General features: G+C 72.2%; 41 protein-coding genes and 1 riboswitch (1 of these 42 running past the window's edge). Of the genes, 17 read left to right on the top strand and 24 right to left on the bottom strand.

What is annotated here, in order from left to right:
- Positions 1–30: 30 nt before the first annotated feature.
- From WME85_RS07390 to WME85_RS07360, 7 genes are all read right to left on the bottom strand, one after another.
- Positions 31–234, bottom strand: coding sequence for a hypothetical protein (locus tag WME85_RS07390; protein WP_061626777.1), 204 nt, complete (start codon positions 232–234; stop codon positions 31–33).
- Between the two features lie 131 nt (positions 235–365).
- Positions 366–2,852: a sodium-translocating pyrophosphatase gene (locus WME85_RS07385; RefSeq protein ID WP_437836485.1), complete on the bottom strand. Its 2,487-nt coding sequence runs from the start codon at positions 2,850–2,852 to the stop codon at positions 366–368.
- Between the two features lie 413 nt (positions 2,853–3,265).
- Positions 3,266–5,014 carry a protein kinase domain-containing protein gene (locus WME85_RS07380; protein ID WP_437836483.1) on the bottom strand — a complete coding sequence of 583 codons (1,749 nt, stop codon included), beginning with the start codon at positions 5,012–5,014 and terminating at the stop codon, positions 3,266–3,268.
- A 206-nt stretch (positions 5,015–5,220) separates the two neighbouring features.
- Complete coding sequence (locus WME85_RS07375; protein WP_437836481.1) at positions 5,221–7,689, bottom strand: ATP-binding protein; 2,469 nt, start codon at positions 7,687–7,689, stop codon at positions 5,221–5,223.
- A 156-nt stretch (positions 7,690–7,845) separates the two neighbouring features.
- Positions 7,846–8,553 carry a DNA-directed RNA polymerase gene (locus WME85_RS07370; RefSeq protein ID WP_437836479.1) on the bottom strand — a complete coding sequence of 236 codons (708 nt, stop codon included), beginning with the start codon at positions 8,551–8,553 and terminating at the stop codon, positions 7,846–7,848.
- A 154-nt stretch (positions 8,554–8,707) separates the two neighbouring features.
- Positions 8,708–9,307 carry a DUF4276 family protein gene (locus WME85_RS07365; RefSeq protein ID WP_437836478.1) on the bottom strand — a complete coding sequence of 200 codons (600 nt, stop codon included), beginning with the start codon at positions 9,305–9,307 and terminating at the stop codon, positions 8,708–8,710.
- 9 nt (positions 9,308–9,316) lie between these two features.
- Positions 9,317–11,470, bottom strand: a complete 2,154-nt coding sequence (locus WME85_RS07360) for an N-6 DNA methylase (protein ID WP_437836476.1) — start codon at positions 11,468–11,470, stop codon at positions 9,317–9,319.
- A gap of 24 nt (positions 11,471–11,494) precedes the next feature.
- On the opposite strand from WME85_RS07360, the gene WME85_RS07355 reads away from it, so the two are divergent.
- Entirely contained in the window at positions 11,495–12,250 is a 756-nt protein-coding gene (locus tag WME85_RS07355; protein ID WP_437836474.1) for a hypothetical protein, read from the top strand.
- Positions 12,251–12,326: 76 nt separating this feature from the next.
- Here WME85_RS07355 and WME85_RS07350 read toward each other — a convergent pair whose 3' ends face one another.
- Positions 12,327–14,642: a TonB-dependent receptor gene (locus tag WME85_RS07350; protein WP_437836472.1), complete on the bottom strand. Its 2,316-nt coding sequence runs from the start codon at positions 14,640–14,642 to the stop codon at positions 12,327–12,329.
- Between the two features lie 236 nt (positions 14,643–14,878).
- A riboswitch (cobalamin riboswitch) is annotated at positions 14,879–15,085 on the bottom strand.
- A gap of 100 nt (positions 15,086–15,185) precedes the next feature.
- On the opposite strand from WME85_RS07350, the gene typA reads away from it, so the two are divergent.
- Both typA and WME85_RS07340 read left to right on the top strand, forming a co-directional pair.
- On the top strand, positions 15,186–17,072 hold the full coding sequence (typA, locus tag WME85_RS07345; protein WP_437836470.1) for a translational GTPase TypA: 1,887 nt from the start codon (positions 15,186–15,188) through the stop codon (positions 17,070–17,072).
- A gap of 80 nt (positions 17,073–17,152) precedes the next feature.
- A complete protein-coding gene (locus tag WME85_RS07340) occupies positions 17,153–17,725 on the top strand; it encodes a hypothetical protein (protein ID WP_437836467.1) in 573 nt (190 codons plus the stop codon).
- Between the two features lie 12 nt (positions 17,726–17,737).
- On the opposite strand, the gene WME85_RS07335 is transcribed toward WME85_RS07340, so the two are convergent.
- Positions 17,738–18,655 (bottom strand): LysR family transcriptional regulator, encoded by a 918-nt coding sequence (locus tag WME85_RS07335; RefSeq protein ID WP_437836465.1) that lies wholly within the window; start codon positions 18,653–18,655, stop codon positions 17,738–17,740.
- A gap of 184 nt (positions 18,656–18,839) precedes the next feature.
- Here WME85_RS07335 and WME85_RS07330 point away from each other — a divergent pair, with 184 nt between their 5' ends.
- Positions 18,840–19,652 carry a haloacid dehalogenase type II gene (locus WME85_RS07330; protein ID WP_437836463.1) on the top strand — a complete coding sequence of 271 codons (813 nt, stop codon included), beginning with the start codon at positions 18,840–18,842 and terminating at the stop codon, positions 19,650–19,652.
- Between the two features lie 626 nt (positions 19,653–20,278).
- On the opposite strand, the gene WME85_RS07325 is transcribed toward WME85_RS07330, so the two are convergent.
- Positions 20,279–20,881, bottom strand: coding sequence for a hypothetical protein (locus WME85_RS07325; RefSeq protein ID WP_437836461.1), 603 nt, complete (start codon positions 20,879–20,881; stop codon positions 20,279–20,281).
- Positions 20,882–21,198: 317 nt separating this feature from the next.
- Between WME85_RS07325 and WME85_RS07320 the strand changes: the two genes are divergently transcribed.
- A complete protein-coding gene (locus WME85_RS07320) occupies positions 21,199–22,548 on the top strand; it encodes a PAS domain S-box protein (RefSeq protein WP_437836459.1) in 1,350 nt (449 codons plus the stop codon).
- On the opposite strand, the gene WME85_RS07315 is transcribed toward WME85_RS07320, so the two are convergent.
- Positions 22,538–23,413: a hypothetical protein gene (locus WME85_RS07315; RefSeq protein ID WP_437836457.1), complete on the bottom strand. Its 876-nt coding sequence runs from the start codon at positions 23,411–23,413 to the stop codon at positions 22,538–22,540. The genes WME85_RS07320 and WME85_RS07315 overlap by 11 nt on opposite strands.
- Positions 23,414–23,532: 119 nt before the next feature.
- Between WME85_RS07315 and WME85_RS07310 the strand changes: the two genes are divergently transcribed.
- Together WME85_RS07310 and WME85_RS07305 are read left to right on the top strand one after the other, a co-directional pair.
- Positions 23,533–24,375, top strand: coding sequence for a helix-turn-helix transcriptional regulator (locus WME85_RS07310; RefSeq protein ID WP_437836456.1), 843 nt, complete (start codon positions 23,533–23,535; stop codon positions 24,373–24,375).
- A 677-nt stretch (positions 24,376–25,052) separates the two neighbouring features.
- Positions 25,053–26,624, top strand: coding sequence for an amidohydrolase (locus WME85_RS07305; protein ID WP_437836454.1), 1,572 nt, complete (start codon positions 25,053–25,055; stop codon positions 26,622–26,624).
- Between the two features lie 144 nt (positions 26,625–26,768).
- On the opposite strand, the gene WME85_RS07300 is transcribed toward WME85_RS07305, so the two are convergent.
- Positions 26,769–27,854 carry a trypsin-like serine protease gene (locus WME85_RS07300; RefSeq protein ID WP_437836452.1) on the bottom strand — a complete coding sequence of 362 codons (1,086 nt, stop codon included), beginning with the start codon at positions 27,852–27,854 and terminating at the stop codon, positions 26,769–26,771.
- Positions 27,855–28,300: 446 nt separating this feature from the next.
- Between WME85_RS07300 and WME85_RS07295 the strand changes: the two genes are divergently transcribed.
- Complete coding sequence (locus WME85_RS07295) at positions 28,301–29,482, top strand: methylated-DNA--[protein]-cysteine S-methyltransferase (protein WP_437836450.1); 1,182 nt, start codon at positions 28,301–28,303, stop codon at positions 29,480–29,482.
- A gap of 452 nt (positions 29,483–29,934) precedes the next feature.
- Positions 29,935–30,657, top strand: coding sequence for a glutathione peroxidase (locus tag WME85_RS07290; protein WP_437836448.1), 723 nt, complete (start codon positions 29,935–29,937; stop codon positions 30,655–30,657).
- Between the two features lie 156 nt (positions 30,658–30,813).
- Here the strand turns inward: WME85_RS07290 and WME85_RS07285 are convergent, their stop codons facing one another.
- The gene (locus WME85_RS07285) at positions 30,814–32,610 is read right to left on the bottom strand and encodes an AMP-dependent synthetase/ligase (RefSeq protein WP_437836446.1); all 1,797 of its coding nucleotides are present in this window, start codon (positions 32,608–32,610) and stop codon (positions 30,814–30,816) included.
- 137 nt (positions 32,611–32,747) lie between these two features.
- On the opposite strand from WME85_RS07285, the gene WME85_RS07280 reads away from it, so the two are divergent.
- On the top strand, positions 32,748–34,502 hold the full coding sequence (locus WME85_RS07280; RefSeq protein ID WP_437836444.1) for a protein kinase domain-containing protein: 1,755 nt from the start codon (positions 32,748–32,750) through the stop codon (positions 34,500–34,502).
- Here WME85_RS07280 and WME85_RS07275 read toward each other — a convergent pair.
- Positions 34,453–38,415: a serine/threonine-protein kinase gene (locus tag WME85_RS07275; protein WP_437836442.1), complete on the bottom strand. Its 3,963-nt coding sequence runs from the start codon at positions 38,413–38,415 to the stop codon at positions 34,453–34,455. The genes WME85_RS07280 and WME85_RS07275 overlap by 50 nt on opposite strands.
- 196 nt (positions 38,416–38,611) lie before the next feature.
- Here WME85_RS07275 and WME85_RS07270 point away from each other — a divergent pair, with 196 nt between their 5' ends.
- The 3 genes from WME85_RS07270 (at position 38,612) to WME85_RS07260 (ending at position 42,701) form a co-directional block, all read left to right on the top strand.
- Positions 38,612–40,444 (top strand): sigma 54-interacting transcriptional regulator, encoded by a 1,833-nt coding sequence (locus WME85_RS07270; RefSeq protein WP_437836440.1) that lies wholly within the window; start codon positions 38,612–38,614, stop codon positions 40,442–40,444.
- 442 nt (positions 40,445–40,886) lie between these two features.
- Positions 40,887–42,194, top strand: coding sequence for an RNA polymerase sigma factor (locus WME85_RS07265; RefSeq protein ID WP_437836438.1), 1,308 nt, complete (start codon positions 40,887–40,889; stop codon positions 42,192–42,194).
- Between the two features lie 42 nt (positions 42,195–42,236).
- Positions 42,237–42,701 (top strand): hypothetical protein, encoded by a 465-nt coding sequence (locus WME85_RS07260; RefSeq protein WP_437836436.1) that lies wholly within the window; start codon positions 42,237–42,239, stop codon positions 42,699–42,701.
- 27 nt (positions 42,702–42,728) lie between these two features.
- Here the strand turns inward: WME85_RS07260 and WME85_RS07255 are convergent, their stop codons facing one another.
- Together WME85_RS07255 and WME85_RS07250 are read right to left on the bottom strand one after the other, a co-directional pair.
- Entirely contained in the window at positions 42,729–43,112 is a 384-nt protein-coding gene (locus WME85_RS07255) for an NFACT RNA binding domain-containing protein (protein ID WP_437757323.1), read from the bottom strand.
- A gap of 15 nt (positions 43,113–43,127) precedes the next feature.
- Positions 43,128–44,111, bottom strand: coding sequence for a lysophospholipase (locus WME85_RS07250; RefSeq protein ID WP_437836434.1), 984 nt, complete (start codon positions 44,109–44,111; stop codon positions 43,128–43,130).
- 120 nt (positions 44,112–44,231) lie between these two features.
- Here WME85_RS07250 and lon point away from each other — a divergent pair, with 120 nt between their 5' ends.
- On the top strand, positions 44,232–46,643 hold the full coding sequence (lon, locus tag WME85_RS07245; protein ID WP_437836433.1) for an endopeptidase La: 2,412 nt from the start codon (positions 44,232–44,234) through the stop codon (positions 46,641–46,643).
- Positions 46,644–46,680: 37 nt separating this feature from the next.
- Here lon and WME85_RS07240 read toward each other — a convergent pair whose 3' ends face one another.
- From WME85_RS07240 to WME85_RS07230, 3 genes are all read right to left on the bottom strand, one after another.
- Positions 46,681–47,601 (bottom strand): N-acetylmuramoyl-L-alanine amidase family protein, encoded by a 921-nt coding sequence (locus WME85_RS07240; protein WP_437836431.1) that lies wholly within the window; start codon positions 47,599–47,601, stop codon positions 46,681–46,683.
- A gap of 152 nt (positions 47,602–47,753) precedes the next feature.
- On the bottom strand, positions 47,754–48,290 hold the full coding sequence (locus WME85_RS07235; protein ID WP_437836429.1) for a hypothetical protein: 537 nt from the start codon (positions 48,288–48,290) through the stop codon (positions 47,754–47,756).
- A 164-nt stretch (positions 48,291–48,454) separates the two neighbouring features.
- Positions 48,455–49,684 carry an MFS transporter gene (locus WME85_RS07230; protein ID WP_437836427.1) on the bottom strand — a complete coding sequence of 410 codons (1,230 nt, stop codon included), beginning with the start codon at positions 49,682–49,684 and terminating at the stop codon, positions 48,455–48,457.
- A 132-nt stretch (positions 49,685–49,816) separates the two neighbouring features.
- Between WME85_RS07230 and WME85_RS07225 the strand changes: the two genes are divergently transcribed.
- Positions 49,817–50,677 carry an MBL fold metallo-hydrolase gene (locus tag WME85_RS07225; RefSeq protein ID WP_437836425.1) on the top strand — a complete coding sequence of 287 codons (861 nt, stop codon included), beginning with the start codon at positions 49,817–49,819 and terminating at the stop codon, positions 50,675–50,677.
- Between the two features lie 509 nt (positions 50,678–51,186).
- Here WME85_RS07225 and WME85_RS07220 read toward each other — a convergent pair.
- Together WME85_RS07220 and WME85_RS07215 are read right to left on the bottom strand one after the other, a co-directional pair.
- Complete coding sequence (locus WME85_RS07220; protein WP_437836423.1) at positions 51,187–51,636, bottom strand: hypothetical protein; 450 nt, start codon at positions 51,634–51,636, stop codon at positions 51,187–51,189.
- 235 nt (positions 51,637–51,871) lie between these two features.
- Positions 51,872–52,123 carry a hypothetical protein gene (locus tag WME85_RS07215; RefSeq protein WP_437836422.1) on the bottom strand — a complete coding sequence of 84 codons (252 nt, stop codon included), beginning with the start codon at positions 52,121–52,123 and terminating at the stop codon, positions 51,872–51,874.
- A 188-nt stretch (positions 52,124–52,311) separates the two neighbouring features.
- On the opposite strand from WME85_RS07215, the gene WME85_RS07210 reads away from it, so the two are divergent.
- Complete coding sequence (locus WME85_RS07210; RefSeq protein WP_437836420.1) at positions 52,312–52,719, top strand: hypothetical protein; 408 nt, start codon at positions 52,312–52,314, stop codon at positions 52,717–52,719.
- 674 nt (positions 52,720–53,393) lie between these two features.
- On the opposite strand, the gene WME85_RS07205 is transcribed toward WME85_RS07210, so the two are convergent.
- Both WME85_RS07205 and WME85_RS07200 read right to left on the bottom strand, forming a co-directional pair.
- Complete coding sequence (locus tag WME85_RS07205) at positions 53,394–54,437, bottom strand: hypothetical protein (RefSeq protein ID WP_437836419.1); 1,044 nt, start codon at positions 54,435–54,437, stop codon at positions 53,394–53,396.
- 219 nt (positions 54,438–54,656) lie between these two features.
- Positions 54,657–55,622, bottom strand: coding sequence for a hypothetical protein (locus WME85_RS07200; protein ID WP_437836417.1), 966 nt, complete (start codon positions 55,620–55,622; stop codon positions 54,657–54,659).
- Between the two features lie 665 nt (positions 55,623–56,287).
- Between WME85_RS07200 and WME85_RS07195 the strand changes: the two genes are divergently transcribed.
- The gene (locus tag WME85_RS07195; RefSeq protein WP_437836415.1) at positions 56,288–57,196 is read left to right on the top strand and encodes an FG-GAP repeat domain-containing protein; all 909 of its coding nucleotides are present in this window, start codon (positions 56,288–56,290) and stop codon (positions 57,194–57,196) included.
- 28 nt (positions 57,197–57,224) lie between these two features.
- Here the strand turns inward: WME85_RS07195 and WME85_RS07190 are convergent, their stop codons facing one another.
- Positions 57,225–57,671, bottom strand: partial view of an ATP-dependent helicase gene (locus WME85_RS07190; RefSeq protein WP_437836413.1) — the final stretch only. 2,043 nt of this gene lie beyond the right edge of the window; 447 of the gene's 2,490 nt are visible here — the last part of the coding sequence; its start codon lies beyond the right edge, outside the window; its stop codon occupies positions 57,225–57,227.

Below are 57,671 nucleotides of genomic sequence, written 5' to 3'. Positions count from 1 at the left end.
GAAGCGGGATCACCGCCGCCGGGCGCCGCGCTACTCGTCGTCGTCGTCGGGCACGACGACGTCTTGATCGAAGCGCGCGCGCGCCTCGAGCAGCTCCTTGTCGGAGATCCAGGTGCGCTCGCAGCCCTGGAGCGGCGCGACCTGGTAGACGTCCTTGCGCTGCTCGCCGTGTCCGTCGTCGAGGACACGGACTACCTCGTGATGGAGCCCGCAGGAGGGGCAGAGCGCTCGCATGAGGGGTCACTATAGTGCGAGCGCGCTGGGTGCAAGGCCCTCCCCGCCGCCGGGCGGCGGCGAGGAAGGTCAGCGCGTGCGGAGGGGGAGAGGCGGGGCGAGAGGGGGGAGAGGCGGGAAGGGCGACCGGCTCAGGCCGTGGCGCGGACGCCGGCGGCGGAGGTCTCCTTCTCGCCCGACTTGATCCGCATCCCGTAGAAGGAGCGGTACACGAACACCATCGAGAGCACGAAGAAGATCGCCGCGAGCACGAGGCTCGTCGTGCGGTCGATCTCGATCGCCAGCTCGACCGCGAGGAGGCCGAACAGGGTCGTGAACTTGATGATGGGGTTCATCGCGACGGACGAGGTGTCCTTGAAGGGGTCGCCCACGGTGTCGCCGACGACCGTCGCCGCGTGGAGCGGCGTGCCCTTCTCCTTCAGCTCCACCTCGACGAGCTTCTTCGCGTTGTCCCAGGCTCCGCCGGCGTTCGCCATGAAGATCGCCTGGTAGAGCCCGAAGAGCGCGATGCTGATGAGGTAGCCGATGAAGAAGAACGGCTCGAGGCAGGCGAAGGCGAGCGTCGAGAAGAAGACGCCGAGGAAGATGTTGAACATCCCCCGCTGCGCGTACTGCGTGCAGATCTCGACGACCTTCTTGCTGTCCGAGATCGAGGCCTTCTCCACGCCATCGAGGCGGATGTTCGCCTTGATGAACTCGACCGCGCGGTAAGCGCCGGTCGAGACCGCCTGGGTCGACGCGCCGGTGAACCAGTAGATCACCGCGCCGCCCGTCACGAGGCCGAGCAGGAACGGCGGGTGGAGCGGCGAGAGCAGCCCCATCACCGCGGTCAGCCGCTGCGCGGGCGAGAGCGCCGCCGCGCCCTCCACGTGCTGGCTGAGCACGACGATGATCGAGAAGATCAGCGTCGTGGCGCCGACGACCGCCGTGCCGATGAGCACCGGCTTCGCCGTCGCCTTGAAGGTGTTGCCCGCGCCGTCGTTCTCCTCGAGGTAGTGCTTGGCCTTCTCGAAGTTCGGGGTGAAGCCGAAGTCCTTCTTCAGCTCGGCCTCGACGTTGGGGACGTTCTCGATGAGCGAGAGCTCGTAGACCGACTGCGCGTTGTCGGTCACCGGGCCGTACGAGTCGACCGCGATGGTCACCGGGCCCATGCCGAGGAAGCCGAACGCCACGAGGCCGAAGGCGAAGACGCTCTCGGCGATCATGAGCTGCCCGAGGCCCTGGCCGGCGAAGAAGTACGAGATGCCCATCAGCACGACGAGCACGATGCCCATCCAGTACGCGCTGAAGTTGCCGGCGGTCAGGCCCGAGAGCACGTTCAGCGAGGCGCCGCCCTCGCGCGACGCGGTCACGACCTCGCGGACGTGGCGCGACTCGGTCGAGGTGAAGATCTTGATCATCTCCGGGATGATGGCGCCCGCCAGGGTGCCGCAGGTGATGATCGAGGAGAGCTTCCACCAGAGCGTCGTGTCGCCCCCGAGGTTCGGGATCATGAACGCCGAGACGGCGTAGGTGAGCGCGACCGACACGATCGAGGTCAGCCAGACGAGGCGCGTCAGGGGGGCCTCGAAGTTCATCTTGTCCGCGTTGGCGTAGGACGCCGACGCGATCGCCTCGTTGATCAGGTACGAGCCGATGCTCGCGAGGACCATCACGATGCGCATCACGAAGATCCAGACGAGCAGCTGGACCTGGACGGCCTGGTCGGGGACGGCGAGGAGGATGAACGAGATGAGCGCGACGCCGGTGACGCCGTAGGTCTCGAAGCCGTCGGCGCTCGGGCCGACCGAGTCGCCGGCGTTGTCGCCGGTGCAGTCGGCGATGACGCCCGGGTTGCGCGCGTCGTCTTCCTTGATGTTGAAGACGATCTTCATGAGGTCGGAGCCGATGTCGGCGATCTTCGTGAAGATGCCGCCCGCGATGCGGAGCGCGGAGGCGCCGAGCGACTCGCCGATGGCGAAGCCGATGAAGCACGGACCGGCGTAGTCGGCGGGGATGAAGAGCAGGATCATCAGCATGAGCATGAGCTCGGTGCTGATGAGGACCGCGCCGATGCTCATCCCGGCCTTGAGCGGGATGGCGTACGTCGGGAACGGCTTGCCCTTGAGGCTCGCGAACGCGGCGCGCGAGTTCGCGAACGTGTTGATGCGCATGCCGAACCACGCCACGCCGCAGCTGCCGGCGATGCCGACGAGGCTGGCCAGCAGGATGACCAGGACCTTCGTGGCCTCCATGTGGCGCAGCACGCCGAAGTAGAGGACCATGACCGCGCCGATCAGGACCTCGAGGACCAGGATGAACTTGAACTGCGTGACGAGGTACGTCTTGCAGGTCTCGTAGATGAGCTCCGAGATCTCCCGCATCGCGCGGTGGACGGGGAGCTTGTTCAGCTGCGAGAAGGTGAGGATCCCGAACACGAAGCCGAGCACGCAGACGCCGATGCCGGCCAGGAGGAGCGTGCGGCCGTCGATGCCGCCGAACGACTGGGAACCCAGGTCGGGGAGGACTAGATCAGATTCACTGGCGCTGGCGAGCCCGCCGCTGAGCAGCAGGGCGAGCGCAGCGAGCCCGGCCAGCAGCGGTGCAAGCCAGGCCTTTTGAGACCGGATGACGTTCATGGACGGTGTGCCTCCATCGCAAGTACCGAGGCGGAGGACGGCGCCGTCGCCGCCCGCTGCTTCGTGGTTCCGAGGGGTTGGCCGCCTGCGTAAAGGGGAAGGGGAACCGGCGCGCTGCCGGATGGGTTCTTGCTCTAACGCCGACGCTTCAGCACAGCCTCGCCCCTCAGCGACCGGCGGTGTCGGGATGCCCGGGATTGCCGGGTAAGCCGCCACCGAGACCGGGACCGCCGAGGCGCGCGCTAGCTACCATGCGTGGCAGACGCCGTCGAGAGGGTGCGAGGCGCGCGCATGACGAGCGTCCTTGTCAGCGCCGCTGCGTCAGGAGATCGCGTAGGGAGATCGCGTAGATGCGCGGGAAGGAAAATTGGAGAAGAGCGCGCATTGCCGCGCTCTTCCATGAATTGTCGTGTTCAGTTGCGCTCGGTCGCGTTCTGTCGCCGGTCGGAGCCGGAGAGGCGCTGATCGGAGCCCGAGTCGGCGTTGGGGCTGGCGTGCGAGGTGAGGAGCTCCGCCACGAGATCCCGACACTCCGGCTTGTTCCGGAGGTGGCTGAGGAGCAGGTTCGACGCCTCGCTGAAGGACTTCTCGTAGGCGAGGCCCTCGCGCGTGCGCGCCGCGACGCGCTCGCGCCCCTGCGCGAGGTCCTCCTCGAGGGCCTCGGCGTAGCGGGCGAGCTGGGCGCGGAGCTCGTCGATCTGGCGGCGCAGGTCGCGCGCGTTCGCCTCGCGCGCGTTCTTCTTGTGCTCGTAGCGCCCGAGCTGCTCGCGCTTCGCCTGCGCTGTCGCGCCGGCCGCGCCCGCGCGCTCGTAGACGAGCGGATCGTGGTTGCCCTGGCGCGCCGCCCCGTCGGCGAGCTGGCGCGCGGAGAGCGCGAGCTTCTCGGCGGCGGCGAGCTCCACGCGGACCTTCTCGACGTCCTCGCCGTCGGCCATCGCCTCGCGCATCACGCGCGACTCCTCGTGCGCGAGCTCCTCGACCTTGCGGCCGATCTCGGCGCGCAGCGCGCGGCCGCGGCGCTCGAGCGCCTCGAGCTTGCGGGTGAGGCTCGCGACCTCGCCCTCGAGCTTGTTGGCGCGCGCGGCGAGATCCCAGGCCTGCGCGAGGCCGTTCTGCACCTCCTGCGGCACCTGCCCGGACGGGTAGGCGCGGGAGACCATGCGCGAGAAGAGCGCGGCGCGGCTGGCCCACTCGATGACGCCCGCGCTCTGCGGCGGCGGCGGCGGCGGCGGCAGCGGCACGCCCTCGCCCCCCTCGACCTCCCAGGCGTGGGCCGGGAGCCCGCGCTGGAGCGCCTTCAGCTCCTCCTGGAGGTGGTGGGCGTCGCGGTAGCGCTTGCGGATGTCCTTCTCGAGCAGGCGCAGCACGATCGACTCGCCCTGCGCGTGCGCGTCGGGGCGGATCGAGCGGGGGCGCGGCGGCGCGTGGGTCCGCTGCATCTCGAGGAGGGTGTCGCGGTCGTTCGCGCGGAAGGGGAGCTGCCCGGTGAGCATCTCGAAGAAGAGCACGCCGAGCGCGTAGAGGTCCGACTGCGCCGTCGCCTCCTCGCCGCGGGCCTGCTCCGGGGACATGTACTCGGGCGTCCCGAAGACCGCGCCCTTCGGGGCGAGGCGCGGGTCGCGCGCGATGGCGGCGAGGCCGAAGTCGAGGATCTTGACGAAGTCCTTCCGACCGCCGCGGTGGGTGAGCAGGATGTTGTCGCTCTTCAGGTCGCGGTGCACGACGCCGAGGTCGTGGGCGCGCGCGAGCGCGGCGCACATCTGCTCGAGGATGTCCACCGATCGCGCGATCGGCATGGGGCCGCGCGCGAGCTCCGCCGAGAGCGGCGTGCCGACGAGGTACTCCATGACGAGATAGAGCTCGCCCTCCTCGGTCTCGCCGATGTCGTGGATATCGATGATGTGGGCGTGGTCAACGCGGTTTGCGGCGCGCGCCTCGCGCAGCATCCACGCGCGGAGATGGGTCTCTCCGCGGAGATCGGGCCGGATGAGCTTCAGGGCGACGACCCGGTCGATCAGCACGTGACGGGCGCGGTAAACGACGCCCATGCCGCCTTCGCCAAGCCGTGCCTCGAGCCGGTACCGGCCGGCCACGACCTTCCCGATCAACGGATCGGTGCTCGAAGCCTTGGGACCTGCCGGTCGCTGAATCGCGCGCTCCATGGTGCCTTCGTTTCTCCTCAGCGCTCCCCGGAAGTGCGTTTCGCTTGTCTCAGGGGCCTTATTGCGCTGTGCGGTGAGTCGGATCGCTCGCTGAAGGTATCCGGTTTGAAACAGCCGGTCTACGGGCCCGCGATCGGATGGAGAGGAATCTGGGGCGCGCTCCACGTTGGCGGTGGGGTGGGAGACCCGCGCCGATTGCGCGCTCGTCAAGCCAGCGCCGACCGCGCTGGCGGGCAAGCCGGCGCGGACGACCGCGCTGGCGGGGGCGCATCGGCTTGCAGGCGGGCGCTCCCCGGGCGAGGATCGAGGGGTAGGCGGCAGACGAAGCGCGCGCCGTGGACCGAGGCAGGCTCGCCGCGGCGCGGGCCGGCGCCGCGGCCGTCCTCTGCCGGCGCGAGGGAGAGCGTGCCGCCGTGCCGACGGACGATGTCCGTCGAGATCGAGAGCCCGAGGCCGGTCCCCTGCCCCCGCGGCTTCGTGGTGAAGAACGGGTCGAAGATGCGCTGCGCGAGGTCGGGCGGCACGCCGGGGCCGCTGTCGGCGATCGCGACGGCCGCCATGTCCTCGTCGACCCAGGTCTCGACGCAGATCGCCGGCGCGCCGGGCGGGCGCGGCGCCGCGCCGGCCTCGCCGGCCGGGGCGGAGGGCGGCGCGGCGGGGGACGGCGACGGCGGCGCGGGCGGCGCGGTGGATGTTTCCTCCAACGCCTGGATGGCGTTCACGAGGAGATTCATGAACACCTGGTTGATCTCGCCGCCCCGGCAGGTGACCGGCGGCAGCTCGCCGTAGCGCCTGATCACCTCGATGCGCGCCTGCCGGAGCCGCGGGCCGAGCAGCAAGAGCGTCTCCTCGAGCCCGGCGTGCAGGTCGACGGGCAGCGGCTCGCCCGAGACGCGCGAGAAGCTCTTCAGGTTGGTGACGATGCGGACGCTGCGCTCGACCGCCCGGTGGACGACGGTCGAGATGCCGACGAGATCGTCGAGCGCGGCGTCGGCCTGGAGCCGCTCGCGGAGCGCCGCGAGGGCGCGGCGGCGGTCCTCCGGCAGCTCGCGCTCGGCGGCCCGGTAGGCGTCGAGGACGGCGCGGAGCTCGGCGGCGCGCTCCTCGATCGGCTGGGCGGCGCCGGCGATGGCGTTCAGGGGGTTGTAGATCTCGTGGGCGACGCCGGCGACGAGCTCGCCGATGGAGGCGAGCCGCTCGCCCTGGATGAGCGCGGCCTGCGTCCGCCGGAGCTCGGAGAGCGCGCGCGTGAGCTCCGCGGTGCGCGCGGCGACGTTCTCCTCGAGGCCGGCGCGCTCGCCCTCGAGCTCGGCGATCGTGCGGGACAGCGCCTGCCGCATGCGCTCGACGCTCTCGCCGAGGCCCACGACCTCCCTCGGCCCGGAGAGCCGCGGCACCACGGCGTCGAGCTCGCCGCGCGCGACCTCGTCGGCGGCGCGGGCGAGCTGCGCCATGGGCCGCGAGAGCTCGCGCGCCGCGCGCGCGACGACGCCGAGGGCGGCGAGCACGAGGAGCGAGAACGAGGCGAAGAGGGCGGTGACGGCGTTGAAGTCCTCGTTGAACGACGAGCCGGTCGCGAGGGCGCGGTAGAGGCCGATGGAGGAGAAGAGCGAGAGGAGCCCGGTGAACAGGAGCGGCAGCCCGAAGTCGCGGAGCATGCGCCGCCGGAGGGGCATCGGGGGCGCGCCGCCGCGCTCGGGCGCGCCCGTCCACGCGCGCAGGAGGTCGACGGCCCGCGCGACAGAGTCCTTGTGCCACGCGCGCTGGTAGAACGAGACGCCGAAGCCGAAGAGGGCGCCGAAGCCGAGCTGCATGAGCGCGTCGGCGTGACCGAAGGCGGCGCCGGGGCGCACGTAGGCGATGCCGATCGCGGTGCACGCGAGCCACAGCGCGAAGTTGAGGTAGGCGAGCACGTCGGGGAGCCGCTCCGCGCGGGCGAGGCCGCGGCCGAGCAGCGCGCGGTCGCCGGACGGGCCGGCCTCGAGGGCGGCGACGATCGCGCCCGTGGCGGGGCGCACGGCGAGGGTGAAGCCGAGGGTGCCGGAGAGCGCGAGGAGCGGGACGACCTCGAACCACGCATGGAACACGAGCTGGCTCTGGGTGCGGAGGAACGCGACGGAGAAGAGCAGCATCACGTGGCCGCCGACGATGCCCGCGGCGGTCGCCGACTCCGCGAGCCTCGGCCGGAGCGCCGCGGCGAGGGCGCGCGCGGAGGCGGCCTCGGAGGCGCCGCCGTCGGGCGCGTCCGCGCGGAGCACGGCGCGGTAGATGGCGCGGCGCATGCCGCCGGCCATGACGCCGAAGGCGACGGCGGTGACCAGGAGGCCGAGCCACGCGGGCGGGGTCGCGTGGCCGATCCCGAGCGGGCTGGGCCACGACGGGGGCGCGGCGGGGGCGCCCCGCCCGGCGAGGGGCAGGACCGCGAGCGGCCACGAGAGGGTCCGGATCGCCGCCGCGATGGCGAAGCCGCGGTCGCCGAGCCGGACGAGCACGCCCGAGAGCGCGGCCGAGAGGGCCATCGAGGCGAGCAGGAGGATGGCCGGCCATGGAGTGGTGAGGGCCGCCGGGACGACCGCCGAGAGGAACAGGAGCGCGGAGAACAGCTCCCAGCCGTTCGCGACGAGCTCCGCGCGGGCGCGCGGCGTGCGGAGCAGGGAGAGCGGGGGCGAGGGCACGGGCGGGCGGGCATGGAAGCCCAGGGGCCGCGCCCTCGCAATGGCGCGCGGCGGCTGCGGGCGAGCTCGCGGCCGGCTGGCTCACGGAGGGCTCACGGATGGCTGAAGGCTGGCTCACGGAGGCGGTCGAGCGCCGCCGCCGCGCGCCGTGGTGCGTCACCGGCCGGAGAGGCGCACGCCCGGGAGGACCTTGCGGCGCTCGACGACCTCCTCGAGCGCGTCGGCGTCGATCAGGAGGTGCGCGCGCAGGCTGCCCTCGATCGCCGAGAACGCCTTGCCCTGGTACCGCACCTCGCCGCCGGGCCCGGCCGCGAGCCAGTAGTTGCCGCCGGGGGCGCCGCCCTCGGGGGGCGCGAGCGGAACGGCGAGGAGGGGCCCCGCGTTGCCGGGGAACGGATCGGGCGGGGTCGCGAAGCCGGGGAACGACGGCGCGGGCGCGGAGGGCTCGGGCGCGGCGGAGAAAGCGAGCGACGCGCCGGGCTCGAAGCTCACCGAGAGGACACCCGCGCGCGCGTCGACGACGACGCCTGGGGTGCGCTCCTCGACGACGACCTCCTCGATGACCTTCCCCGAGACGAGCAGGAGCTGGTGGCTGCTCGTGATCTGCGAGCGCTCGGACGTGAGCTCGCGGCGCAGCGCGACCTCGTGCGAGAGGTAGAACTGGAGGTTCTTCACGTCCCTGTCGGTCAGGTCGTGCTGCACCCGGAGCTCGTGCGTGAACGGGACGAGGCGAGGGCCGCAGCCGGTGAGGAAGAGGCAGACGGTGGCAAGCGCGAGGAGCGGGACGAGCGCCGCGGCGGTCGCCGGGCGACGCCGCGCGGCGTGCCGCGGGGCGGCGTTGATCGAGCGGACACGGAGCAGCATGGGGGCCCTCGTGGAAGCGCCGCGGCACGAGCGCTGCGGGCGCACCTTCTCGCAACGGGTCGGCCGCGCTGACCTTACAGCGTGAGCTCGTGCGGCGGCTCGCGGCCTGCCACTCGTCGTGGCCTGCCGCTCGGGCGAGGACAGCGTGGCGGTGTCAGCGATCCGGAAGGGCCATGCCCGAAATCGTCGCGAGCGCCCGGACGAGCTTGTCAAAGCTGTCGGAGCGACTGCGCACGAGGGCGATGTCGATCTTCCGCGTCTCGCTCAGCTGATGCGTCGTCGGCAGGTAGCCCGGAACGAGCTTCTCCAGCGCCTCCTTGGCGCCGCGCTTTCTCTCCGGCGTGCGTACGCCAGCCCGCCGCACCGCCTCCTCCGCGAAGTTGAGGAGCAACCACGTCTCGTACTCATAAACGGCCATGACTGCATCGCCGGGCATGAGCCCCTTGACCACGCGCGCCGCGTCGGGGCCCCACGTCGCGGGGCAATCGTCGTCCGCATCGCACAGAACGAGCACGGCGTCGGCGTTCCGGGTCTGCCGCGCGAGCAGCACGGCGCGGCGCACGCCATCGGCGTGACAGAGGCGCAGCGGGCTCTTGCGCGTCCCGTCCACAAGCTTGCCACGAGGTTGCCGGATCGGATCCTGATCGACGATCCACGCAATGTCTCCGAGGTGCAGGCGGAGAATCCGCATGCAGAGGTTCGGGATGGCGGCGACCTCGCCCTTGCCCTCGACGATGCAGACGAGCCGCTTCACGAGCGCCGCTCAGAGCTGTACGGTCGCAGGTTCTTCCCCCTCGATCCGCAGCGGCTCAGAACGCATCAGCTCGGCGACGGAGAACAGCCCCTGTCGTACGACCTCGCGCTGCGCCGAGGAGAGCGGACCGATCTGCGTCACGCCGTCACGGTACGAGCACACGAGGATCTCCTCTTCGCGAGCGGCGTCGAGCAGGTCGGCGCTGTGCGTCGTGATCAGCAGGGAGCCCCTGGTCGACGCGTCCTTGAGCACGTCGAAGAGCAGCTGGGCCGCTCCGACGTGGATCGCAACCTCGGGCTCCTCGATGATCAAGAGCTCGTCCCCGGTCATCTGCTGGGCAGCGACAAGGATGCCGAGCGCACGCAGGGCGCCTTCCGACATCTCGCTCGCCGAGAACCGCGCCACGCGCCCTCGAGGCTGGCGCTGCTCGAACTTGAGGAGCAGGAATCGATCGAACGCCTCCACGGCGATGCGCAAGAGGTCCGGGATGATCCGCTGCATGGCGGCGAGGACGCGCACCTGTCCTTCGGCATCGAGGCTCCGGAGCGCCACGGCGATGTTGCTTCCCGACTCGTCCAGGCGCGTGTTCTCGGTCGCGACCTGCGGCTTTCGCATCGCCTCGGCGTCGAGTCGGATCCGCGAGACGTTCCGGAGCTCTGTGGACCTGGCGACGTCGAAGAGCTGGCGCGCGAACACCATGGCGCTCGCGGTCTCGCTGAGCCTGGGGGCGCTCTCGCTCGAAATCACGCGCCTCCCCGGCTCGGTCTCCACTTCCAGCCCCTCGGGCGTCCGCTCGACCGAGAGCACCGGCGCGCCTCGGGCGAAGAGCTCGATCGTCTCGCTGTGGAACGCCCAGGCTCCGTCGCCCTTCGCGCGGATCGTGAACCGGTGACGCAGGTAGTCCGTCTCCAGGGCCGAGCGCGATGGTGCGGCGCGGACGTCCACCTGCACCTCGGCTCGGTCATCCTCCTCCGTCGGCTGCCAGCGCATGATGCCGGCGAGGCCGCCGCGCCTCTCGATCGCGGTCGCGGCGTCCGTCGCGACGTCGCGCGCGAACACGATCGCGTCCGCGAAGTTGGACTTACCGCTGCCGTTCGGGCCGACGAGCACCGTGAAGGGGGCCAGATCGACGCTGGCCTGCGCGATGCTGCGGTAGTTCCTTAACTCGACGCGCCGCCACATCTGCACCGGGGCTTCGTCGCTTGGCGGCGCGCCGCCGTCGACGTACCGGCGCACTGCCAGGCTGAACCCGTTCATCCCGATCTCGTCGACGTCGACGAGGCGCGCATACCCGGGGACATCGCTGGCCGACCGGAAGGTCGTCACGACCTTCGTCACGTCCTCGGGCCGGAGCCGGTTGCTTGTCCTCTCCTTCTGGAACCCTCGCGAGGCATCGATGAAGAGCACCTTTCGCTTTCTCGACGCCGGCCTGTCGCGGCTCATTACGAGGAGCGCGGCGGGAAACCTCGTCGCGGGGAGCAGGTTGGCCGGGAGCCCGACCACCGCGTCGAAGAGGTCGTGCTGCAGCATTCTCTCGCGGATTTCCCTCTCGGCTCCTCCGTCAAACAGCACGCCGCCGGGCGCCAGCATCGCCAGCACCCCCGAAGGGTCGAGGCTGGCGAGCATGTGCTGCAAGTACGCGAAATAAATTCGATTTCCTACAGGTACGCCGTACCGCGAGCTCGCACCACGGTCGCGCTCCGCCACGTCATGCCCCCACCACGTGAGGCCGATCGGCGGAACGCAGAGGACGCGGTCGTGAGTCACGAGATGACCGTCCGCGGTGATGCGTGGATCGCGAAGCGCGTCGCCCCTGTCGATCTGTGCGTCCGGCAGACCGGCCAGGAGCATGTTGATCCTGGCGAGCGTCCAGGCTTCGACGCTCTCTTCCTGACCGCGGAGCGAGAGGCTTCGCCCGTCTCCGCCGCGGCGCTCGACGTATGTCGCGCACGCGATCAGCGAGGTGCCGTAGCCACACGCCGGATCGTAGATGCGCATCCCCTCGGAGGGGGCGAGCAGCTCCGCCATCAGCTCCGCGACCGCGCTCGTGGGGTGGGGCGCACCGACGCGCCTGGCGTCCCGGAGGTCCACCTCCTCGAGGAACATCTGGAAGGCACGCCCCAGCACGTCGGGCGTCGCCAGATCTCCGTCTCGAAACGACATCCCTGAGAGGGGCCGGACGAGCTCATGGAGAAGACGAAGGCGCTCCGCGCGATCCCCGAAGCGTCGCTCGTCCGTGAAGTCAACCCAGGAGAGCACGCCCTGGAGAGCCGGATTGCTCTCCTCGAGCGCCACGCAGGCCCGGTTGAGCGCCAGGTCTACCGCCGGAAGGCTCGCTTCCACCGTCGCCCATCGCGCCTGGGCAGGCACCGCGATGTCGAACGTGGAGGGTTCCGCGTCGTTCAGACGCTTCAGGAGGAGCAGGACGGCGATCGTCAACCGATGCTGCCCGCTTGGACCGAGCGCGTGCCGGAGGAGTTTGTCTGCCTCCAGCAGGCAGCCCACGATCTGTTCCTTCGTAAGCCGACCTTCTCGCGCTCCGCTCCCCAGGCTGAGCTTGGACGCCGTTGCCCGCTGTGTACCCACGTGAACAAGCGCCGCTCTCTCAGGGGAGCGGTCCTCGAGCAGACGCGCGATGAAGAGGGCCTTGTCACGCCCCCGAACGTCAAGACCGAGCGCGCGGCACAGCTCTTTCAGCTCATCGATGCGCAGAGCGCGCAGCAGCTCGTCGAGCTGCAGCCCTGGCGCCGAGAGCATCGCGTCGATGATCGCGTCCTTCTTCCGCCGGTCGGGCAGGTCGACCCCGAAGCGATCGGCCAGGGCAGCGAGCTCGGCCCGGGGCAGCAGCAGCAAGACGTCGCGGGGCGTCGGCATGGCTGCGCGAACGATACACGCGCGTACCGCCGGTCGCGAGCCTGCCTCCTGCCGCCGCCGCTTCCGTAGCGAACGTCATCCCCTCGCCGCCTCGCGCACGCCACGGCCACGCGCTCGGCCACGCGGGCTCGAGCGTGGCATCCCCTCACCGCCAGTACAGCGTCGCCCGCCCCATCGCCGTGAACGGCCACCCCGGCGAGTAGTGGATGCCGGTGACCGCGGCCGGCTCGTACGGCAGCCGCGACTCGCTCGCGAACTGGACCTCGCGCCACGTCGCGTCGAAGAGGTTCTGAACGTCCACGGCCACCTCGACGTCCTTCCACCGGAGCCCCGCGTTCGCGTCGACGACCGTGAACCCCTCGGCCGTCAGCGACGCGTCCTCGGTCGCGGGCCGCGCGCCGATCGACTTGACCCGGAGCGCCGCGAACGGCGTGAACGCGCCGAACGTCGGCCGGACGCCGACCCCCGCGGTCAGCGTCCGGGTCGGCGCGAGGGCCACCGCGCTCCCGTTGCCCGCGTTCGCCCGGAAGCGCGCGCGGGTGAAGGTCGCGTCGGCGTCGGCGAAGAGCCAGCTCCCGAGCCGGTAGCGCCCGCCGATCTCCAGGCCGTAGCGCCGCGTCTGCCCCGACGGCTCGGTCGCGCCCGCGTCGCCGCTCCAGACGAGCTCCGAGTCGAGATCGAGGAGGAACCCCGCCGCGCTCAGCGTCAGGCCGCGGAGCGGCGTGGCCCTCGCGCCGACCTCGTAGCCCGTCGCGGGGGTGATGAGCGTCGCCGCCCCCTCGCGCAGCACCACGCCCTGGGCGTCGTTCGAGTGGAAGCCCCGCCCGTAGTGGGCGAAGAGATCGAGCGCCGCCACGGGCGAGACGATCGCCGTGAGCTTCGGGAAGAGCTGCATCTGCCCCCGGAAGCCGCTCGACCTGTTCCCTGTCGCGCCCAGGTCCTCGCGCCGGTCGTCCACGTTGACGTCGATCCACTGCCCGCGCACCCCGGCCACGAAGCGGAGCCAGCGCCGGATCCGGGCGTCCTCCTCGATGAAGACGCCGATCTGGCCCTCGTCGACGTGGGCCCTGCCGCGCTCCTCGAGCCGCTCGCGCGCCTCGTCGTGGTGGAGGGACTTGTCGATCGCGTCGGCGCGGATCTGCGCGCCGAGCGACGTCGTGAGCTTCACCCCGCGGTGCTCGAGCTGCTTGCGGAGCCGGAGCTCGGCGCCTCCGACGATGCGGTCGTCGTTCTGCTCGATCTGATCGCCGTGGACCGGGTCCTCGCTGAAGAACGTGAAGTTCGAGTACAGCGTGAGGCGGTAGCGGACGAGGTAGGCCAGCGCGCTCAGTTCGGCGTCCCGCCACGCGGTCGAGTACGCGAGGGACGCCATGTGCCGCTGGGTGGCCCCGCCCTCGGTCGGGTCGACCGAGCCGAAGTGATCGATGCACGGCTGTCCGTAGGCGGACGGCGGCGGGTTCAGCTGGCCCTGCTCGCCCTCGCCGCACACGGCGCGCGCGGGGATCTGGCCGGAGCCGTGCCAGGTCGATCCGTAGGACATCCACGTCATCTGGATCTTCCCGGTGGGGCTCAGGTCGTGCGTCGCCCTCAGGTACACGTTGAAGCGCTTGAGCCGCTCCGGGCTGAGGAAGGGCCCGTCGTTCCGGTAGACCTCCGCCGCGGCGACCGCGCGCCAGGCGTCGCCGAGATCCGGCGAGGCGACCACGAGGCCGCGCACGATCCCGTACTGCCCGAGGCTGAGCTGCGCGTGGCTCTCGTCGAGCTTCTCGGCGAAGCGGAAGTTCACGGCGCCCGCGGTGCCGAAGTCGCCGATGCTCGCGTAATAAGGCCCCTTGTAGCCGTCGAGCCCGGTCACGAGCTCCGGGATCACGAAGTAGAGATCGGTGAAGCCGTGCCCGTGGCCGTGGCTGACCATGTTGACGGGCACGCCGTCGACGAAGAAGGCGACGTCGGTCCCGTGGTCCGCGTCGAAGCCGCGGAGGAAGTACTGGTTGGCCTTGCCGCCGCCGGCGTGCTGCACGGCGAAGAGCCCCGGGACCGCCTCGACGATGTCGCCCGGCCGGAGCCTCGGCCTGAGCTCGAGCTCGCGATGCCCGATCGAGACGCGCGAGGCGGCCTCGCTCGCCGGCTTCTCCGCCTGGATCGTGACCTCGATCGCGCCGCCGTCGGCGCTCGCCCCCGCGCCGTCCGCGAGCGCCTTCGCGCCGCCGCCGTCCGCGAGCGCCCCCGCGCTGCCGTCCACGGGCGCCTCCACGCCGCCCGCGACCACCGTGCCGGAGGCGCGCTGCGAGGTGTCCTCCTTGCGCTCGGACGGGGCAGCTCCCGGTGCGGCGGCCGGCACCTCCGGCGCCTCGACCTCGGCGCGCGCGAGCCGCGCGACGGTCAGCGAGATCGATAGTGCGGCGAGCAGGTGGCGTGAGAGGCGGTGTCCGTTGCGCTTCGTGATCGTCTCGCGCGGCATGCGCGTCCTCCTTGTGCTGGCATCGCGCAGAGCGGCTCAAGGCCGCTCGCGCCGAGCGCCGCGCGGAGGGATGGCTGTCCAGCGGCGGCGATGCCCTGGACCGACCTCTCGCCCCCGCGGGCTACCGGGAGGCAGCGAGGGGGCGGGTCGGACTCCGGGACGCGCGCAGACGCTGCGACGGCACGGACCTCACCGCCTCCCTCGAGGCTCCCAGGTCGAACCGGCGCCAGATGTCTCCCCGTCGCCGGGCGCTGGCAGGTCTTCGGGCTTGCGAGCTTCTCGGCCTGGCCGACTTCCTACTGTCCACCGCTTCCCAGCCCTCTCGGGCCAGTGCTCGTCGTGGAGGTCGTTCTCGCTTACCGCTGCGGGGCAGCCCCGGATTCTCACCGGGTTCCCTATTGAGCCTGGGCAAGGGCCCAGGCACCAGCACGGCGCGCACCCTATGGCGGCGCTCGATCGCCTGTCAACCGTCGTCCCGTCGAGCCCGGCGCCAGCGAGCGGCTGCCGCGAGATCGGCGGCCGGACGTTCGACCTCTGGCGAGGATGGGCTCGCTCCTCCGTGGGTCGCGTGCTACACGGCCGCCGCCGTATATGCCGCGTAATGATCTCCGCAACATCGCCATCGTCGCCCACGTCGACCACGGGAAGACGACGCTCGTCGATCACATGCTCCGCCAGTCGGGCGCCTTCCGAGAGAACGAGGTCGTGGCCGAGCGGGTCATGGACTCGAACGACCTCGAGCGCGAGCGCGGCATCACCATCCTCGCGAAGAACACCAGCATCCGGTACCGCGGGGTCAAGATCAACATCGTCGACACGCCCGGCCACTCCGACTTCGGCGGCGAGGTCGAGCGCACGCTGATGATGGCCGACGGGGCGCTGCTCCTCGTCGACGCCGCCGAGGGCCCGCTGCCGCAGACGCGCTTCGTGCTCTCGAAGTGCCTCCAGCGCGGCTTCCCGGTCATCGTCGTCATCAACAAGATCGACCGCAGCGACGCGCGCGCCCACGAGGTGCTCTCCGAGGTGTTCGACCTCTTCTGCGACCTCGAGGCGAGCGACCCGCAGCAGGACTTCGCGACGCTCTACGCCGTCGCGAAGCTCGGCCAGGCGAAGCGCGAGCTCGAGCACGAGGCCACGAACCTGGAGCCGCTCTTCGAGACCATCCTCGAGCGGGTCCCGGCGCCCTCGGGCGACCCGGACGGGCCGCTCCAGGTCATCGTCTGCAACACGACGCACGACGACTACGTGGGCCGGCTCGCCGTCGGCCGCGTGGTCCGCGGCACGGCCCGGTCCGGCGCCGACGTCGCGCTCCTCGGCGAGGACGGGCAGTCGCGCGGCTACGTGAAGATGCTCTACGCCTACGAGGGGCTGAAGCGGGTCGCGGTCGAGAGCGCCGTCGCGGGCGAGGTGGTCGCGATCGCCGGGCTCGAGTCGGTCACGATCGGCGACACGATCGCGGATCCGGCGCATCCCGAGGCGCTGCCGCGGATCGTGGTCGAGGAGCCGACGATCAAGATGAAGATCGGCGTGAACACGTCGACGTTCGCCGGCAAGAGCAAGCAGTCGAAGTACCTGACGAGCCGCCACCTGAAGGAGCGGCTCGAGCGCGAGGCGATGAAGAACCTCGCGATCCGGGTCGAGCCGACCGAGGTGCCGGACACCTTCGTGGTGCTCGGGCGCGGCGAGCTCCAGCTCGCGATCCTGGTCGAGACGATGCGGCGCGAGGGGTACGAGATGCAGCTCTCGAACCCCGAGGTGGTGACGCGCGAGATCAACGGCGAGGTGATGGAGCCGGTCGAGCTCGTGGTCGTGGACGTGCCGGACACCTACGTCGGCATCGTCACCGAGCGGCTCAGCGGCCGGCGCGGCCGGATGGTGAAGATGACGAACCCCGGCTTCGGGCGCGCCCGCCTCGAGTTCCGGGTGCCGTCGCGCGGGCTCATCGGCTTCCGCGGCGAGTTCCTGACGGCGACGCGCGGCACGGGCCTGCTCAACACGATGTTCGACGGCTGGGCGCCCTGGGGCGGCCCGATGATGCGCCGCCCGACCGGGGCCATCGTCGCCGACCGCGCCGGCGTGGCGACCCCGTACGCGCTGCACCACCTGCAGCCGCGCGGGATGTTCTTCATCGTCCCCGGCGTCGAGGTCTACGAGGGGATGATCATCGGCGAGCACAACCGGCCGAACGACACCGACGTCAACGTGATCAAGGAGAAGAAGCTCTCCAACGTGCGCAACCACGGCAAGGACGAGAACGTCCTCCTGGCCAGCCCGCGGCTGCTCACGATCGAGACGGCGATGGAGTGGATCGACGGCGACGAGCTCGTCGAGGTCACGCCCGACGCGGTGCGCGTCCGCAAGAAGGTGCTCGCGTGCAACCGCCGCGAGCGCCGCGAGGACGCGATCGAGCAGTCGCAGGCCGTGGAGTGAGTCGCGGGCGCGCGCGGGCGCGCACGGGCTCGACGGGGGCGCGCGCCCCTGCCCTGCCCGCCCCGGTGTAGTATCGCCGCATGAGAACGACGCTGGTTTCAGCGGGCCTGGCCTCGCTCGTGGCGCTCGCGGGGGCGAGCGCCTGCGGCGGGAACGTCGTCGTCGACGGGTCGCCCGGGAGCACCGAGGGCTCCGGGGGCGCGGGCGTCACGTCGAGCGCGGGCGCGGGCGCGGCGCCAGGCGCGAGCGTGGGCCCGCAGACGTCGAGCGCGAGCGGCGCGCCAGACGTGAGCGCGGGCCCGCAGTCGTCGAGCGCGAGCGGCGCGGACCCGATCGACGCGCAGATGGCCTCGTGCGGCGCCTTCTGCGCGCTCTTCGACCGAGCGTGCCCGGAGAACGGCTGTCGCGAGGCCTGCGCGGAGCTGCTCACGGCGCCGCGCCCCTGCAACGCGCTGACCGCGCCGTACTTCGACTGCATGAGCACCGGCATCCAGATCGCGTCGACGACGTCCTGCCAGCAGATCGCGCGGTGGCTCGACCCGCTCTTCGAGTGCCTGGGCTCCAGCGCGTCCGCGTGCGAGACGCCGTTCAGGGAGGTCTGCACCGAGGCCTTCGAGGAGCACCGGGCGTGTCAGCTCAACGGCGGCCCGTAGCGGGCGCGCGCGTCACCTGATCCCCCGAGTTGGCGCGTCGGGCAGCAGGGCGCGCCGCAGCGACGCGAGGGCGTCGGCGATGAACGCGACGAGCGCCTTCACGCGCGGCACCGCGCGCGCTTCCCGGTGCACCCCGAGCCACAGCGCGCGCTCGGGCGGCGGCGAGGGCGGCGCGAGGAGGCGCAGGCCCGCCGTCGCGTCGCCCAGGTAGCGCGGCAGGCAGACGAGCCCGACCCCGGCGGCGCCCATGGTCGCCTGGGCCTCGCGGCCGTTGGTGCGGGCGGCCACGCGGGCCTGCGCGGCGACGGCGCGCAGCCACGGCAGATCGGCGACGGCGGGCGGCTCGTCGCTGCTCATCGTGACGAGGGCGTGGCCCTCGCACTGCCGGCCGAAGTCCGGCGGGCCGCGCTCGGCGAGGTAGGCCTCCGACGCGTAGAGGCCGAACCCGATGCGGGCGACCTCGCGCTGGAAGACCTCGTGGTGCTCGAACGCCGCGGGGCGAAGGGCGATGTCGGCTTCTCGACGCGGCAGGCTCAGCCAGCGCGCGTCGGCGACGAGATCGACGGAGATGGCGGGGTGACGCGCGAGGAACGGGGCGAGCAGGGGCCCGAGGACGCGGACGGCGAGCCACTCGGACGCGGTGACGCGCAGGTGTCCTTTCAGGCCGGCGTCGCGCCCTGCGACGGCGAGCTCGGCGGCGAGCGCGCCCTGCTCCATGCGCTCGGCGTGCCCGAGCACGCCCTCGCCGGCGGCCGAGAGCGCGAACCCGGACGGCGAGCGCAGGAAGAGCTTCGCCCCGAGGCGCCGCTCGAACGCCTCGATGCGCCGCCCGACCGTCGGCTGCGTGACCTTCAGCGCGCGCGCGGCGGCGGAGAGGTTGCCGTGCCGCGCGACGGCGAGGAAGTAGCGCAGGTCGTCCCAGTCGAGCATGGCTCCGGCGCGCGGGGCGCTGCTGCTGGAGCGCGCTCCGCGCCATGCGAGGGTGCATGGCGAGTATACGGCGATGGCGGATCCCCGGGCAACGGGGGAGCGTGCACGCTCTGCGGCGATGTCGCGCGCTCGTGCGCCTGCGCGCTCGTGCATTCCACGTCGGACCACCTGCTCGAGGAAAAGCATGCTTTCGAATCGCCGTGAGTTTCTCGACCTCGTCGCCGGGACCGCCGCGACAGGCCTCCTCGGCTCGGCCCCGCTGGCCATGACCGCCTCGTGCGCTGCGGAGCGCGGGCCGGCGCCGCCGCGGCCTGCAGCGCGCCGGAGGATCAGGGCAGTCGCCTTCGACGCCTTTGCCGTCCTCGATCCGCGGCCGATCACCGCGCTCGCGGAGGAGCTCTCGCCGGGCAAGGGCGCGCTGCTGAGCGACGCCTGGCGCGCCCGTCAATTCGAGTACACGTGGCTCCGGGTGGCCTCTGGCGAGTACGCCGATTTCTGGCGCGTGACGGGCGACGCGCTGGTGTTCGCCGAGAGGCTGCTGAAGCTCGATCTCGGGGAGGCAAAGCGCTCGCGGCTCCTCGGGGCGTATCTCGATCTCAGGGCGTGGCCGGACGCGGCGCCGGCGCTGAGGTCGTTGAAGGACGCGGGTATCCGGCTCTCGTTCCTGTCCAACTTCACGCCCAGGATGCTCGGCGCCGCGATCGAGAGCGCCGGCCTGGGAGGCCTGCTCGAGCACGCGCTCAGCACCGACCGGGCGAGGACGTACAAGCCGGATCCGCGCGCGTATCGGATGGCGCTCGACGCGTTCCACCTCGAGCGCGACGAGATCGTGTTCGTCCCGTTCGCCGGCTGGGACGCGGCGGGCGCCAGGTGGTTCGGCTATCCGACGTTCTGGGTCAACCGCCTCGGGCTGCCGGCCGAGGAGCTCGGCGTGACCGCGGATGCCGCGGGAGCGAGCCTAACCGATCTGGTCGAGTTCGCGACGGCGGGGGCGTGAGCGGCCGGACGCGCCAGGGCGGGATGACGTCGAGAGCGCGGTGCTCGGACAAGGACGAGAAGGGGTCGAAGCGCCAAGGCGCCAGGAGAGAGAAAGAGAGAAAAGAAGGGATGAACCGCCAAGACGCCAAGGACGTCAAGAGAGAAGAAGAGATGCCCTGGAGAGAAAAGAAGAGATGAACCGTCAGACGCCCTGTGACGATTCATGAGCGATTGCCTGTGGAGGCGGCTACCTGCGGGGCTTCGGGGCGCCGCGGAGAGTGCACCGCCGGGTGCCAGCGACCCACGGGGTCAGCCCCACGGGCGCCAGCGTGAGAAAAAAGAGCCCTCGGGCCGAATGGGACCCTCGGCCCGAGGGGGGTGCGCGTTCATGGCAGACCGCCCGGCGACTTTACCTGCGATAGCCCGCTCACTACTACTCGCTCCCGCCAGACGGCTATACCAACGATGCGGGCGAGATCGCCAGACCGAAATGCACCGCATCTGCTCTTCTTGTGCGCGTCAGGTCATTGTGGCATGACGTCTGGAATTCTCGAAAGCTCGCTCGAGGGCGCCCGTGCGAGACATCCAGGCACGACCCCGGAAGGCTCGGCGCCCGCCCCCCGGCGGACGCGACGGCGACGCGCGCTAACAGCCGGGCACGTTGACGTCGACGTCGAGCAGCACGTCCGCGGCGATGGTCGTCTCCACGTCGGGGCGACCGCTCACGCGGGCCTCGCTCGTGATCCTCATGCTCGGCGCCACGACATAGGGCGTGAGATCCACGCCCTCGACGACATCCATCGACAGCTCGCGCGCGCCGCGCGGCACCTCGTCCATCTTCGCGATGAGCACCCGCGGCTGGCCGTCCGTCTCGGCGAAGAACGACGCGGAGGTCAGGAAATCGAAGCTCCCGTCGGCCGGGCTCTCGATACGGAGCGTGAAGTGGACGATGTGCACCGCGTCGACGTCGTCCTTCGTGACCCCCTGGTTCTCGAACTCCGCCGAGAGATCGATGCGCTGGAAAGCATCGAAGTCCAGCGCGGCGATGAGGTCGTCGATGAGGGTCCCTGGCTGGACAACCGCCTTGCCGCCGACCTCCACGTCGACGTTGTCGAGGGAGTCGCACGTGGCGAGCGCGCACAGACCGAGGACGGACGCCGCGCGCGCGAGCGTCGCGCCCAGAGGACGCCGCCCGCCCGGTCGTGAGGACCGGCGGCTGGAGGGAACAGGGGAAGGCGAGCTGATCATCGGACAACTCTAACGCATCTCCAGCGCGCCACCGCGCCCCCCGGAGGCGCCCGGCGCGCCGCCGCGCTGCCCTTCCCACCGCTCCCCTCCCCCGTCTCCTCCAGCGTCTGGCCCGCCGATGAGCTCGCCAGCACGCGCCGGAGGCGCCGCGGCAGGCTCGACCACGCCGCCCGCAGGACCCCTCCATCGTGCCTGGAGCGAGAGCCGCCATCGCCGTCAGACCGCTTCGCCGACGCCCCGCACGCACCGGTGGTGTGCGGCGACCGCATCAGCGTAAGATCACCGTCTCCCTGTACACCGGACCCCGGGAGCAGCGCATGAAGGATGAACATCTCTCCGCGGAAGCCCTCAGGGCAGAGAACGCCGAGCTCCGGGGGCTCGTGGAGCAGCTCCGGGCGCAGGTGGCCACGCTCGAGCAGGAGGGCCGCGCGCTGCGCGAGACCGCCGCGCGCGACCGGCGCATCATCGAGGGGCTCCCGCTCCTCGTCTATCTGTTCGATATCGTCGACGTCCAGAGCGTCTACGCGAACCGCAATGTGGCCGAGCTCGCGGGATACAGCCCCGAGGAGATCGAGGCCATGGGCGAGGGCGCGCTCACGACCCTCGTGCCCGCGGAAGATCTCGGCGGGTTCATGCGGAATTTCGAGCGCCTCCGGCGCGCGGCCGACGGCGAGGTCCTCGAGCACGAGTACCGCATCCGCAAGCGGGACGGGACCTACAGGCGGCTCCTCGACCGCGTTGTCGTTCACTCGCGCGACCCGGGGGGCGCTCCGCGGGTGGTGCTGGGCAGCGTTCAAGACGTCACCGAGCAGCGCGAGGCAGAGGCCGCGCTCGCGCGCGCCAAGGCGCTCGTGGAGCACGCGCTCGACGGGATCGCCGTGCTCGACCCGGCGGGCAACGTCCTCCACGCGAACGAGGCGTTCACGGAGATGGTCGCGCCGGGGGAGCGCGTCGCCGGCAGGGCGATATGGCGCTGGCTGGCGCCGGGGCCGGCGGGGCTCTCCGAGGAGCAGGCCGAGTCGCTGTTCCTCCGCGAGGAGAGCTGGAGCGGCCGGGTCGACTTCCTGCGCGCCGACGGGCGCACCTGGACGGCGCGGGTGGACGCCATCGCGCTCGACCGACGGGCGACAGCGGGGGCGGCAATGGCCATCTTCCTCCGCGACATCACCGCGGAGATCGCGTCCGAGTCCGAGCGGATCGCGCTGCAAGAGGAGGTGATCGAGGCGCAGGCGAGCGCGCTCCGGGAGCTCGGGACGCCGCTCATCCCGATCGCCGACGAGGTGCTCGCGATGCCGCTCGTGGGCGCGATCGACGAGGCGCGGGCGCAGCGGATCATCGAGGTGCTGCTCGGCGGGATCGCGGCGCAGCAGGCCGCCGTCGCGATCCTCGACATCACCGGCGTCAGGGCGCCGGGCGCGTACGCATCGGACGGGCTCGTGCGGGCGGCGCGCGCGGCGCGGCTGCTCGGGGCCGAGGTGGTGCTGACGGGCGTCGGGCCGGAGGCGGCGCGGACGCTCATCGAGCTCGGGGCCGACCTGAGCGGCATCGTGACGCAGGGCTCGTTTCAGAGCGGTATCGCCTACGCCCTCGACCGGCGGCGCCGGGGGGTGAGGCCGAGCCCCGCGGACGAGCGCTCCGCGAGCGACAGGGGACGGCTCAGTACGTGAGCGAGGGCGTCGCGCAGCCCAGGCCGATGGCGCTGATGGGGGCGCCCGAGACGACGGTCTGGACGACGTTCGCGACCTGGGAGGCACCGCAGAAGGTGTCCGGAAACTCGGTGCCGCCGTCGCCGCCCACGCCGTCCGGCCACGTGACGGGCCCGACCTCGACGCGGAGATCGCCGGGCGCCCCGGTCACGAGGAGCGGCGCACAGGCGATGAAGAGCAGATCCAGGTAGGAGCCGGACCAGCCGCTGAAGCCCACCACCACCTGGTTCTCCGGGCACAGCATCTCCCAGGGCTCGGTGCCATAGCCCCCCTCGACAGGGGTCATGTCGCCGGGGGTCGCTGCGATCGTGTACGGGCCGGCTCCGTCGAGCGCCAGGTGGCCACACTGCGCCTGGATCTGGCCATGGATGAACGACTCCCCCAGCTCCCCGATGAGCCCTCGGAAGCCGAGGATGACCTGGCTCCCCGGGCACCGGTCCATGACCGGGGTGGCCGTACCGGCGCTGCCGCGCACCTCGGTGAGGGTCTGGCCCGCGACGTCGATACCCACCGGCGCTGGACAGGGCGCTCCGTCGCACTCGCCGCCGCCACCGCCGCCCGAGGCATCGCCGCCTCCGCCTGCCTCACCGCCGGCGCCTGCCTCACCGCCGCCTGCCTCACCGCCGCCGCCCGACCCACCGCCGCCGCCGACCTCACCGCCGCCGCCGACCTCACCGCCGCCACCTGACCCACCGCCGGCGCCGCCACCGCCGCCGCTCGCGTCCACGCCGTCGAAGGTCAGGCCGTCGACACCCGAGATCGCATTGCAGCCGGCGAGGGCGAGACAGGAGATCAGCGCGGAGAGGCCGAGGTCGTGGCGCGTCACGGGAATGGAGAACGACTACTCGATCCGCGGCCGGCCCGGTAGATGGTCGCCCGGCCGCCACGGGGTTGTCAGCGGCCGCCGGTTGCCCGGGCTCGCCGCCGCCGGTAAGTTCGGTGGACATGGTGGTCACGACGGTGCTGCGGCGCGACGCCATCTCGGTGCTCGACTACCGGTGCAGCGCCGGCCCCGGGGACGCGCCGTTCACCGAGCTGCACCGCGGCTTCTCCGTCTCGTACGTGCGCAAGGGCAGCTTCGGTTACCGCGTCCGGGGCGCGTCGTTCGAGCTCGTGGCCGGGTCGCTCCTGGTCGGGCACCCCGGCGACGAGTACATGTGCACGCACGACCACGTCGCTGGCGACGAGTGCCTGTCCTTCCACCTCGCTCCGGCGCTCGTCGAGGCGATCGGCGCCCGGGGCGAGGCCTTCCGGACCGGCGGCGTGCCGCCGCTGCCCGGGCTGATGGTGCTCGGCGAGCTCGCGCAAGCGGCGGCCGAGGGCAGGAGCGGCGTCGGCCTCGACGAGGCGGGGATGCTCTTCGCGGCCCGCTTCGTCGAGGTGGTCTCCGGGCAGGGGCGGCGCCCGCCGGAGGCGGGGGCGCGCGACCGCCGCCGCGCCGTGGAAGCGGCGCTGTGGGTGGACGCGCACGCGCACGAGCCGATCGATCTGGAGAGCGCCGCGCGGGAGGCCGGTCTCAGCGCATTCCACTTCCTGCGGCTCTTCGCCCGGGTGCTCGGCGTGACCCCGCACCAGTACCTGGTCCGGGCCCGGCTGCGCCGCGCGGCCCGCCTGCTCGCCGAGGACACCCGGTCGATCACCGACATCGCCCTCGACGTCGGGTTCGGCGACCTCTCCAACTTCGTGCGCACGTTCCACCGCGCGGCCGGCGTCTCGCCCCGCGGCTTCCGGAAGGCGGCGCGAGGCGACCGCAAGCTCTTCGAGGCCCGGCTCGCCCGCGCCCGCTAGATCGGTCTTCGGTGGTCGGGCATGCGGCCTGTCCGGGTCGGGGAGCAGCGGGGCCGACGAGCCCCAGCTCCAGGACAAGTCGTCTTGCCGTGCGCGAATCGCCACGAGGGCGCCGCGTTGATCACGAATCGTCATGAGCCCTCCCGGCCGAGCGGAGCCGCCATCTGGCGAGCCGCGGCTGGTCTTGCAGGGATGGTCTCGTTCGTGTATTCCACGATGGGGGCTCGATTCGGGGCCTCCCGGGCGACGCGGGCATGTCCAGAGCGGAGCTCTCAGGAGACACGACGACGAAGGTCTCCGTTTCTGGGCTCGAGCGAGCCCATCCGGCCATGGCAATGCCGTGCCGCAGGCGACGCAGGATGGCCACAGGAGCACTCATGAGGAGCAAGTCTCGGGCTGCAGGCGACAGCCGCGTTCCCCCCCGCCGTCATCGCGCGTTCAGCGCCGCGTACGTGGCGTCGTGCGCGCTTTTTTCGATGCAGGTCGCCTGCGGCGCCTCCATGAAGCAGCCGGCCGACACCGTGCTCCGGAACGGGTTCGTGTACACCGTCGACAGCGCGGACTCGGTGCGCCAGGCGGTCGCGGTGCGCGCCGGCAGGATCGTTTATGTCGGCGCCGACAGCGGCGTACAGGAGTACGTGGGCGCTCGGACCGAGGTCATCGATCTCACGGGCCGCATGCTGATGCCCGGGCTGGTCGACGGCCATTTGCACGTCATGTCCGGCGGGGCGCAACGTCTGATGTGCAGCCTCGACTACAAGACGCTCACCATCGCGCAGATCCAGGAGAAGGTCCAGGCCTGCCTCGACGGCGAGCCAGCCAAGGCTCTCGATCATCAGTGGCTCGAGGTGACGAGCTGGGATCGGCAGGGCACGGTATCGGTGGACGCCGACCCGACCCTGGCCGCCCTCGACGCGCTCAGGACCCAGCGGCCGATCCTCGTGCACTCCACCGACCACCACAGCGTGCTGACCAACTCGCGCGGCATGGCGCTGGCGGGCATCACCGCCAAGACGCCCGATCCGGTCGGCGGCAAGATCGATCGCGACGCAGACGGCCGGCCGACGGGCATCTTCGAGGATGCCGGCATCGCGCTTGTCATGGCGGCCATGCCGGCGCCGGCGCAAGAGGACGACGTGCGCAGCGCGAAGGCGGCGCTCGACGCGATCCGCCGCCAGGGCGTGACCACGTTCATGGACGCGTCCTCGGACGAACGTGCGCTGCGAGCGTTCACGGCCGTGCAGCGCCGCGGCGACCTGACGGCGCGGGCGTTCTTCGCCATTCTCATGGATCCTGACAAGGTAGCGAAGGGCCCGGAACAAGCGATCGCGGCGGCCAGGGCCCTGGCGGCCTCCCATGATCAGGCCGCCGCGGAGCCGGCCCCTGGCGTCGGCGCTCGCCACGTCAAGATCATGATGGATGGTGTCCTGCAGGCGCCGGCCCAGACAGCGGCGATGCTCGCGCCGTACAATGTCAACGTGGGCGCGGACGGCGCGCCCAGGTGGGAACCGGGCACGCGCAGCGGCGACGTTTACTTCCCGCCGGACACGCTGAAATCGCTCCTCCTCGCGGCCGTGAAGGCCGGGTTCGATCCCCACGTCCACGCCATCGGCGATCGTGCGGTGCGGCAGACGCTCGACGCTTACGAGGACGTGCGCGCCCGGCTGCCAGGCAGCGACATTCGCGCGGCGATCGCGCATTGCGAGACGGTCGATCCGGCGGACTTCGGCCGCTTCAAGGCGCTCGGCGTGATCCCGGTGATGTCGTTCCAGTGGGCGCAAGAGGCCCCTTATTCCGTCGACGCGATGAAGAACCAGCTCGGGCCGGCGCGTTATGCCCGCCTGGAGCCCGAGGGCAGCCTGCAAAACGCTGGCGCGAGGATCGCCTATGGCAGCGACTGGCCGGTCGATCCGTTCGCCGAGTTCCTGGCGTTGAAGATCGGCGTCACCCGCAAGGGGGACCCCACGCATCCGGCCAGCTTCGGCCCGGCCTATGCCGGCCGGCTCAACGACGACCCGCTCCTGCCGCGCAGCGTGGCCCTGCGCGCGATCACCATGAACTCGGCCTACCAGCTGCGGCTGGAGAAGGTCGTGGGCTCGATCGAGGTCGGCAAATTCGCTGACATGATCGTGCTGGACCAGAACTTCCTTCAGATCCCGGAGGACGATCTCGGGAAGATTCAGGTGCTCATGACCATGGTCGGGGGGAAGATCGTCTACACCGCCGATTCATTGCGGCCGAAGGGCTAGCGCCGCATCCCGTGCGCTCGGCGACGGCGGCCCGGAGAGGTGTGACAGGGACGAGCCCAGGCGCGCTGACGCGGAGTCCGCGCGCCCGGGCGGGGCGGATCCAGGTGGACGGCCGCGGGCGCTAACCGTCCCGCGACGTCGCCCTCACCAGGTGGTAAACCAGGCCCAGGAGTTGTTACCGGCGCTGGCGTGGAAGCAATAGCCACCGTTGCGCTTCGCGGGGAGGGTGATGCTCTGCCCGTTGCAGGAAAGCGCCGTTCCGTTGACGTCGAAGGTGCGCGAGGAAGCGAAGCCGCCGCAGTTGACGTTGAAGGAGTTCGCCGTGGACTCGAAGCAGCGCTCGCCCGTGCCGAGATTGCCGCTGGAGTAGGACACGGAGGTGATCGGGGTCGGGTTGCTGCAGATCGAGCTGCACGGCGTCCCGACCGGCGCGCTGATCAGCCCCTGGAGCCAGGCGTGGACGTTGTAGCGAGACTCCAGGTCGAGGCGGGTGAACCAGTTGCCGATCTCGCCGTCGTCGGTGCCGGAGACGAGGGAGTTGATGCCGACCACGAGGTTCGTGCCCGTGCGGAACAGCGGCCCGCCCGAGTCGCCGGGGCACAGCGCGGGCGCGCCGGGGACCACGGCCGGCCCCGCGGTGGTCGTGTAACCGCCGGGAATGGTCGTGGCAGGGTCGAAGGTCAGCGGCGAGACGGTCGTGGAGTCTCCCACCTTGAACCGCGTCGGAGGCGGCGGCGTGACGCCCTCGCAGCCGTAGCCGGTCAACGTGACCGACGTGCCAACCGGGACCGGGTTCGGGTCGATCACGGCGGTCGGGATCTGCGGCGTCAGCTCGTTGACGATGATGAGCGAGACGTCGGGCTTGAGCCCGAAGTCGCTCATCGAGTTGTCCCCGGCGCAGCTCGTGCAGTTCTGGTACTGCGGGTGGTTGTTCACGGACACCACCGTGAGCGCGACCGGGTTCAGGGCGTTGTTGTCTGGCGTGACGTTCAGCTGCGTGACGCTGCCAGGGTTCGAGAAGCAATGCGCCGCGGAGAGAAAGTGGCGCGGACCGACCTTCACCCCGGTGCAGCCGCCCAGGTGGACCGTGGACGGGTATTCGGCCTCGGTGGCGACATGCCCGTTGACGAGCTCATCCTGGGACGAATCGATGAGCTCTGAATCGGGCTGCGCGTCGACGACGCAACCAGCGAGCAAAGCAGCAGCCGACAAAGCGAACAGGGTGCGCATGAGTTGGGTCCTTCTTGATGCGTGTCACTGGCGCCGCTCGACAGCAGCGCCGGGTTCAAGGATCGAGCGGTGATCGCGAACGCTCTCGTGCAGAGCAACGCTCGTGCCGTCCGTCCAGGGCGACTCGGCGAGGACACGCGAAGCGCCGGCCGCTGTGCCGCCGCCTCGGCGGCCGATGGGAGGGGCGGCGGCATGGCAAACCATGCCATCGCGCGATGGCAAGAATTGCCAGAGCGGCAAACTTTGCCATCGAGCGGCGCCGGCGTCGCCGCGGCCGACCTCGATGTGGGTCGGGCCGGCGTCTCCCCTGGCCCTGTCCTGCATTCCCGCGGCCGCGGCGTTCTTCTCCTTCCATATCGCTTCACGCGGCGCGGCCTGGCGCCTCGCGGCGGCGCAAGATTCTCCAAGAACGACGCCGGCCGCGGGCGGTACGCTCGCGCCACACCATGACAGCCCACGGATTCACGCTCTTCGACACCGCGATCGGCCGGTGCGGCATCGCCTGGGGCGGGCGCGGCGTCGCCTTCGTGCAGCTCCCGGAGGCGCGCGACGTCGAGACGCGCGCGCGCGTGCTCCAGCGCCTCCCGGGCGCGCTCGAGGCGCCGCCGCCGCCCGACGTGCAGCGCGCGCTCGACGGCATCGTCGCGCTCCTGCGCGGCGAGGCGAGCGATCTCTCCGTCATCGCGCTCGACATGGAGCGCGTGCCGCCGTTCCACCGCCGGGTCTACGAGGTCGCGCGCGCCATCCCGCCCGGCGCCACGCTGACCTACGGCGACATCGCCGGAAGGCTCGGCGCGCCCGGCTCGGCGCGCGCCGTGGGGCAGGCGCTCGGGCGCAACCCGTTCCCGATCGTCGTGCCGTGCCACCGGGTGCTCGCGGCCGGCGGCAAGGTCGGCGGCTTCTCCGGGAGCGGCGGCGTCACGACGAAGCTCCGCCTCCTCGCGATCGAGGGCGCCCAGGCGAGCGGCGCGCCCGAGGACGAGGGCGGCGGCGCGCTCGGCTTCGATCCGGCCGTCGCCGTCGCGCACGTGCGCGCGTCCGACCCGGCGCTCGCGCGCCTCATCGACGCTGTCGGCCCGTTCCGCATGCGGCTCGACCGGACGTCGAGCCTCTTCGTCGCGCTCGCCGAGGCGATCGTCTACCAGCAGCTCACCGGCAAGGCCGCGGCGACCATCTTCGCGCGCGTGCGCTCGCTGTTCCCGCGCGCGCACGAGGGCCCCACGCCCGAGCAGATCCTGCGCGCCTCGGACGAGAAGCTCCGCGCCGCCGGCCTCTCGCGCGCGAAGCTCCTCGCGCTCCGCGATCTCGCGCGGCGGGCCGCGGACGGCGAGCTCCCCACGCTCGCCGAGGCCCGCGGCATGGAGGACGAGGCGCTCGTCGAGCGCCTCACCCAGGTGCGCGGCATCGGCCGGTGGACCGTCGAGATGCTCCTGATGTTCCGCCTCGGCCGCCCGGACGTGCTGCCCGCGGACGACTACGGCATCCGCAAGGGCTTCGCGATCGCGTTCGCGCAGGGCGATCTGCCGGCGCGCAAGGAGCTCGAGCAGCGCGGCGCGCGCTGGAGGCCGTACCGCACGGTGGCGAGCTGGTATCTGTGGCGCGCGGTGGAGCAGGCCCGGAGCGGCTGAGCGCTCGCAAGGCGCCGGCGCGGCGGCCGCTCGGCGCCGGCGCGGCTGCCGCCCGGCGCCGGCGCGGCTGCCGCCCGGCGCCGGCGCGACGGCTATCGCCCTCGGCGCCCGCAGCGGCCCCCTTCCCTCCACCTCGCCCGGCGCGCATCCGTTGCGCGAACGCGCGTCGCTCACCTCCCTGTGCTCCCCTGGAGCCCGGCGGCTCCTTGTCGCGGCCGTCTTGTCGGGCCCGCTCCCGACGCCGGGCGCGTGCAAGAGCGCCACAGCGGGCTGTGCAGCGTCGATGGCGCCAGTGCGCGGGCTCCCGGGATGACGCGTGACGGCTGGCCGGCGTGGGGGGGCGAGGTTAAGTTCTCGCCAGCCGCGGCGAGCCCGGACGGGCGCCGCGCGACGTTGAACAAGGGTTGCCGTTCCCGATCGCAACGGAAGAGCACTGGAGGAGCAGGACAGACATGTTGAAGAACCTCGAAGGGCAGCGCGTTCCGGATGTCACGTTTCGCACGCGTGTCGACGGCCAGTGGAAGGACGTGACCACCAAGGACGTGTTCGCCGGCAAGAAGGTGGTGGTGTTCGCGCTGCCGGGCGCCTTCACGCCGACCTGCTCGAGCAGCCATGTGCCGCGCTACAACGAGCTCGCGGACGAGTTCAAGCGGCGCGGGGTCGACACGGTCGCGTGCGTGTCCGTGAACGACGCGTTCGTCATGGATGAGTGGGGCAAGTCCCAGCACGCCGAGAAGGTCCAGTTCCTGCCCGACGGGAACGGGGAGTTCACGGAGAAGATGGGCATGCTCGTCGACAAGGCGAACCTCGGCTTCGGCAAGCGCTCGTGGCGCTATTCGATGCTCGTCGAAGACGGCGTGATCAAGAAGATGTTCATCGAGCCCGAGGTGGAGGGCGACCCCTTCGACGTGTCGGACGCGGACACGATGCTGAAGCACCTGGATCCGTCGTCCAAGGCGCCGCACGACGTGCTGATCTTCACGAAGCCGGGGTGTGGTTACTGCACGAAGGCGAAGCGCCTCCTGCAGGAGCGGGGCCTGGCCTACGAGGAGGTTCCGGCCTCGCCGCGGCGGCTCCGGGCGGTGAGCGGCAAGGCCTCGACACCGCAGGTCTTCATCGACGGCCAGTACATCGGCGGCGCCGACGATCTCGAGACCTACCTCGCGAAGGCCTGATCCGGCGGAGATCTAGCCAGCGCGGCGCTCGGCCGCGCCGCACGCGGCAGTCCAGGCCGACAGACCGCCAGGGCGCCAGGGGACGCCAGGAATCATCTCTTCCTGGCGTCCCTGGCTTCCTTGGCGGTCCATCTTCTTCTCACCCTTCTCACCCGCTCACTCGCCTGCGTACATCTGGTCGATGACGCCGCGGAAGCGCTGCTCGATCACGTTGCGCTTCATCTTGAGGGTCGGCGTCATCTCGCCGTCCTGGACCGAGAACTCGCGGCCGAGGACCGTGAACTTCTTGATCTGCTCGAAGCTGGCGAGCCCCGCGTTCAGCGAGTCGATGTGCGCCTTCACCTGACTGACCACCTCGGGGCTCGTGATCGCGGCGTCGCCGTTCAGGGCGCCCCGGTCCTTCAGCTCGGCGAGCTTGCCCTCGGTCAGGGTGATCAGCGCCGAGATGTATTTGCGGCCGTCGCCCACCATGCACACCTGGCTGATGATCTCGGCCGCCTTGAGCCTCTCCTCGATCGGGAGCGGCGCGATCATCTTGCCGCCCGAGGTCTTGAGGATCTCCTTCTTGCGGCCGCGGATCTTGAGCTGCCCGCGCTCGTTCCACTCGCCGAGGTCGCCCGTGTGCAGCCAGCCGCCCTCGAGCGCGACCTGGGTCGCCGCCTCGTCCTTGAAATACCCCATGAACACATGCGGGCCGCGCGTCAGGAGCTCGCCGTCGTCGGCCAGCTTGAACTCGACCCCCGGCACCGGCTTGCCCACGGTGCCCGCGCTCTCGACGCCCGGCTCGGTCATGCTGATGATGCCGGTCGACTCGGTCTGGCCGAAGGCCTCGAGGATGTCGAGCCCGAGCGCGCGGAACCACCTCGTGATGTGCGGCGCGAGCGCCGCCGCGCCCGAGGCGATCACCTCGACCTTGCTCAGGCCGAGCGCCGCCCGCACCTTGCTCAGCACGAGCTTGTCGGCGAGCTTGAGCTGCACGAGATCGAGCTTGCTCGGCGCGCGGTTCGCGAACTTCGCCTCGGCCACGCGGGCGCCGACGGAGAACGCCCACTCGGCGAGCTTCTTCTTCGCGCCCTTGCCGCCGCGCACCTTCGCCATCACCCCTTCCATCATCTTCTCCCAGAGCCGCGGCACGCAGAGCAGCAGCGTGGGCTGCACGTCCGGGAGCTCGGTCGAGACGTTCTCGAACTTCGAGCAGTAATGGACGGTGTAGCGCTTGGTGATGCCGACCCCCACGCTCTGCAGCTTCTCGGCGATGTGGCAGAGAGGGAGGAACGAGAACATCGAGCCGCGCCCGAGGGGGAGACCCCAGTACTTCGAGGCGATATCGGACGTGTAGGCGAGGTTGCGGTGCGAGAGCATCGCCCCCTTGGGGTTGCCCGTCGTGCCCGAGGTGTAGATCAGGAACGCGCCGGCGTCCGGATCGATCTTCGCCAGGTAATCGGCGTACTTCTTCGCGCCCGGCTGCTGCGCGAGCGCGCGCCCCTCGGCCAGCGCCTGCTCGTACGAGATGGCCTTTGGAGAGAAGGAGGCGTCGCCGTCGAAGACGAGGACCCACCTCACGCCGTCGGGCACGTCGGACTCGCCACCTCCCGCGGAGATCTTCTGATAATACTCCTTGTTCTGCACCGAGAGCAGCGTCGCCTCGGTGTGGCTCAGGATGTACTGGATATCCTTCGCGGTGGAGTTCGGATAGAGGCCCGCCGACTTGCCCCCGACGAGCAGCGCCGCCAGGTCGGCGTGGACCCATTGCGGGCAGTTGTACGAGAGGATCGCCCCGATCTGGCTCGCGTCGAAGCCCCTGGACTCGATGAACAGGGCCAGGTGGTAGACCCGGTCGCGGAACTCGCGCGCCGTCAGCGTCCTCCACTGCCCCTGAGATCTGTAGCGCTGGGCGGGCGCGTCAGGGGATTCGTTGGCCCATTGATCCAGACGATGGAGAACGGTGCTCATGGCATCTTCCTGCGGCCTCGGGCCTCTCGGGGTGTTCGAGGGCCAGGATGCGGGAGCCGCCGGGGCGTTGTCAATCAGCCGCGCCGCCGGAAACGTGAACCGTGATACCCTGCGGGCACGGAGCTTCACGCCGCCTCATGCCCCGTATCCCCGATCGCTTTCAGATCCTCCGGAGGCTCGGCGCAGGCGGCTTCGGGATCGTGTACGAGGCGCTCGACCGCGAGCGCGGCGAGCGGGTCGCCCTGAAGACGCTCGCGCGCGTGAGCCCGTCCGCGCTGTACCGCTTCAAGAAGGAATTCCGGGCGCTCGCGGACATCGCCCACGTCAACCTCGTCCGGCTCCACGACCTCATCGGCGCCGACGGCGAGTGGTTCTTCACCATGGAGCTCGTGCGCGGGGCCGACTGGCTCACCTACGTGCGCAGGCAGGACGCCCCGGCGGGCGCGGGCCCGTCGACCAGCCTGGCGAGCACCGCGCCCCCGGACCAGGGGATCGACGTCGAGGCCACGCTGGAGGACGCGATGGCGCGCTGGCCCGCGCCGCTCCACGGCAGCGACCCCCACGGCGCGGCCTGGCCGGAGGCGCGCGCGGATCTCGGGCGGGTGCGGTCGTCGCTCGTCCAGGTGGCCCGGGCGCTCCGCGCGGCGCACGAGGCGCAGCTCGTCCACCGCGACCTCAAGCCGTCCAACGTGCTCGTCACGCCCGAGGGGCGCGCGGTCGTGCTCGATTTCGGCATCGCGACGCACCTCACCCTCGGCGGGCAAACCGCGACCGACGCCGAGCAGATCGTCGGGACGCCGCTCTACATGGCCCCGGAGCAGGTGGGGCCCAGGGCCGTCACGCCGAGCGCCGACTGGTACGCGCTCGGCGTGATGCTCTTCGAGGCGCTCGCGGGCAGGCCGCCCTACACGGGGACCGCCCTCGAGGTGCTGGCCGAGAAGCAGCGCGCCGCGCCGCCCGCGCTCCGCGACGTCGCGCCGTGGGCGCCAGGCGACCTCGCCGACCTCGCCGCGGATCTCCTGGGCGCGGCGCCGGAGCGGCGCCCGTCAGGGCTCGAGGTGCTGCGGCGGCTCGGCGCGGCGGACGGGCTCGCGGCGGGGCCCCGCGCCGGGGACGATCGGCGCGCAGCCGGACCGGAGCAGGGCGCCGCGGGCGTCGCGCCCGCGCCCGCGCCGCGCACGCCACGCGCACCACCCGCGCCGCGCGCGCAGGACCTCGAGGCGCTCGACGGCGCGCTCGCGGCGGTGCGCGAGGGGCGGCCCGGCCTGGCCGTCGTCCACGGCGCCGCCGGGACGGGGAAGAGCGCGCTCGTGCGCGCCTTTCTCGACGGCGAGGCGGCCGCCGACGCGCTCGTCCTCGTCGGCCGCTGCCACGAGCGCGAGCAGGTGCCGCACCGGGCGCTCGACGGCGCCATCGACGCGCTCAGCCGCTACCTGGTCCGGATCCCGCGGCCGGAGGCCGCCGCCCTCATGCCCCGCGGCGTCGCCTCGCTCGCCCGCGTCTTCCCCGTGCTCGCGCGCGTCCCCGCCGTGAGCGAGGCGCCGCGGGGCCCGGGCGACGAGAGCGAGGCGCGGCTCCGGGAGCGCGCGTCGGCCGCGCTGCGCGACCTGCTCGGGCGGATCTCGGACCGGCGCCCCGTGATCGTGCTCATCGAGGACGCCCACTGGGGCGACGCGGACAGCGCGTCGCTGCTCGCGGAGATCATGGCCCCGCCGGACCCGGCGGTGATCCTGCTGATCCTCGCCTGCCGCACCGACGGCGCCGGGCAGGGCCCGCTGCTCGCCGCCCTCCGCGCTTGCCCGGGGATGGCCGCGGTGCGCGCGGTGGAGATCGAGCTCGACCTCACCGGAACCCCGGCGCGAAGATCCTCGCCATCCGGGCAGGGTCCCTGATGCCCTGGCCCGCCATCCAGGCGTCCGCCGCCCCGACCAGGGAGCGGCCCTCCTCCCCGCCGAGGAGCTCGCCGCGCCGGCGGCGGGCGCAGGCGGCGAACAGGGCCATCTCGCGGGCGTCGAACCCCGCGGCGGCCGACGCCAGCAGCGACAGCGCCGCCGCCGTGTGACCGCGCTGCGCCGCGACGGCGGCGCGCAGGGAGGCCGCCATCGGATCGACCCACGGCGCGCCCTCGCGCGACAGCCGCTCCGCGTCCCGCTCCGCCTCGCGCAGGAGGTCCCGCGAGCGCCGGGCGTCGCCGCCCCCGCGCGCGGCGGCCTCCAGCGCCGCGGACGCGCGCAGGTGGTGGAGGAGGACGCGGTAGTACTGGAACCTCGGCAGGAAGGACCAGGCGATCTTGCGCCAGCGGTCCTCGATCCGCCGCCACGCCGCGAGCGGCTCGCCCGCGTAGAGGTCGATGCGCCCGAGCGCCACGGTCTCCAGGCAGTCGAGGTGGTCGAACGCGCGGCGCGGCCATCGCGCCATGGCGCCCAGCACCTCGTCGCGCGCGGCGTCGGGCCGGTCCGCGGCGAGCGTCACGATGTACGTGAGCCCGACCCGGAAGAAGCTGCCCGCGTAGAGGTCGCCGCGCGCGTCCGCGTCGGCGCAGCGCGGCGCCGCCAGGCGCGCCAGCGCGTCGAGCTCCCCGCGGTGGTAGTGCGCCACCATCATGAACCGGCTGGTCGTGCCGAGCTCCCAGGCGACGCCCGCGCACCGCCCGCGCAGGAGGTCCTCGGCCTCCTGGCAGAGCGCGAGGCCCTCGGCCCAGCGCCCGGAGAGGCTCTCGACCATGCCGAGCATGCCCTTGTTGACGGCGAAGAGGTACGGGTCGCCGACCTTCTCCGCGAGCGCCACCGCCATGTCGTAGAGCCGGTGCGCCTCCCGGCGCCCCTCGATGTGGTCGGTGCCGAGGTGCGCGATCTCGGTCGCGAGCGCGCGCGAGAGGCGGTACGGCTCGCCCGCGCGGAGCGCGAGGAACAGGTGCCTCGCCTGGAACGCCGCGCCCTGGAGCACGTCGGCCATCGCGAGCCCCACCGCGGCCGACCAGCAGACGTCGAGGCGCGTCAGGGTCTCGGCCGGCAGGTCGCGCGCGTCGCGCTCGTCGTAGCGGAGCCCGTGCAGGCGGAGGCGGAGCCGCCAGAACGCGAGCGAGAGCAGCGCCGCCCACCGGGGCTCGACGAGCCGCATCCCGACGTCGGCGAGCACGCCCTGGAGCGCGGCCATGCCCTCGTCCATGTGGCCGCTCACGAGCAGCTGCTCGGCGGCGCACCGGCGCAGATCGAGGCTCTCCCGCGGCGGCGCGCCCTCGGCCGCGGCGGCGAACGCCCGGGCCGCGTCCGCCCCGCGGCCGGCGTCGCGCAGGGCGTGGGCGAGCTTGACCCGCAGCGCGCGCGCCTCCCCCGCGCCGCCCGGCGCCGCCTCGAGCGCGGCGGCGAAGTGCTCCGCGGCGCGGTCGAACGCGAGCGCCGCGGCCGCGCGGTCGCCCGCCTGGACGGCGTAGTGGGCCGCCTTGTCGATGCGCCCGGCGCGCCGGAAGTGCATCGCGAGCACGTCCGGCTCGACCTGCGCCGACGACTCGAGCACGGCGGCGAGCCGCAGGTGGACGTCCGCGAGCTCCGCGGCGCCGAGCTGCGCGACGACCGCCTCGCGGACGCGGTCGTGGAGCGTCTCGAGCTCCTGCTCGTCGCGCTGGCCCCGCGTGCGCACCGCGTTGCCGGCCCGCAGCGCCGCGACCGCGGCCTGCTCCTCCTCGGGCGTGAGCGCGGCGGCCTCGCGGGCGGCGCGGCGGCCGAGCGGCTGGCCCGACACGGCGACGACCTCGAGCAGGCGCCTCGCCTCCGCTGGCAGGCGCAGGAGGCGGTTCGCGAGCACCGCCTCCAGCCGGACGCCGCCTTCCGCGCCGCCTCCGACGCCGCCTTCCGCGCCGCCCCCCACGCCGCCCCCCACGCCGCCTCCCACGCCGCCTCCCACGCCGCCTCCCACGCCGCCTCCCACGCCGACAGCGCGCCCGCCTTCGCCCGAGGCTCCGCGCGGCGGCTCCGGCGCCGGGCGCGCCCGCACGTCGCGCGACAGCTCGAGCACGAAGAACGGGCTGCCCGCGGCCTCGGCCGCGATCGCGCCGGCCTGCGCGGCGGCCCTGTCGCCGTCGCCGAGCAGGGCCAGCGCGAGGGCGCGCCCCTCCTCGGGCGCGAGCGCGTCGACGGCGAGGACGCGGACGTCGTCCGCGCCCGAAGCGGGCGCGCCGGGCGGCAGGAGCCGCTCCAGGAGCTCGCTCTTCTCCGCGTCCTCGCTCCGGTAGCAGAGCAAGAGCAGGAGCGCGGGCGCGTCGGGCTCGCGCAGGAGGTCGGCGAGGAGCGCGGCGCTGTCGGCGTCCCCCCACTGGAGGTCATCGATGAACAGGACGAGCGGCCGCCGGTCCGCCATGCGCCCGAGGAGCTCGCGCAGCGCGGCGAACCCGCGCCGCCGGAGCTCCTGGGCGTCCGGGGGCTCGCGCTCGCGCCGCGGCGCGGAGGCGATCGCCTCGACCCGCCCGAGCACGGGGAAGAGGCGCACGATCGCGTGCACGTCGCGGGGCAGGAGCTCGGCGGCCTCCCCCCTGGGGAGGCGCGCGAGGTGGCGGCTGAGCGCGTCGACGAGGCTGTCGACGGCCTTGTACGGGACGGACTCGCGCTCGTAGCAGCGCCCCTCGAGGATCACCGCGCCGCCGCCGCGCGGGCCCGCGAGCTCGTCGAGGAAGCGCCGGACCAGGGCGGTCTTGCCCATGCCCGAGGTGCCGCGGAGGTGCAGCGTGGTCGCCCGCCCCGCCTTGCCCTCCGTCCCGTCCTTCCCGCCCTTCGCCCGCGCGAAGGCGGCGCGCAGCGCGTCGAGGTGCGCTCGCCGCCCGACGAACGGCGCCCTGTCGATCGCCGGCTCGGCGCCGGACGGCGCGCCGGCCTCGCCGCCGCTCGGCGGCATCAGCCGCCGGAGCACCTCGGACGCCGGGGGCCGATCCTCGGCGCGGCGCCGCAGCAGCGCCGCGCAGAGCTGGTCGAGGTCCGCCGGGATGTCCGGCGCGAGCGCGCGCGGCGGGGGCGGCTCCTCGAGGTGCTTCTGCATGATGACCTCGAGCGCCGCGCCCAGGAACGGCGTCCGGCCGGTGAGGGCCTCGTAGAGCATGACGCCCACCGCGTACCAATCGCAGGCGGGCGACAGCGGCTCGTCCGCGCCCTGCTCCGGCGCCATGTACGCCGGCGTCCCGGCCATCTGTCCGGTGCTCTGGTCGAGCGGCCCCGGGTTGAGCTCCGTGACCAGGCCGAAATCGAGGATGACGACGCGGCCTCCGGGCGTCACGAGCACGTTGGACGGCTTCAGATCGCGGTGGAGCTTGCCGGCCGCGTGGAGCGCGACGAGCCCCTGCGCGAGCTGCAGCAGGGCGCCGCGCAGCGGCTCCCAGCGGCGCGGCTCGGCGGCCGGCGCGCGCCCGTCGGCCGGCGCGCGCCCGTCGTCGCACCCCTCGTCGCGCCCCTCGTCCAAAAGCGCGCCAGGCCCGCGCCGCGCCGACGGCGAGGCCGCCGTCGTTCCGTCCGGCTCCGCCGCGCCGCGCACGAACGACAGGAAATCGGTCCCCTCGACGAGGTCCATCGTGAAGAACCACCGGTCGCCCTCGGAGAACAGCTCGTGCAGCGCGACGAGGTTCGGGTGAACGACCTCGGAGAGGGCCCGGAACTCACGCTTGAACCGGTACAGCCCGGCCGCGTCGAGGTGGCGGAGGACCTTCATGGCGACCCGGACGCCGCGCTCGAGATCCTGCGCCTCGTACACGACGCCGAACGCGCCGGCGCCGAGGCGGCGGCCGAGCGTGAATCGCGCCGTGGTGGGGAGCTCCTCGTGCATCGAACGGCCCTGCATCTCCCGCCCCGGTGAGCGGCGAGCCTACCACGGCGCGCGCCGCGGTTCCTGCCGCCAGCGGCGGACGCCCGCGGCGTAGATCGCCTCCGTCGCTTCACCGACGCCGATCTTCGCCGCGTTCACGGGCCGCCCTCGAGCTTGCGCGGGCTCGGGTCGGGTGAGAGAGTCCGCCGGCGAGCGGATGAGCGAGGCCACGTCGTCCCACGGTCCGACCCGAACCGCTGACGCGCCACGCGGGGCGGAAGCGGGCGGCTCGTACCTGCTCGTCGTGCAGGGCAGCTCGTCATCGATCCTCCCCTTGCCCCGGAGCGGCGTGGTGCTCCTCGGCCGCGGCCCCGGGGCCGACGTGCGGCTCCGGAACACGGCGGCGTCGCGCGAGCACGCGAAGGTCGTGCTCCTCGACGGGCGCGCGCAGCTCGTGGATCTCGGCAGCCGGAACGGCACCTTGCTCAACGGCGTCCGCGTCGACGGCGCGACGCCGCTCGGCTCGGGCGACGTCGTGTCGATCGGCGACGCCGTCGTGGTGATGCGGTGCGCCCGCCCCGCGAGGAGCCGGCAGGTCCTCGACCTCGGGGAGCTGCGGCGGCGGATCGAGGGGGAGATCGAGCGGTCGCTGCGCCACGATCGGCCGGCCACGGTGATCGCCGTTCAGCTCGGGGCGGCCGCGGCCCGCGGCGCCATCGCCGGCGCGCTGGAGCGAGAGCTCGCGGTGACGGACTTCGCCGGCTTCGAGGCGGACGACCGGCTGCTCGTGCTCTTGCCCGAGGCGGACGCGGCGGCGGCCGGCCACATGGCGCAGCGGCTCATCGACGCCGTGCAGGCCGTCGCCGCGGCGCCGAAGGTCGGCGTGGCCACGGCGCCGGCGGACGGGTGCGACGCGGACACGCTCGTCGCCTCGGCCCGCGCCGCGGCCGAGGTCGCGCGGCCCGGCCGGGCGGCGGCCGCCGCCGAGGCGGTGACCACCCTGGAGATCGGCGGGCAGCGCACGGTGCTGGCCGACGCGGCCACGGTGCGCGTCTTCGATCTGATCCGGCGCCTCGCGGCGACGGACCTCCCGGTGCTCGTGACGGGCGAGACGGGCGCCGGCAAGGAGAGCGCGGCGCGCGCGCTGCACGAGTGGTCCCCGAGGGCGAGAGGGCCGCTGGTCACGCTGAACTGCGCCGCGGTGCCCGAGAGCCTGGTCGAGAGCGAGCTCTTCGGCTACGAGCGCGGCGCGTTCTCCGGCGCCGCGGCGGCGAAGCAGGGCCTCCTGGAGCACGCGAGCGGCGGGACGGTCTTCCTCGACGAGATCGGCGATCTCTCGGCGAGCGCGCAGGCGAAGATCCTGCGCGCTATCGAGACCAGGAAGATCCTCCGGCTGGGGGACGTGCGCGAGCGCGAGGTCGACATCCGGCTGGTCGCGGCGACGCACAAGGATCTCCAGGCGGAGGTCAAGGCAGGCCGCTTCCGGCAGGACCTCTACTACCGCCTCGGCGCGGCCACCGTGATCTTGCCCCCGCTGCGGGAGCGCCCCCGCGAGATCCTCGCGCTCTCGCGGGCGTTCCTGGCCGACGCGTGCGCGCGGGCGGGGCGCGAGGAGATGGTCCTGTCGACGGAGGCGACGGAGCTCCTCACGAGCTACGCGTGGCCCGGCAACGTGCGAGAGCTGAAGAACGTGATCGAGTACATCGCGGCGACCGTGGGCGCGCGCATCATCGAGCGGGCGCACCTGCCCGCGCCGCTCGCGCCGCCGCCTCCGGGGGCGACGGCGCCGCGCCCCGAGTCAACGCCGCCCGCGTCGCCGTCGTCCCCGGAGGCGGCGGCGGCCGCCGCGCCTGCGGTCGCCGCGGACGTCCCTGGCCGCGCGTTCCGGCCGCTGGCGGAGGAGGTCCGGGAGCTCGAGCGCACGCGCATCGCCGAGGCGCTCGCCGCGGCGGGCGGCGTGCAGACGAGGGCCGCGGAGGCGCTCCACGTGCCGCTCCGGACCTTCGTGCTGAAGATGAACCGCTACGGGCTGGCGAAGCGCAGGCGGTGAGGCCGCCGCGCCGGGTGCAGGGCCTATCGGTCGGCACGACGCAGGGCTCACCGGCCGCCGCGATGCAGGGCTCACCGGCCGCCGCGATGCAGGGCTCACCGGCCGCCGCGATGCAGGACTTACCGGTCGGCACGTAAGAGTTACCTAGGCCGGTCGTGCAAGAGTTGCACGACCGCGCGGCGGCGGGCGCGCCACGCCCGAGAAAGCGCGCGCCGCCCGCGGCGCCGGCGCGGGCACGCCGGCTGCTAACCCAGGTGCCGAAACGCTCCCTCGCGGGCAGGAGTCCAGCGCTCGCTGGCGATGATCGCGACGTATCGGGGTGACGAGCGGGTCGCGCTCGCGCTGGCGGCCATCCCCCTTGCTCCGGCGGCGCTCCCCGGCACGGGGGCAGCTCGCCCCACGCCCGCTGCGCTCGCGATCCCTGCCGCAGAGGAGGCCCCCCATGGAGGTTTGCGTGTCCGAGACCAAGCTATCGACTTCCCTGCTCGCCTCCGCGCTCGGCGGAGATGTCCAGTCGACCCGCGCCGTGATCGCCGCGCTCACGCCGGTGATCCACGCGCGGGTCGGCCGGGCGCTGCTCCGGCGCTGCGCTCGCCTCGCGCGCGACCGCAAGGACGACCTCGTGCAGGACGTGTTCGTCGAGCTGCTCCGCGACGGCAGCCGCGCGCTCCGCGCCTGGGATCCGGCCCGCGGCCTGAGCCTCGCCAACTGGGTCGGCCTCATCGCCGATCAGCGGGTGGCGGCGGCGTTCCGCGGCTGCCGGCGGCGCCTCGACAGCGCGGCGCTGCCGCTCGACGACGCGCCGGAGGGGGACGCCCGGTCGGCGGACGACCCCGAGGCGACGGTGCTCGCCCGCGACCAGATCGAGCGCCAGCTCGGCCTGATCCGCGCCGAGCTCAGCCCGCTCGGGCTCGAGCTCTTCGAGGCGCTCATCGTGGACGAGGAGCCGATCGCGTCGGTCTGCGCGCGCACGGGCATGAGCACCTCCGCGGTGCAGGCGTGGAGCAGCCGGCTCAGGCGGCGGCTCGCGGCGCTCGTCGCCGGGGCGCGCGATGAAGAAAAGCGCGCGCGATGTCAACCGCGCGGCGCCTCGCGCATAAGCCTCCATCGACGACGGGGAGACGCGCGAGGCGAACCCGAGCGGCGCGGGCGCGGGTCGATCGACGAGGCCCATGACCGCCACGCTCGGTCGCCGTCGCGTCAGCGCCCGTCACGAGCGGAGCCGCCGCGCCCCGCGCTCGACCCATCCGGGCGCTCGCGGGGCCGCGCGGCTCATTCCAACGACACGGACGAAGGGACAACCATCATGAAAAGAATCACGTTCTTCGCGCTCACAGGGGCCGTCTTCAGCGTTGCCCCGGTCGCCGACGCGGCTATCCAGAACCATCACGGCGTCATCTGCCGCGCCCAGGAGCCCGAGCACGCCGGCAGGGTCCGCTATCCGGGGGTGGGCGCCGAGGCCTTGCAGGCCGTCACCCTGAGCTGCCCGCTCGTCACGACCGACAAGAGCATCAATTACGTGGAGGTCAACGTCAGGAGCACCACGCTGCCAAAGACCTTTTGCTCCGTGAGCGCGGTGGACTGGGACGGCGCGAACCTCGGCACCATCGTGTTCAGCATCGACACGGGAGACAACTGGGAATCCGTGACGATCCCCGACTCGATGAAGCGCAATTTCGCGTCGTACCAGGTCTCGTGCTCGCTCCCGAAGAACCAGGTGCTCACGAGCATCAACGTCGGCACGCCGTGAAGGCCAGACCGCCGGCTGACCACAGGAAAGGAACAACAGACCATGCATCATGAAAAGACGACGCCGCGCTCGGCAAAGGTGGACCTCATCTCTCTCACGCTGCTCGCGGCGATGACGGCGAGCGCCGCGCTCCTCCCCGCGTGCGGCGCCCCGCCCGCGGAGGACCTCGACGAAGCGAAGGAGGCGTACCTCTCCGAAGGGGCGGAAGCGGTGGTGGGGCCCGTGAAGCGCCGCGACGTCTGCGCTGCCGTCCGCTGCCGGGATGGGCTCACGTGCGAGGAGCAGGACGGTCAACCCGTGTGCGTGGAAGCTCCGCCGCCGCGCGCCTGCCAGACCGACGACGACTGCAGCCTTACCGCAAATTACTGCGGTGGTTGCAACTGCATCGCGCTCGCCCCCGGCGAGAGCGCGCCCGTGTGCCACGGGGACGAGGTGGCCTGTCTCCTCTGGCCGTGTCTCGGCCTCGAAGCGCGCTGCGAGGCCGGCGCGTGCGTGGCCACGCAATAGACCGCGCCGCGACGCCGGGCGCGAGCCTCACCCGGGCTCGCGCCCGGGGTCCGGCCGGACGCGCACGCTCTTCCACCGCGCGAGCTGCACCATGCCGGCGGGGGCGCCGCGCGGCTTGCTCACGTCGGCGACGCGGCAGACGTGGACCTCCACCTTCGCGGCGCTCCTCGCCTTCGAGTACCACGCGGCGGCCGCGGCGGCGCGCTCGACCACCTCGCGCGGGACCTCCCCGCGCTCGGGGTTGCGCACGATCACGTGGCTGCCCGGCGTGCCGCCGGCCACGTGCAGCCAGAGGTCGTGCGGCGCGGCGACCTCGAAGGTGAGCGCGTCGTTGTCCTCGTCGCCGCGGCCGACGAGCACCTCGAAGCCATCCACGTTGAGCGTGCGGTACGGCCGCCCCTTGCTGCCCATGCCGGCCCTCCGCCGTCAGCCGGACGCGGCGCCGGCGCTCGGCTGCTCGGGCCGCGCCGGGGCCGCCGCCTCGGTCTTCACCGCCGCGTCGAGCCACGCGAGCAGATCCCGCACGACCTCCTCGCGGTTGATCTCGTTCAGCATCTCGTGGCGGCCGCCGGGGTAGAACCGGTGCGTCACCCGGCGGAGGCCGGCGGCGCGGTACGCCTCGAGCATCTGCGCGACGCCCTTGAGCGGCCCGCCGACCGGGTCGCGCGAGCCGGAGAAGACATACAGCGGCAGGTCCTTCGGGATCCGCGCCTGCCGCTCGGGCCGCGCGATCTCCACCATCGCGTCGAGCACGTCGACCCAGAGCGACGCTGTCGCGGGGAAGCCGCAGAGCGGATCGGCGATGTACCTGTCGACCTCGTCGCGATCCCGAGAGAGCCAGTCGCACGTCGTGCGGTTCGGCGCGAAGGCCTTGTTGAAGCCGTCGAAGCTCATCGACTGGAGGATCGGGCTCTTGCCGCGGTCGCCGAGCCGCCGCCGCTCCGCGCGCGCCACGAGCCGGCCCGCGCTCACGAGCGCGCTCGGCTTGCCCGAGGAGCCCGACAGCACCGCGCCCTGGAGCGCGCCGCCGCGCTCGATCAGGTACTCCTGCACGAGGTAGGAGCCCATGCTGTGGCCGAAGAGCACGACCGGCAGGCCGGGGTGCTCGCCCTTCTCGCGATCGATGAGCTGCGCGAGATCGCGCACGACCCGCTGGAAGCCGCCCTGGCTCGCGAAGAAGCCGAGCTCGTCGCTCCCGCGCGCCGTCCTGCCGTGGCCGCGGTGGTCGTTCGCGTAGACGGCCCACCCGGCGGCGCAGAGCGCCTGCGCGAGGCGCGCGTAGCGGCCCGCGTGCTCGGACATGCCGTGCGCGACGTGGAAGATGCCGCGCGCCGCCCCGTCCGGGAGCCAGCGGTGCACGAAGAGCTCTCGACCGTCGTCCGCCTGAAACGTGAAGGTGTCCGCGGGCATCGGGAGCGGACACTACCATCGATCGCGCCGCGCGCGGGACCACGATTCTCGATGCTTCCGCGCCGAAAGGAGTTTTCGGTACGGTCCTCCGTGGCATGAGGTTCGCACGACGATCGGGCCATGCCCGAGCGCCGATCGTTGCCCGTGCTCTCGTTGCGCGACACCGTCCTCTTCCCTGGGATCGCGACGCCGATCACGGTCGGACGGCTGAAGACGCTCCGCGCGGTGGAGGCCGCCCTCCGGATGGAGGGAGAGGACAAGCGCATCTTTGCCGTCGCCCAGCGCGACGCCGCCGAGGAGCCCACCACGGGCGGGCTCTTCTCGATCGGCGTGATCGCCCGCATCACCCAGGTGCAGCGGTTCGGGTCGGGCCTCCAGCTCGTGCTCTGCTGCGAACGGCGGGCGGCCGCGCCCCGGTATACCGAGGTCGAAGGCGTGATCCGCGCCCCCGTCATCGAGCTCGCCGACCTCCCGCTCCGTCCAGAGGAGGACGCCGCGCTGGAGGCGCTGTCGCGCGAGGTACGCGAGCGCGCCGTCGAGTACGGCCGTCACCGCGGCGCGCCGGACGACGTGCTCAAGCAGTTCGTCGGCAGCATGTTCGGCCCGGCCGAGCTCGTGAACCACATCGCCTTCTATCTGGACCTCCCGACCCCGGAGAAGCAGGCGCTGCTCGAGATCCTCTCGACGGAGGAGCGGATGCGCAGCCTCGCGCTGCACCTCTACCGGCAGATAGGCATCGTGGAGACCCAGGAGAAGATCCGGACGACGGTCGAGGAGGAGCTCGGCGAGCGGCAGCGGGAGCTCTACCTGCGCGAGCAGCTGCGCGCGATCCAGAAGGAGCTCGGCGAGGAGGACGACGAGAACATCGCGGCACGTCTGGAGCACAAGCTCCAGCGGGCCAGCCCTCCGGCGGAGATCCTGCAGGAGGCCCGGCGCGATCTCGCGCGGCTGCGGCGCATGGGACGGGAGACATCGCCCGAGGCGCAGGTCCTGATGACGTGGCTCGAGTGGGTGGCCGATCTGCCCTGGAACCAGCGGACCGAGGACCACGTCGACCTCGATCGGGCGCGGGCGATCCTCGACGAGGACCACCACGGCCTCGGCGACGTGAAGGACCGGGTGCTCGAGTTCCTGGCCGTCCGGAAGCTCCGCGTGGAGCAGGCGCGGGGCGACGGCGAGCGGAGCCGCGCGATCTCCCGCGGCCCGATCCTGCTCTTCCTCGGTCCGCCCGGGACCGGCAAGACGTCCATCGCGGAGTCGATCGCGCGGGCGCTCGGGCGCAAGTACGTCCGCGTCTCGCTGGGCGGGGCGCGCGACGAGGCGGACATCCGCGGCCACCGCCGCACCTACGTGGGCGCGATGCCGGGCCGCATCCTCCAGGGGATCAAGCGGGTGGGGTCGAAGAACCCGGTGATCGTCCTCGATGAGGTCGACAAGCTCGGGGTCTCCTTCCAGGGCGATCCTGGCGCGGCGCTGCTCGAGGTGCTCGACCCGGCGCAGAACGACGGGTTCGTGGATCACTACCTCGGCCTGCCGTTCGACCTGTCCGAGGTGCTGTTCATCTGCACGGCGAACTTCCGGGAGACGATCCCCCAGCCGCTGTTCGACCGGATGGAGACCGCGCTGTTCGCCGGATACACGGAGCAGGAGAAGCACGAGATCGCCCGCCGGTACCTGCTCCCCCGGCAGCGTCGGGAGTGCGGGCTGCGCGAGGATCAGCTGCGCGTGATGGGCGCGGCGCTCGGCGAGATCATCTGCGGATACACGCGCGAGGCGGGCGTCCGGCAGCTGGAACGGACCCTCGGCGCCCTGGCGAGGAAGGCCGCGCGCAGGATCGCGGGCGGCGAGAGCGAGCGGGCGGTGGTGGGCACCGGCGATGACGTGAAGGAATTGCTCGGTCGCGCGAGGATTCGCCCGGAGCGAAGGTTGCAGCACGACCAGCCGGGCGTGGCGACCGGCATGTATTACACGCAAACCGGTGGCGACATCATGCACGTCGAGGCGAGCGTGATGCCGGGCAAGGGCGAGTTCGTCCTGACGGGGCAGCTCGGCGACGTCATGAAGGAGAGCGGCCGCGCGGCGCTGAGCTACGCGCGCGCGCACGCGGCGGAGCTGGGCGTGCCGCTCGACCGGCTGCAGCGGCGCGACGTCCACATCCATGTCCCGGCGGGCGCGGTGCCCAAGGACGGGCCGAGCGCGGGGCTCACGATGGCGGTGGCGCTGGTGAGCGCGCTGTCGGGCAGGCCGGTGCGGAGCGACATCGCGATGACCGGGGAGATCACGCTGCGCGGCACGGTGCTGCCGATCGGGGGCATCAAGGAGAAGGTGCTGGGGGCCCACCGGGCGGGGATCTTCGAGATCCTGATCCCGGCGGACAACGAGGCGGATCTCGACGATCTGCCGGCGGACGTGCGGAGCTCGCTGGAGTTCTACCTGGTGAGCACGCTCGACGAGGCGATCGCGCTCTGCCTGCGGCTCCGCCCGATGCGCCTGGAGTCGCCGGAGGTGGTCCCCCACGCGCGGGCTTCCTGAGGCGGGGGGAGGCGCGCCGCCGGGTCGGGAGCGCGGCTCAGGTGGGCGGCTGCGAGGCCGGCGCGTCGCCTCCGAGCGTGTCGGCCAGCGCGGCGCCACCGCCGAGCGTGTCGGCCAGCGCGGCGATGGCCGCGGCGGCGAAGGCGTCCAGGGTGGCGGGCTCGGTCCAGCGCGCGGCCTCGCGGGCGTCGAGCGCGTGGTGCGTCTCGATCAGCACGGAGGGCATCGAGGGGCGGCGCAGCACGAAGATGCGCTGGTCCGGGGGGTGCCTGTCGACGAAGACGCCCGGCTGGGCGGGGTCGGGCTCGTACAGGCCGGTGTACGCCGCGCCGCGGTAGGGCATGAAGCCGGCTTCCTCCATGCGCCGGCCGAAGGCGCGGGCGAGCGCGAGCCGGAGGGCGCAGAGGGCCGGGTCTCCCTCGTCGGACCAGAGCACGGCGAACCCTGGCGCGGCGAGGCTGAGCGGGCAGGTCCGGCCGGGCGCGGGCGACCACGTCTCGATCCTGCCGCGCACGTCCGAGTGCAGGCTGACGAAGGCCTCGGCGCGCCACCGGGCGGCGTCCTGGGCGCGCTCCTGGTAGGGCAACGGCCGGTCGCCTGTCCTGCCCACGCGCGCCTCGAAGCGCCCCGTGGCGTTGAGCCGCTCGGCGAGCGCGCGCGCCGCGGAGAGCGTGAAGTCCTGCTCCTCGACGCAGAAGCAGGAGAGGTTCCCCGTGTTGCCGGGCGCGCCGTGGCCCGCGTCGAGGTAGATGCGGCGAACCCCGAAGTCGGGGGGGAACAGCGCGGACGGGGCGACGACGCGGGCGCCTGGAAGCGGCCAGCCGCTCGGCGCGATCGGGAGCTTGAGGGCGCGCCGCGCCACGACGGCGCGCGGAGGGCCGGGGGAGAGCGCCTGGCGAAGGGCGGCGGCGCCGGCGGCGCCGGCGAGACCGAGGACGAGCTTCCTGCGCGAGATCACCGCGGCTCCGCTTGCTATCAAAGCCGGGGCGCGGGGTCAGGTTCTTGGCGAAGCGGGGGCGCGCGGGGCTCGGGCAGGCGCTTCGTCCGGGGCGCCCGGGACCTGCCGGCGAGCGCGCGGCGTGGCGCTGGATCCACCCGAGCGCGCGCTGGTCAGCGCAGGGCGTCGGCGGCTGTCTCGGCGGTGAGCGACTGATCCAGCCATCGCTCCAGCGTCACCAGGTCGCCGCACGCCTCGATGCGAGCGAGCTCGTCAGCGCTCGGCGCGAGCTGCCTCCGCGTGAGCAGCCGGCGGAGCACCGCGCGCGCCTCGACGAGGCGACCCGCCTCGATGCCCTGCTCAATCAACAGTTGCTGCGCATCCTCCGGGCACTCCTCCAGCAGCACCTTCAGGATAAGCCGCCGGCGGCGGAGTACCTCGGGGTCATCGGTCCTGGCGAAATCACGCAGGACCTCCTCGCTCACCTTCGTCGACATCGTCGTGTGTTGTACCATGTTGATCACCCACTCCTTCCGCCGGCGTGTTGCCACCCACCGGGCAAATTCGTCGAGCGGCCGTCCTGAGCGGGCCACCAGGAAGGGCACGAGCTCATCCCGGAGCGGCAGCTCATTGGCCGCGATCCACAGAAACGAAAATGGCGCCGGCTCCACGCCGTAACACCCAGCCCCGACGCGCCGCAGCTTGCGCACGCGCCCCAGCCACCCGGGCAGGTGCGGCGCCACCAGTAGCAGAGGGCGCGGAGGGCACCAGGTATAGTTGCTTGTTGTCTTTTTACGAGATCAGGTGGTGTTCAACCCGGTAACGGTCGAGAACAGGCGAGAACGGTCGAGAACAGGCGAGCGCCGCGCGACGCTCACGCTCGCGCTTCACCGGTCCCCCGCTCTCTCAGCGGCAGGAGAAAGGCGAGAAAGGCGAACGAGAGCGCCGTGCACAGCGCAAACAGCCCTGCATAACCGAGCCGCTCGGCGAGCGCGCCCGACAGCCACACGGCGGGCGACTTCCCGAGCACCTCGACGCTGGCGAGCAGCGTGTAGTGCGTCGCCCCGACCGACCGCCGGACACGCGACATCATGAAGGCGAACACCGCCGTGGTGACGGCGCCGCCGAAGAGGTGCTCGGCCACGGTGACGGCGATGACGGCCCCCTCGGTGGGCGGGCCCGCCGCGGCGAGGTACCACTCGCCCGCCATCGCGATGGAGCGCAGCGTCAGGCTCACGCCGACGGCGGCGAGCAGCGGCAGCCGCTGCGCCAGGAGGCCTCCCGCGAGCGAGCCGGCGATCGACGCGACCAGGCCGTAGGTGCCCACCCAGAGGCCGATCCGGTGCGGGGGGAAGCCGGCGTCGACGAGGAACGGCTTGAACATCATGTCGACCATCGCCTCGCCCAGCTTGTACGTCCCGAGGAACGCGACGACCCAGAGGGCGCCCGGGGCCCGCAGGGCGACGAGCACCGTCGCGAGCACCTCGCGCACCGAGCGGCGATCGCGCGCCTCGACCTCGCTCGACGGCGGCTCGCGCAGCGCCAGCGAGGCGAGGGTCGAGAGGAGGACGAGCGCGGCCATCGCGCTGAACTGGCCGCGCCAGCCGATCCAGGCGCTCGCCCAGACGAGCAGCCCGCCGGCGGCGAGCATGCCGACCTTGTAGCCGACCACCTGCGCAGCGTTCGCCGGGCCGAGCTCGCCGCGCCCGAGCAGGTCGATCGCGAGCCCGTCGACCGCGATGTCCTGGGTGGCCGCGAGCAGGTTCATCAGGAAGACCAGCGCGAGCAGCGGGCCGAGGTGGCTCGATGGCGGGACGAACGCGGCGGCCGCGCACGTGAGCGACAGCAGCGCCCCGAGCGGCAGGATCCACGAGCGGCGCCGGCCGAGCCGCTCCCACCCGAAGCGGTCGACGAGCGGCGCCCAGAGCGCCTTCGCGACCCAGGGCAGCGCGAGCGCCCCCGAGAAGCCCACGGCGGAGAGCGAGACGCCGCTCGCCCGCAGGAACACGGGGAGCGCCGTCGCCTGGAAGCCGAAGGGGATCCCCTGCGCGAAGTACAGCGCGGCGAGGGCGGCGAGCTTGCCGGCGCGCGTTCGGTCTGGCACGAGCCGGAATCGTAACCGAACGGACGAGCCTCGGTCGCCAGAAACACGGACACTGGCGCGCGAGCAAAGGACGATGTCGATGAGCGAGCCGCAAGGACTCACTGCGTCTCCCGGCGGCGCGAGCCCGGGCCGATGATCGCCGATACGTTCTCTCCGCGGTCGCTCGCGCCGGCGGGGGTCGTCCGGGTGCGATGGCTGGGCACGGCGGGGTTCGCCGTCGAGCACGCCGGCGCGGTCTTGCTCATCGACCCGTACCTCACGCGCGCCTCGCTCCGCCGCTGCGTGCTCGGCCGGCTCGTCCCCGATGCCGCCGCGATCGCGCGCCACGCGCCGCGCGCGGACGCGATCATCGCCGGCCACACCCATTTCGATCACGCGCTCGACATCCCGGCGATCGCGCTCCGCACGGGGGCGACGGTGTACGGGTCGCGCTCGGCGGTGGCGCTCTGCCGCGCTTCCGGCGTCCCCGCGGCGCGCGCGCGCGACGTCGAGCGCGCGCCGGGGAGTGAGCCCGTCGTCGCCGAGGTTGGCCCGTTCCGGCTGCGCTTTCTCCCGAGCGCCCACTCCCGCTTGCTGCTCGGCCGGGTCCCCTTCCCCGGCGACATCTCCGATTGCGATCAGGTCCCGCTCCGGGCCGAGCGCTACCGGTGCGGCGCGGTCTTCGCCGTGGAGATCCGGGTCGCGGGCCGCCTCATCGTCCACCTGGGCAGCGCGGAGCTCGTCGAGGCGCCCCTCGACTGCCGGGAGCCCGACCTGCTCTTGCTCTGCGTGGCTGGCTGGACCGCCTCGCGCGGCTTCCCCGAGCGGGTGGCGCGCGCGCTGTCGCCGCGCGCGGTGCTCTTCTCGCACTGGGACAACTTCTTTCTGCCCATGGATCGCCCCGCCGTCGCGCTCCCCGCCATGCAGGGAGAGCGGTTGGCGGAGCGCCTCGGGCGCGCGTCGCGCGATGTGAAGATGGGTGTGCTGCCGCTGCTCGGCGAGGTGTGGATCTAGGCGGAGGGGTCGAAAGAGGGAGTGCCCGGGGGGCGCGAGGGCAGTGAGCGTGGGCTTGAGGGGTTCCGGCGCGAGGTGACTCATCCCAGTTTGCGCCGATGATCTGCGTGCAGCCGCAGCAGCAACCCACAGCCACACCGTTGATGCCGCCGCGCATTCTCTGCCCCTCATGGCACGTACCATCTTGCGACATACTCGTGCCCTACGTGACGCGCCTGATGTTCGAGACTGCTCTAGCGCCATGGTAGCGCGGTGGCGCGCGGGACTGGCCGGCAGGCGCTACTCCTCCTCCCGCACCCCACGGGCGCGGCGCTCGCGCGCCCGGCCCTCATCGAGCCAGCACCGAGCGTAGACGAAGAGGGCGAGCGGAAGGCCGAGGTGCACCAAATCGACCCACGAGTAGCCGCGTGCCTCCGACGGCGTGGTCAGGGCGGCAGCTATCAGCGCGCTCCCGGAGACGAAAATTCCGACAGTTCTCGGGATCTTGTGCATACATCACCGAGAGTGACTCAGAAGAAGGCGCACATGATCGTGAGCATCCCGAAACCTGCGTCTGACCAGTTGTGGCAGCGCTTTGCGTCGCGCGGGTTGGATGCTCTCGGGCAGATTCCGCGGACGGCAACGAGGCTGGAGCCCAGCACGAAGGCGGCGCACCCAATGGAGAGCGGGCTCAGCGCCTGCTGAGCAGCCTCGACCGGCTCGTCACCATCAGAGACGGGCGCGGCGCTCTCCTCCTCGGCCGCGGCGCCGTCGCGGAGCATCGAGGTGCAGGGTACGTCCGCGAACGCACCTGGGTCGACGGGGTCGAAGACGCGGATGGACGCTTCAGGTTGGTCGGCGCAGATGGGGGCGAGTTCAGAGCGACCGGCCCTGAGGATCTGGGGTATCGCGTTCTCCGCCGGGTCCAACTCGACAATGAAATTCCGCGGCGTCGACGCTGCGTCTTCCACGTCTTCCATGCCACTCCGATTCGCTCTTGCCTCGCTCGCTTCGTCCGCGACTCCGCAAGCTGGCGCTCCCAGGAGCGCAACCATGGCCATGGCGGTCCTGCTGTGCATGAGCCACCTCCCGCACAAAGTGTCCGCTGCGCATGGACTTGTCGTGCGAACGGCATGCCAGGGTGTCGCATCGCATGAGGGGCGAGCGGACCAAGCCGATCGGGCTGCGGCTCAGCGCGAGGACGTGGCCGATCGCTCACCCCGGGCACGCCGCGTCGCACCCCTTGCCGCCGCAGTCCACGCCGAGTTCGTCGCCGTTATCGACGCCGTCCTTGCAGGTGGGCGGCTCGCAGGCACCGGCCCAGCAAACGCCGCTCGCGCAGTCTTTCCCGGATTTGCAGCCCCTGCCGTCAGGGCAGCGGCGGGGGCACCCCCCGCTGCAGTCCACGCCGGTCTCGTCGCCGTTCTTCACGCCGTCATCGCACGTCGGCGCCTTGCAGTGCGCCATCGGGCAGACCCGCGACTGACAGTCGGCGCCGTCACGCGCTAGGCGTCCGACCCTGACACCGATCTCGCGCCAGCTTGTCCGGGCGGCCACGCCTGGGCGCGCCAGATGACGCACCCGTTGACGCCATCGCTGCCCGCGTCGACGCTGCTGCGGCTGGCCGAATCTCGAATGAAGAGTAGATCAACCTCATGAACGACGATGAACGGCCCGATCTGGACGATATGATGGATGAGCTCGACTGGGCGTATCACGCCGAGCTCTTCGCAGTCGGCTATATTCACATCCTCACAGGCGCGATTGAACGCGGTGACGTCAATCCAGGGATCTGTTCAACGGCGTGGGAGAACACCATGAGCGCCGTCGAGCTGGCGATGCTGGATCACGTGAATGGTCGCATGCAAGGCCCGACGACCATCACCGCGGAGGACGTCGAGCGGATGCGCCGGCTCCATGCGCTAGGCGCCGCAGCGCTCTCCGGCGGTGAGCGGCCACCCGAGCTATGCCAGCTCGCCATCGTCTGCGCAGAATCGCTGTTTGGCGCCGACTGGCGCCGTCTCGCACAGCAGGCGGAGCTCACCCTCAAGGCTTTCCTTTAAGGCCTTCCACCTTCGTAGCGACACAGCTTGAGTCCACCCGTGACGAACTTGCATACGTCACCATTTGAGTAGTAATACCAACAACTACTGGCTATTGCGACCTTTCTACATTGGATCAGGTCTCCCGCTCCGACATCCCTTTTATAGGGATGGGGCAGCCTCGCCGCACACGAGATCCCGCCCTCAGCGCACCGTATCATACATGCCATTCCGTCGTCGGATTTCGGGCAACGAATTATATTGAGCACCCCGTTCGCGTCCACTGATTCATTCGAGTGATTCTCTACCACATCTACCTCTGAAGCCTCTAGTTCGCCTGATTGAGAGAGCTCTCCGGGCTCCGGCGTCGCCTCAGTTGGCGACGACCACATGCATGAGAAGATGGAGCCTACAAGCCATGACAGATGTATTGCAGCGGCAACGAAACGGCGGACTCGCATGGCGATCGCGGCGTGCGAGCGGTGGGCCATGCCGTGGTGAGCGTGTCGGTACCAGCGGCGGCTCCCCTGCGGGCGCGGTGCGCACGATCTCGGAAGGGCGGACTGCGTGGAGGCGCGAAGCGCCGAGCACGGGCTGCGTGCAGCGGTCGACGTCGCCGTTCTCCTACCTCTACTTCATCTCCTTGTGCTCACCGTGAGCGCTGCGTTCGCCCGGTGGCCTCCCTGGCCTGCCGCTCACCCCGGACACGCCGCGTCGCACCCCTTGCCGCCGCAATCCACGCCCAGCTCGTCGCCGTTCTCCACGCCGTCCTTGCAGGTGGGCGGCTCGCACGCGCCGGCCCAGCAGACCCGGCTCGCGCAGTCGTCTCCGGACTTGCAGCCTCCGCCGTCAGGGCAGCGCCGAGCGCATCCCCCGCTGCAGTCCACGCCGGTCTCGTCGCCGTTCTTCACGCCATCGCCGCACGTCGGCGCCTTGCAATGCGCCATCGCGCAGACCCCTGACTGACAGTCTGCCCCGCCGTGGCACGGATCTCCATTTCTGCACGGCTTGCACGGCCCGCCACAGTCCTGAGCGGTCTCTCCACGGCCCGTGTCGAGCACCATATTGACGCAGTGAGCCGGCACACAGAACACCCCATCACATGCCAGCCCTGCAGCACAGTGCAGCGTCGGATCCTCGTCGAGACACTCGACGCAGCGCCCCTCATGGCACCGCCCGGATCCCGAGATCGGGCAGATCACCCCGTCGAACAGCGCATTGAGCGGCCGGTCATAGTCGCAGAGATCGTTCGTGCACTGGTTGCCGTCGTTGTAAACGTCGTAGGCCGGCACGCTGACCACGTCGCCCTCCTCCGTGCACTCGTCCTGCTTGCAGTCGCCCCGGAGCTGCGAGCCGAGCCGGCCCGGCTTGATGTCCACCACGCAGCGCCCCTCCTCGCACCGCCCCGCGCCGCACCGCGGATCCGGCGGCCCCGGACACTCCGCGTCGCCCTTGCACCGCTCCGACGGGTCGATCACGCCCGAGCACTCCACCGTCCCTTCCGCGCACTCGTCACAGGGCCGGCACATGAGAAAGCAATCAGGCTCCCGCTCACCGCGCGCGCAGCAGACGACCTTGCCCGGCTCGGCGCACTCGCAGCGCTCGGCGATGCAGACGGTGCCCGGCACGCTCTGCCCGTCCGAGAGACAATCGTTCGTTGTCGCGCAGTCGGCACCCACATAGGGCTCGCCACCGCAGGTGAAAGAAAGTCCCAGGACCGTGAGAAATAAAATTCCCACGGCGCAATGCTTGACAGAGCTCATCGTGCGCCAGTCCTCCGGCACAAGGCTGGTGTGGCCGGCATCCCGGCGGCCCCAATCCGCCGGAGTGCCGTTGGCCTGTTCCTCGAATGGGCTCAGTATGGCGCGCTCGCCCGGCGGCCGTCACGCAAGTTTTCGCCAGCAGGCAGCAGCAGGCGCCAGGTTCTGGTCAGATCAGCGTCGATGTCGAATTGGTGGTTAGAAGACACCAGCAAACGTAAAGTGATCCAAAGCCACCCTGACCTCGGCCTGGCCACGCGGATAGAACGTGTACCCGAGCGTGGCGGCCAGGACCGCGCCCCCCGTGATCAGGCCGGCGACGCCGAGCGCCCGGTAGGTGCGCATGTCGCCGTGGGCCGAGACGGCCTCCTGGCACATCGGCCAGCGCACCCGGAAGCAACCGTTGGGGCCCGCGGCGCGGGCCGAGGCGAGGACGGCCTCCTCGCGCCGCTCCGCGCCGACGAGCATCACGCCGCCGAGCGCCGCGAAGGTGGCGGACAGCCCGAGGCCGCCAACGACAAGCGCCGTTGTCGGCCCCGGCCGAGAGGGCGGAGGCGGCGCGGGGACCACCGGTGACGCGACGCGCGGCGCCTCGGGCGGGGCGGCGAAGCTGAGCCGCACCTCCCGCAGCTCGCCGCGCGGAACGTCGACCTCGGTCGTGGCCGTCTTGCCGTCCAGCGCCGCGCGCACGACGCGGCGCCCCGGCTCGACGGGCACCGGCTTGTCGTCCTCGATCTCGACCGGCGCGCCGTCGATCGTGACCGTCGCCCCCGCGGGCGCGAGGATGCGGAGCTCGCCGGAGAGCTGGCGTGCGCGGGCGAGATCGACGAGCCGCGACTCGTAGAGCGCCCGCTCCGCCGGTGTCTTCGGGGCGCGCATGATCTCCTTGCAGAGCGACAGCCAGCGCACGGCCGCCGGCATCTCGCCGATCCGGAACGACAGCGCGCCGATGTTGCAGGCCGCCACCTGGGAGCGCTCGAGCTTCCACACCGCCATCCACAGCTCGCGCGCGTCGGCGAACCGTCCCTCGTCGACGGCCGTGTGCGCCTGCGCCACGAGCCGGTCCCGGGCGCTGGACGGACGCTCGGCCCTGGCGCCCGCCGAGGTCGAGAGGAGCGCGGCGGCCAGCGCCGACGCGACGGCCTGACGGATGTTCCTGTGCATGGAGATGGGCCTCCTCGCCCCTCGCATATGGCGCAGGCTCGCGGGTGCCGCGGAGCAGGCCGCCGGAGCACGCAGGGGCTCACGTACCAGAAGGACGGCGGCCGTGGTAGCAGCGGGGGATAGACGGGGTTCGACCGGTGCCTGAGCTGGTCCTGCGGGAGTGCGCGTGGCGGTCGACCCCCGCGAGGCGCGGCTGTGGACATGCTCGTGCCGCGGGTTGCGCCCGGAACAGCCCGACGGCCCGAGTCGTCGGCTCGCCCGGGCGCCGTGGGCAGAGGTGATCTCCCCCGATGCCCTCGACGCCCCGGTGATTCCCCTCTTCCGAGGGCGATCCCCTGTGCGCGCAACGCCGGGATTCGGCGCGGTGACGGGCTCCGGATGGAATGGACCGGCATTTGCTGCCGTTCCCGGCGCGTGAACCGCGCGCCCACGGGCGGAGGCCGCAGGCGGCCGGACATCGCCGGGGGCCATGCACGACACGCCCGGCAGGAGAGACGTGCGTGAGAACGTCCATGAATGTCGTGCTGGCTCTGTGTGTGGCCGCGGCGCTCCCCGCGACGGGCGGCTGCGCGCGCGGCGCCGACCCGGACGACGAGGGCCGTCCCATCGAGCCTTCGGCCCCATCCCCCCGCGCAGCGACGCAGCGGCGCGACCGCCGCGGTTGGATGATCACCCAGACGGCCGACTTCAACGCCGACAGGATGGCGGATGTGGTCTGGTACGACGCCGAACGAAACCGGATCGCCGTGTGGTTGATGAACGGAAGCGACCTCCTGGCGCCCGGACCGTTCATCCCGGGGCCCGACGGCGACGGCTGGGTCGTCTGGGCGAACGATTTCGACGCCGACAACATGGCGGACCTGCTCTGGTCCCACGACGAGCGGAACCTGATGGCGGTCTGGCTGATGGAAGGCAGCCGCCTGCGCGCGCCCGGACCGGCCATTCCGGCGCCGATCGGCGATGGCTGGACCGCCCTGCCCGGCGATTTCGACTTCGATCGAATGTCGGATGTGCTCTGGATGAATGCCGAGCAGAACCAGGTGGCGGTCTGGCCGATGAACGTCACCCAGCCGCTCGCGGCGGCGCCCCCGATCCCGGGGCCGACCGGCGGCTTCAGCTTCGGCTTTCCGATCGACGTCAATTTCGATGGAATGGCAGATGTGGTCTGGAACGATATCGAGCACAACCTGCTGCGGGTCTGGCTGATGCACGGAGGTCAACCGCTCGTGGAAGGGCCGGCGATCCCCGGGCCGCTCGGCGACGGCTGGGCCGCCGCCGGCGTGGGCGACTTCAACGCCGACGGCATGCTCGACGTGCTCTGGAGCGACCAAGAGAGAGGGCTGATCGCCGTCTGGATGCTGGAGGGGACCCAGCTGCTCGCGGCGGGACCCGTGATCCCGGGGCCGATCGGCGACGGCTGGGAAGCGCGCGCCGGCGGCGACGTCAACCTGGATCGGATGGCGGATGTGATCTGGCAGAGCGCCGGGACGGGCGAGATGGCCGTGTGGCTGATGGACGGGAGTCACGTCCTCGCGCCGGGGCCGGTGATCCCGGGCCCTTACTCCGGCGACTGAACGCGCCGCCGGTCGTCGCGGCGCGCCCTCACGATCCGGCGCGCAGGAACGCCGCCTTGATCCGCTTCTTCCCCCACCCCGAGAACTTCACGGTCGCGATCGGATCCGCCCCCGGATCCACGCTCTCCACCACGCCCGGCCCGAACCGCTCGTGGAACACCCGCATCCCGCGCCGCAGCGCGAGCCCCTCGCCGCCCTCGCCGCCCGCGTCGACCGCCTCCCGCTCGACGTACCGCTCGCCCGGCGCCCGCTCCTCGCGCGCGGCGGGCCGCGCCGCCGGCCCCCGCGCCGGCTCGCCCTCCCGCCCGAACCGCGGCGACCACGCGAGCCGCTCCTCGGGCTGCGCCGCGGGCCGCCGCTCGCGGCCCTCCCACGCGCCACGGCCCTCCCACGAGCGCTCCCCCGACCCGCCGCCAAACCCGGATCCCGCGCGCCCGGACCCGCCATACCCGCCGACCGCGCCCTCGACCCGGCG

This window comes from Sorangium sp. So ce1153 (assembly GCF_051521595.1).
In the GTDB taxonomy this organism is placed as follows: domain Bacteria; phylum Myxococcota_A; class Polyangia; order Polyangiales; family Polyangiaceae; genus Sorangium.
This window is presented reverse-complemented; position numbering and strand designations above follow the sequence as displayed.

Bases quoted from the DNA above. Each gene is read 5' to 3' on its own strand.
- WME85_RS07390 (WP_061626777.1), bottom strand. From the start codon at position 234: ATGCGAGCGCTCTGCCCCTCCTGCGGGCTCCATCACGAGGTAGTCCGT.
- WME85_RS07385 (WP_437836485.1), bottom strand. From the start codon at position 2,852: ATGAACGTCATCCGGTCTCAAAAGGCCTGGCTTGCACCGCTGCTGGCC.
- WME85_RS07380 (WP_437836483.1), bottom strand. From the start codon at position 5,014: ATGGAGCGCGCGATTCAGCGACCGGCAGGTCCCAAGGCTTCGAGCACC.
- WME85_RS07370 (WP_437836479.1), bottom strand. From the start codon at position 8,553: ATGCTGCTCCGTGTCCGCTCGATCAACGCCGCCCCGCGGCACGCCGCG.
- WME85_RS07360 (WP_437836476.1), bottom strand. From the start codon at position 11,470: ATGTCGTTTCGAGACGGAGATCTGGCGACGCCCGACGTGCTGGGGCGT.
- WME85_RS07355 (WP_437836474.1), top strand. From the start codon at position 11,495: ATGGAGAAGACGAAGGCGCTCCGCGCGATCCCCGAAGCGTCGCTCGTC.
- WME85_RS07350 (WP_437836472.1), bottom strand. From the start codon at position 14,642: ATGCCGCGCGAGACGATCACGAAGCGCAACGGACACCGCCTCTCACGC.
- typA (WP_437836470.1), top strand. From the start codon at position 15,186: ATGGGCTCGCTCCTCCGTGGGTCGCGTGCTACACGGCCGCCGCCGTAT.
- WME85_RS07340 (WP_437836467.1), top strand. From the start codon at position 17,153: ATGAGAACGACGCTGGTTTCAGCGGGCCTGGCCTCGCTCGTGGCGCTC.
- WME85_RS07335 (WP_437836465.1), bottom strand. From the start codon at position 18,655: ATGCTCGACTGGGACGACCTGCGCTACTTCCTCGCCGTCGCGCGGCAC.
- WME85_RS07330 (WP_437836463.1), top strand. From the start codon at position 18,840: ATGCTTTCGAATCGCCGTGAGTTTCTCGACCTCGTCGCCGGGACCGCC.
- WME85_RS07325 (WP_437836461.1), bottom strand. From the start codon at position 20,881: ATGATCAGCTCGCCTTCCCCTGTTCCCTCCAGCCGCCGGTCCTCACGA.
- WME85_RS07320 (WP_437836459.1), top strand. From the start codon at position 21,199: ATGAAGGATGAACATCTCTCCGCGGAAGCCCTCAGGGCAGAGAACGCC.
- WME85_RS07310 (WP_437836456.1), top strand. From the start codon at position 23,533: ATGGTGGTCACGACGGTGCTGCGGCGCGACGCCATCTCGGTGCTCGAC.
- WME85_RS07305 (WP_437836454.1), top strand. From the start codon at position 25,053: ATGCTGATGCCCGGGCTGGTCGACGGCCATTTGCACGTCATGTCCGGC.
- WME85_RS07300 (WP_437836452.1), bottom strand. From the start codon at position 27,854: ATGCGCACCCTGTTCGCTTTGTCGGCTGCTGCTTTGCTCGCTGGTTGC.
- WME85_RS07295 (WP_437836450.1), top strand. From the start codon at position 28,301: ATGACAGCCCACGGATTCACGCTCTTCGACACCGCGATCGGCCGGTGC.
- WME85_RS07290 (WP_437836448.1), top strand. From the start codon at position 29,935: ATGTTGAAGAACCTCGAAGGGCAGCGCGTTCCGGATGTCACGTTTCGC.
- WME85_RS07285 (WP_437836446.1), bottom strand. From the start codon at position 32,610: ATGAGCACCGTTCTCCATCGTCTGGATCAATGGGCCAACGAATCCCCT.
- WME85_RS07280 (WP_437836444.1), top strand. From the start codon at position 32,748: ATGCCCCGTATCCCCGATCGCTTTCAGATCCTCCGGAGGCTCGGCGCA.
- WME85_RS07275 (WP_437836442.1), bottom strand. From the start codon at position 38,415: ATGCACGAGGAGCTCCCCACCACGGCGCGATTCACGCTCGGCCGCCGC.
- WME85_RS07270 (WP_437836440.1), top strand. From the start codon at position 38,612: ATGAGCGAGGCCACGTCGTCCCACGGTCCGACCCGAACCGCTGACGCG.
- WME85_RS07265 (WP_437836438.1), top strand. From the start codon at position 40,887: ATGGAGGTTTGCGTGTCCGAGACCAAGCTATCGACTTCCCTGCTCGCC.
- WME85_RS07260 (WP_437836436.1), top strand. From the start codon at position 42,237: ATGCATCATGAAAAGACGACGCCGCGCTCGGCAAAGGTGGACCTCATC.
- WME85_RS07255 (WP_437757323.1), bottom strand. From the start codon at position 43,112: ATGGGCAGCAAGGGGCGGCCGTACCGCACGCTCAACGTGGATGGCTTC.
- WME85_RS07250 (WP_437836434.1), bottom strand. From the start codon at position 44,111: ATGCCCGCGGACACCTTCACGTTTCAGGCGGACGACGGTCGAGAGCTC.
- lon (WP_437836433.1), top strand. From the start codon at position 44,232: ATGCCCGAGCGCCGATCGTTGCCCGTGCTCTCGTTGCGCGACACCGTC.
- WME85_RS07225 (WP_437836425.1), top strand. From the start codon at position 49,817: ATGATCGCCGATACGTTCTCTCCGCGGTCGCTCGCGCCGGCGGGGGTC.
- WME85_RS07220 (WP_437836423.1), bottom strand. From the start codon at position 51,636: ATGGAAGACGTGGAAGACGCAGCGTCGACGCCGCGGAATTTCATTGTC.
- WME85_RS07215 (WP_437836422.1), bottom strand. From the start codon at position 52,123: ATGGCGCACTGCAAGGCGCCGACGTGCGATGACGGCGTGAAGAACGGC.
- WME85_RS07210 (WP_437836420.1), top strand. From the start codon at position 52,312: ATGAACGACGATGAACGGCCCGATCTGGACGATATGATGGATGAGCTC.
- WME85_RS07200 (WP_437836417.1), bottom strand. From the start codon at position 55,622: ATGCACAGGAACATCCGTCAGGCCGTCGCGTCGGCGCTGGCCGCCGCG.
- WME85_RS07195 (WP_437836415.1), top strand. From the start codon at position 56,288: ATGATCACCCAGACGGCCGACTTCAACGCCGACAGGATGGCGGATGTG.